54 protein-coding genes and 1 riboswitch (2 of these 55 running past the window's edge) are annotated in these 54,533 nt (G+C 73.3%); of the genes, 33 read left to right on the forward strand and 21 right to left on the reverse strand.

Annotation, left to right across the window (positions count from 1 at the left end; translation table 11 throughout):
* The 6 genes in view from DSM112329_RS01900 to DSM112329_RS01925 are tightly spaced (at most 43 nt apart) and all read left to right on the forward strand, a layout consistent with a single transcriptional unit that may run on beyond the window.
* On the forward strand, positions 1–185 hold the 3' portion of the coding sequence (locus tag DSM112329_RS01900) for an alpha/beta hydrolase (protein WP_354700112.1). The gene continues 703 nt to the left of window position 1, outside the view; only the last 185 of its 888 coding nucleotides appear in the window; the start codon falls outside the window, past its left edge; its stop codon occupies positions 183–185.
* Positions 182–1,609, forward strand: a complete 1,428-nt coding sequence (locus tag DSM112329_RS01905) for a wax ester/triacylglycerol synthase domain-containing protein (protein WP_354700113.1) — start codon at positions 182–184, stop codon at positions 1,607–1,609. Before DSM112329_RS01900 ends, DSM112329_RS01905 begins: the two co-directional genes overlap by 4 nt.
* Complete coding sequence (locus tag DSM112329_RS01910; RefSeq protein ID WP_354700114.1) at positions 1,596–2,810, forward strand: aromatic ring-hydroxylating dioxygenase subunit alpha; 1,215 nt, start codon at positions 1,596–1,598, stop codon at positions 2,808–2,810. Before DSM112329_RS01905 ends, DSM112329_RS01910 begins: the two co-directional genes overlap by 14 nt.
* A complete protein-coding gene (locus DSM112329_RS01915) occupies positions 2,807–4,354 on the forward strand; it encodes an aldehyde dehydrogenase family protein (protein WP_354700115.1) in 1,548 nt (515 codons plus the stop codon). The genes DSM112329_RS01910 and DSM112329_RS01915 overlap by 4 nt, the downstream gene beginning before the upstream one ends.
* Before the next feature lie 9 nt (positions 4,355–4,363).
* Positions 4,364–5,143, forward strand: coding sequence for an enoyl-CoA hydratase/isomerase family protein (locus DSM112329_RS01920; protein WP_354700116.1), 780 nt, complete (start codon positions 4,364–4,366; stop codon positions 5,141–5,143).
* Between the two features lie 43 nt (positions 5,144–5,186).
* A complete protein-coding gene (locus tag DSM112329_RS01925; protein ID WP_354700117.1) occupies positions 5,187–6,413 on the forward strand; it encodes an aromatic ring-hydroxylating dioxygenase subunit alpha in 1,227 nt (408 codons plus the stop codon).
* A 78-nt stretch (positions 6,414–6,491) separates the two neighbouring features.
* Here DSM112329_RS01925 and DSM112329_RS01930 read toward each other — a convergent pair whose 3' ends face one another.
* Both DSM112329_RS01930 and DSM112329_RS01935 read right to left on the reverse strand, forming a co-directional pair.
* Positions 6,492–7,391: a type IV toxin-antitoxin system AbiEi family antitoxin domain-containing protein gene (locus tag DSM112329_RS01930; RefSeq protein ID WP_354700118.1), complete on the reverse strand. Its 900-nt coding sequence runs from the start codon at positions 7,389–7,391 to the stop codon at positions 6,492–6,494.
* Between the two features lie 176 nt (positions 7,392–7,567).
* On the reverse strand, positions 7,568–8,266 hold the full coding sequence (locus tag DSM112329_RS01935) for an SDR family oxidoreductase (protein WP_354700119.1): 699 nt from the start codon (positions 8,264–8,266) through the stop codon (positions 7,568–7,570).
* Between the two features lie 172 nt (positions 8,267–8,438).
* Here DSM112329_RS01935 and DSM112329_RS01940 point away from each other — a divergent pair, with 172 nt between their 5' ends.
* From DSM112329_RS01940 to DSM112329_RS01970, 7 genes are read left to right on the forward strand one after another with little or no spacing between them, the layout of a single operon-like run.
* Positions 8,439–8,633: a ferredoxin gene (locus tag DSM112329_RS01940; RefSeq protein ID WP_354700120.1), complete on the forward strand. Its 195-nt coding sequence runs from the start codon at positions 8,439–8,441 to the stop codon at positions 8,631–8,633.
* Positions 8,634–8,637: 4 nt separating this feature from the next.
* Positions 8,638–10,836 carry a molybdopterin dinucleotide binding domain-containing protein gene (locus tag DSM112329_RS01945; RefSeq protein WP_354700121.1) on the forward strand — a complete coding sequence of 733 codons (2,199 nt, stop codon included), beginning with the start codon at positions 8,638–8,640 and terminating at the stop codon, positions 10,834–10,836.
* Positions 10,833–11,999: a transporter gene (locus DSM112329_RS01950; protein WP_354700122.1), complete on the forward strand. Its 1,167-nt coding sequence runs from the start codon at positions 10,833–10,835 to the stop codon at positions 11,997–11,999. The genes DSM112329_RS01945 and DSM112329_RS01950 overlap by 4 nt, the downstream gene beginning before the upstream one ends.
* 4 nt (positions 12,000–12,003) lie before the next feature.
* Positions 12,004–12,468, forward strand: a complete 465-nt coding sequence (locus DSM112329_RS01955; protein WP_354700123.1) for a zinc ribbon domain-containing protein — start codon at positions 12,004–12,006, stop codon at positions 12,466–12,468.
* Positions 12,465–13,997: a CoA transferase gene (locus DSM112329_RS01960; RefSeq protein WP_354700124.1), complete on the forward strand. Its 1,533-nt coding sequence runs from the start codon at positions 12,465–12,467 to the stop codon at positions 13,995–13,997. Before DSM112329_RS01955 ends, DSM112329_RS01960 begins: the two co-directional genes overlap by 4 nt.
* Complete coding sequence (locus tag DSM112329_RS01965) at positions 13,994–15,799, forward strand: acyclic terpene utilization AtuA family protein (protein WP_354700125.1); 1,806 nt, start codon at positions 13,994–13,996, stop codon at positions 15,797–15,799. The genes DSM112329_RS01960 and DSM112329_RS01965 overlap by 4 nt, the downstream gene beginning before the upstream one ends.
* A 52-nt stretch (positions 15,800–15,851) precedes the next feature.
* A complete protein-coding gene (locus tag DSM112329_RS01970) occupies positions 15,852–17,495 on the forward strand; it encodes a GMC family oxidoreductase N-terminal domain-containing protein (RefSeq protein WP_354700126.1) in 1,644 nt (547 codons plus the stop codon).
* A gap of 34 nt (positions 17,496–17,529) precedes the next feature.
* Here DSM112329_RS01970 and DSM112329_RS01975 read toward each other — a convergent pair whose 3' ends face one another.
* On the reverse strand, positions 17,530–18,318 hold the full coding sequence (locus DSM112329_RS01975) for an NAD(P)H-dependent oxidoreductase (protein ID WP_354700127.1): 789 nt from the start codon (positions 18,316–18,318) through the stop codon (positions 17,530–17,532).
* Between the two features lie 61 nt (positions 18,319–18,379).
* On the opposite strand from DSM112329_RS01975, the gene DSM112329_RS01980 reads away from it, so the two are divergent.
* The 3 genes from DSM112329_RS01980 to DSM112329_RS01990 all read left to right on the forward strand — a co-directional run bounded on the left by DSM112329_RS01980 (position 18,380) and on the right by DSM112329_RS01990 (position 21,795).
* On the forward strand, positions 18,380–19,471 hold the full coding sequence (locus DSM112329_RS01980; protein ID WP_354700128.1) for an adenylate/guanylate cyclase domain-containing protein: 1,092 nt from the start codon (positions 18,380–18,382) through the stop codon (positions 19,469–19,471).
* Between the two features lie 46 nt (positions 19,472–19,517).
* Positions 19,518–21,161, forward strand: a complete 1,644-nt coding sequence (locus DSM112329_RS01985) for a M12 family metallo-peptidase (protein WP_354700129.1) — start codon at positions 19,518–19,520, stop codon at positions 21,159–21,161.
* Between the two features lie 88 nt (positions 21,162–21,249).
* Positions 21,250–21,795: an N-acetyltransferase family protein gene (locus DSM112329_RS01990; protein WP_354700130.1), complete on the forward strand. Its 546-nt coding sequence runs from the start codon at positions 21,250–21,252 to the stop codon at positions 21,793–21,795.
* Positions 21,796–21,912: 117 nt separating this feature from the next.
* On the opposite strand, the gene DSM112329_RS01995 is transcribed toward DSM112329_RS01990, so the two are convergent.
* Both DSM112329_RS01995 and DSM112329_RS02000 read right to left on the reverse strand, forming a co-directional pair.
* Positions 21,913–23,295 (reverse strand): FAD-linked oxidase C-terminal domain-containing protein, encoded by a 1,383-nt coding sequence (locus tag DSM112329_RS01995; protein WP_354700131.1) that lies wholly within the window; start codon positions 23,293–23,295, stop codon positions 21,913–21,915.
* 19 nt (positions 23,296–23,314) lie between these two features.
* Positions 23,315–24,022: an FCD domain-containing protein gene (locus tag DSM112329_RS02000; RefSeq protein WP_354700132.1), complete on the reverse strand. Its 708-nt coding sequence runs from the start codon at positions 24,020–24,022 to the stop codon at positions 23,315–23,317.
* A 57-nt stretch (positions 24,023–24,079) separates the two neighbouring features.
* On the opposite strand from DSM112329_RS02000, the gene DSM112329_RS02005 reads away from it, so the two are divergent.
* The 3 genes from DSM112329_RS02005 (at position 24,080) to DSM112329_RS02015 (ending at position 26,670) form a co-directional block, all read left to right on the forward strand.
* A complete protein-coding gene (locus DSM112329_RS02005) occupies positions 24,080–24,505 on the forward strand; it encodes a VOC family protein (protein WP_354700133.1) in 426 nt (141 codons plus the stop codon).
* A gap of 84 nt (positions 24,506–24,589) precedes the next feature.
* A complete protein-coding gene (locus DSM112329_RS02010) occupies positions 24,590–25,027 on the forward strand; it encodes a hypothetical protein (RefSeq protein WP_354700134.1) in 438 nt (145 codons plus the stop codon).
* Positions 25,027–26,670: a GMC family oxidoreductase gene (locus DSM112329_RS02015; RefSeq protein ID WP_354700135.1), complete on the forward strand. Its 1,644-nt coding sequence runs from the start codon at positions 25,027–25,029 to the stop codon at positions 26,668–26,670. Before DSM112329_RS02010 ends, DSM112329_RS02015 begins: the two co-directional genes overlap by 1 nt.
* An 89-nt stretch (positions 26,671–26,759) precedes the next feature.
* On the opposite strand, the gene DSM112329_RS02020 is transcribed toward DSM112329_RS02015, so the two are convergent.
* Together DSM112329_RS02020 and DSM112329_RS02025 are read right to left on the reverse strand one after the other, a co-directional pair.
* Entirely contained in the window at positions 26,760–29,369 is a 2,610-nt protein-coding gene (locus tag DSM112329_RS02020) for an alpha/beta hydrolase fold domain-containing protein (protein WP_354700136.1), read from the reverse strand.
* 63 nt (positions 29,370–29,432) lie between these two features.
* Positions 29,433–29,798 carry a VOC family protein gene (locus tag DSM112329_RS02025; RefSeq protein WP_354700137.1) on the reverse strand — a complete coding sequence of 122 codons (366 nt, stop codon included), beginning with the start codon at positions 29,796–29,798 and terminating at the stop codon, positions 29,433–29,435.
* Positions 29,799–29,941: 143 nt separating this feature from the next.
* On the opposite strand from DSM112329_RS02025, the gene DSM112329_RS02030 reads away from it, so the two are divergent.
* Positions 29,942–30,421 (forward strand): hypothetical protein, encoded by a 480-nt coding sequence (locus DSM112329_RS02030; protein ID WP_354700138.1) that lies wholly within the window; start codon positions 29,942–29,944, stop codon positions 30,419–30,421.
* A gap of 19 nt (positions 30,422–30,440) precedes the next feature.
* Here the strand turns inward: DSM112329_RS02030 and DSM112329_RS02035 are convergent, their stop codons facing one another.
* From DSM112329_RS02035 to DSM112329_RS02045, 3 genes are all read right to left on the reverse strand, one after another.
* Positions 30,441–30,866 carry a DoxX family protein gene (locus tag DSM112329_RS02035; RefSeq protein ID WP_354700139.1) on the reverse strand — a complete coding sequence of 142 codons (426 nt, stop codon included), beginning with the start codon at positions 30,864–30,866 and terminating at the stop codon, positions 30,441–30,443.
* Positions 30,867–30,943: 77 nt separating this feature from the next.
* Positions 30,944–31,360, reverse strand: coding sequence for a VOC family protein (locus tag DSM112329_RS02040; protein ID WP_354700140.1), 417 nt, complete (start codon positions 31,358–31,360; stop codon positions 30,944–30,946).
* 12 nt (positions 31,361–31,372) lie between these two features.
* On the reverse strand, positions 31,373–33,385 hold the full coding sequence (locus DSM112329_RS02045; protein ID WP_354700141.1) for a right-handed parallel beta-helix repeat-containing protein: 2,013 nt from the start codon (positions 33,383–33,385) through the stop codon (positions 31,373–31,375).
* 77 nt (positions 33,386–33,462) lie between these two features.
* On the opposite strand from DSM112329_RS02045, the gene DSM112329_RS02050 reads away from it, so the two are divergent.
* Both DSM112329_RS02050 and DSM112329_RS02055 read left to right on the forward strand, forming a co-directional pair.
* Positions 33,463–34,416, forward strand: a complete 954-nt coding sequence (locus tag DSM112329_RS02050) for an ROK family protein (protein ID WP_354700142.1) — start codon at positions 33,463–33,465, stop codon at positions 34,414–34,416.
* A 258-nt stretch (positions 34,417–34,674) separates the two neighbouring features.
* Entirely contained in the window at positions 34,675–35,484 is an 810-nt protein-coding gene (locus tag DSM112329_RS02055; RefSeq protein ID WP_354700143.1) for a DUF2470 domain-containing protein, read from the forward strand.
* A 165-nt stretch (positions 35,485–35,649) separates the two neighbouring features.
* On the opposite strand, the gene DSM112329_RS02060 is transcribed toward DSM112329_RS02055, so the two are convergent.
* Entirely contained in the window at positions 35,650–35,991 is a 342-nt protein-coding gene (locus tag DSM112329_RS02060) for a DUF952 domain-containing protein (protein ID WP_354700144.1), read from the reverse strand.
* A 133-nt stretch (positions 35,992–36,124) separates the two neighbouring features.
* On the opposite strand from DSM112329_RS02060, the gene DSM112329_RS02065 reads away from it, so the two are divergent.
* Both DSM112329_RS02065 and DSM112329_RS02070 read left to right on the forward strand, forming a co-directional pair.
* A complete protein-coding gene (locus DSM112329_RS02065; protein ID WP_354700145.1) occupies positions 36,125–36,691 on the forward strand; it encodes an XRE family transcriptional regulator in 567 nt (188 codons plus the stop codon).
* A complete protein-coding gene (locus DSM112329_RS02070) occupies positions 36,688–37,878 on the forward strand; it encodes a benzoate/H(+) symporter BenE family transporter (protein ID WP_354700146.1) in 1,191 nt (396 codons plus the stop codon). Before DSM112329_RS02065 ends, DSM112329_RS02070 begins: the two co-directional genes overlap by 4 nt.
* A gap of 72 nt (positions 37,879–37,950) precedes the next feature.
* Here the strand turns inward: DSM112329_RS02070 and DSM112329_RS02075 are convergent, their stop codons facing one another.
* From DSM112329_RS02075 to DSM112329_RS02085, 3 genes are all read right to left on the reverse strand, one after another.
* Complete coding sequence (locus DSM112329_RS02075; RefSeq protein ID WP_354700147.1) at positions 37,951–38,985, reverse strand: hypothetical protein; 1,035 nt, start codon at positions 38,983–38,985, stop codon at positions 37,951–37,953.
* 13 nt (positions 38,986–38,998) lie between these two features.
* A riboswitch (cyclic di-GMP riboswitch) is annotated at positions 38,999–39,074 on the reverse strand.
* Positions 39,075–39,198: 124 nt separating this feature from the next.
* A complete protein-coding gene (locus tag DSM112329_RS02080; protein WP_354700148.1) occupies positions 39,199–40,803 on the reverse strand; it encodes a sigma-70 family RNA polymerase sigma factor in 1,605 nt (534 codons plus the stop codon).
* 40 nt (positions 40,804–40,843) lie between these two features.
* Positions 40,844–41,278, reverse strand: coding sequence for a hypothetical protein (locus DSM112329_RS02085; protein WP_354700149.1), 435 nt, complete (start codon positions 41,276–41,278; stop codon positions 40,844–40,846).
* A gap of 30 nt (positions 41,279–41,308) precedes the next feature.
* On the opposite strand from DSM112329_RS02085, the gene DSM112329_RS02090 reads away from it, so the two are divergent.
* From DSM112329_RS02090 to DSM112329_RS02115, 6 genes are read left to right on the forward strand one after another with little or no spacing between them, the layout of a single operon-like run.
* Complete coding sequence (locus DSM112329_RS02090) at positions 41,309–41,956, forward strand: TetR family transcriptional regulator (RefSeq protein WP_354700150.1); 648 nt, start codon at positions 41,309–41,311, stop codon at positions 41,954–41,956.
* Between the two features lie 48 nt (positions 41,957–42,004).
* Entirely contained in the window at positions 42,005–43,345 is a 1,341-nt protein-coding gene (locus DSM112329_RS02095) for a hypothetical protein (protein ID WP_354700151.1), read from the forward strand.
* 7 nt (positions 43,346–43,352) lie between these two features.
* Positions 43,353–43,781: a plastocyanin/azurin family copper-binding protein gene (locus DSM112329_RS02100; protein ID WP_354700152.1), complete on the forward strand. Its 429-nt coding sequence runs from the start codon at positions 43,353–43,355 to the stop codon at positions 43,779–43,781.
* A gap of 3 nt (positions 43,782–43,784) precedes the next feature.
* Entirely contained in the window at positions 43,785–44,825 is a 1,041-nt protein-coding gene (locus DSM112329_RS02105) for a multicopper oxidase domain-containing protein (RefSeq protein WP_354700153.1), read from the forward strand.
* Positions 44,809–45,525 carry a plastocyanin/azurin family copper-binding protein gene (locus tag DSM112329_RS02110; RefSeq protein ID WP_354700154.1) on the forward strand — a complete coding sequence of 239 codons (717 nt, stop codon included), beginning with the start codon at positions 44,809–44,811 and terminating at the stop codon, positions 45,523–45,525. Before DSM112329_RS02105 ends, DSM112329_RS02110 begins: the two co-directional genes overlap by 17 nt.
* Positions 45,482–46,831 (forward strand): hypothetical protein, encoded by a 1,350-nt coding sequence (locus DSM112329_RS02115; protein WP_354700155.1) that lies wholly within the window; start codon positions 45,482–45,484, stop codon positions 46,829–46,831. Before DSM112329_RS02110 ends, DSM112329_RS02115 begins: the two co-directional genes overlap by 44 nt.
* 42 nt (positions 46,832–46,873) lie before the next feature.
* Here the strand turns inward: DSM112329_RS02115 and DSM112329_RS02120 are convergent, their stop codons facing one another.
* The 7 genes from DSM112329_RS02120 to DSM112329_RS02150 form a co-directional block, all read right to left on the reverse strand.
* A complete protein-coding gene (locus tag DSM112329_RS02120) occupies positions 46,874–47,179 on the reverse strand; it encodes a hypothetical protein (protein ID WP_354700156.1) in 306 nt (101 codons plus the stop codon).
* Positions 47,180–47,221: 42 nt separating this feature from the next.
* Positions 47,222–48,733 (reverse strand): flavin monoamine oxidase family protein, encoded by a 1,512-nt coding sequence (locus tag DSM112329_RS02125; RefSeq protein WP_354700157.1) that lies wholly within the window; start codon positions 48,731–48,733, stop codon positions 47,222–47,224.
* Between the two features lie 704 nt (positions 48,734–49,437).
* Complete coding sequence (locus DSM112329_RS02130; RefSeq protein WP_354700158.1) at positions 49,438–49,917, reverse strand: DUF427 domain-containing protein; 480 nt, start codon at positions 49,915–49,917, stop codon at positions 49,438–49,440.
* Entirely contained in the window at positions 49,914–50,273 is a 360-nt protein-coding gene (locus DSM112329_RS02135; protein ID WP_354700159.1) for a copper resistance CopC family protein, read from the reverse strand. Before DSM112329_RS02135 ends, DSM112329_RS02130 begins: the two co-directional genes overlap by 4 nt.
* Positions 50,273–51,439, reverse strand: a complete 1,167-nt coding sequence (locus tag DSM112329_RS02140; protein ID WP_354700160.1) for a hypothetical protein — start codon at positions 51,437–51,439, stop codon at positions 50,273–50,275. Before DSM112329_RS02140 ends, DSM112329_RS02135 begins: the two co-directional genes overlap by 1 nt.
* The gene (locus DSM112329_RS02145) at positions 51,436–52,641 is read right to left on the reverse strand and encodes a hypothetical protein (RefSeq protein ID WP_354700161.1); all 1,206 of its coding nucleotides are present in this window, start codon (positions 52,639–52,641) and stop codon (positions 51,436–51,438) included. Before DSM112329_RS02145 ends, DSM112329_RS02140 begins: the two co-directional genes overlap by 4 nt.
* Before the next feature lie 213 nt (positions 52,642–52,854).
* Complete coding sequence (locus tag DSM112329_RS02150) at positions 52,855–53,172, reverse strand: hypothetical protein (RefSeq protein ID WP_354700162.1); 318 nt, start codon at positions 53,170–53,172, stop codon at positions 52,855–52,857.
* A 130-nt stretch (positions 53,173–53,302) separates the two neighbouring features.
* Between DSM112329_RS02150 and DSM112329_RS02155 the strand changes: the two genes are divergently transcribed.
* The 3 genes from DSM112329_RS02155 to DSM112329_RS02165 all read left to right on the forward strand — a co-directional run.
* Positions 53,303–53,638 carry a hypothetical protein gene (locus DSM112329_RS02155; RefSeq protein ID WP_354700163.1) on the forward strand — a complete coding sequence of 112 codons (336 nt, stop codon included), beginning with the start codon at positions 53,303–53,305 and terminating at the stop codon, positions 53,636–53,638.
* Positions 53,639–53,740: 102 nt separating this feature from the next.
* Positions 53,741–54,475, forward strand: a complete 735-nt coding sequence (locus DSM112329_RS02160; protein WP_354700164.1) for a hypothetical protein — start codon at positions 53,741–53,743, stop codon at positions 54,473–54,475.
* On the forward strand, positions 54,472–54,533 hold the beginning of the coding sequence (locus tag DSM112329_RS02165) for a copper resistance protein CopC (protein WP_354700165.1). It continues 1,735 nt past the right edge of the window; 62 of the gene's 1,797 nt are visible here — the first part of the coding sequence; its start codon is at positions 54,472–54,474; its stop codon lies beyond the right edge, outside the window. The genes DSM112329_RS02160 and DSM112329_RS02165 overlap by 4 nt, the downstream gene beginning before the upstream one ends.

The following is a 54,533-nucleotide window of genomic DNA, read 5'->3' on the forward strand; positions in this document are numbered from 1 at the left end:
TCATCTGGGGCGCGGCCGATCCGATCGTCCGGCTCGCGAGCGCCCGGCAGATGCAGGAGCGCCTCGCCGACGCGCGCCTGGAGGTCATCCCCGGCATCGGCCACACGCCGATGGTCGAGGCGCCGGCCGTCACGACCGACCACCTCCTCTCCTTCACCCGCGACCTCGACGAGGGCCCCGCATGAGCACCACCGACACCATCGACTGGGGCGCCGGCCAGGAGATGAACGAGCTCGAGGCGACGATGTGGCGCGCCGAGCGTCACCCGCAGAACTCGACGCAGGGCGGCATCCTGCGGATCTTCGCCGCGACGCCGTCGTGGGACGCGATCATGCAGTCGCATCTGCGCGCGATCAGCCGGCTGCCGCGGTTCCGCATGCGGGTCGTCGAGCCGCTGCTCCCCGTCGGCTCGCCGGTCTGGGTCGAGGTGGACGACTTCGACGTCGCCTACCACGTGCGCCGGGTCCGGCTGCCCGAGCCGGGGACGGAGGCACAGCTGCTTGAGCTGGCGCAGACGCTCGGCTCCACCCAGCTCGATCGCACCCGTCCCCTGTGGTGCACCACCTTCATCGAGGGCCTGGAGGGCGGCCGGTCCGCCCACTTCACGACGATCCACCACTGCCTGATGGACGGCCACGCGTCGATCCAGCTCCTGTCGCGCCTGCACGCCGGCCCGAAGGACGCGGTCGACGGGCTGCCCGCGCCGCCCGCAGAGTCCACCCCGACGCCGTTCGAGCTCACCCGGTCGCAGGCGATCGACCGCGTCCGCTCCCTGCCCGGCCTCGGCCTGCGGGCACTCGGCGGGGTCGCCTCCACGCTCCGCCGGGACCCGGCCGAGTCCGTCCGCTTCGCCGCCTCCGTCGGGCGTGTCCTCGCCCCGCCCGCGGCGAACTCGTCCCCGCTGCTCGACCGGGGCAGCCGCAGCCAGTGGCGCTACATCACGCTCGACTGCGGGCTCGACGAGCTGAAGGCGGCCGGCAAGGCGGCGGGCGGGACGCTGAACGACGCCTACGTGGCCGCGGAGCTCGGCGGCCTGCGCCGGATCCACGAGCGGCTCGGCTATCCGCTGGGCGACCTGACCATCAACATGCCCGTGTCCGTCCGTCGCCCGGGCGACCCTGCGGGCGGCAACCGCTTCGCCACCGCATTCCTGCCGGTGCCCGCGGCGATCCCCGATCCGGTCGCCCGGATCGGCCGGCTGCGCGAAGCGGTCAGCGCCATCCGCGAGGAGCCGGCGCTCGACTTCTTCAGCATCCTGCTGCCCGCCCTGAACCGGATCCCGGCGTCGCTCCTGACCCCGATCTTCATCGGCATGCAGTGCCGGGCGGACCTCACGATCTCCAACGTCCCCGGGTTCCCCGAGCCGGTCACGTTCTCGGGGGCGGAGGTCGAGGCGATGTACTACTTCGGTCCGCTGCCGGGCAGCCCGGTCATGAGCGTCCTGTGCTCGTACGCCGGCCGCTGCTACATCGGGATCACCTACGACGGCCAGGTCTTCGAGGATGGCGAGCTGCTGCGGACCTGCATGCAGGAGGGTCTCGACGAGGTCCTCGCCCTGAACACGGACTCCACCACCACCGCCGGAAGCAGGGCCCATGCACAAGCTTGAAGACGTCCCCGCCCTCGAGCTGCGCAAGCTCGTCGACCACCTGCAGCGGTCATGGACCGACCAGGTGGACGACCACCTGCAGGTCGACCCGCGGATCTACCACGACCCCGAGGTCGCGCGGCTGGAGCGCGAGCGCGTCTTCGGCCGCGCGCCGATCGCCGTGGTCCACAGCTCGGAGCTCGCTGAGCCCGGCGCGTTCCGGACGGTCCGGCTGCCGAACAACGAGGCGCTCCTGATCCGGCAGAAGGACGGCTCGATCCGGGCGTTCGTCAACGCCTGCCGCCATCGCGGCGCGCTGCTGGAGGAGCGCGAGGAGGGGACGTGCGTCCGCTCGCGGGTGCAGTGCCCCTATCACGGGTGGTCCTACAACATCGACGGCTCGCTGAAGTCGCCGACCCACCAGGTCAGCTTCGGCGAGTTCGACCAGATCGCCGCCGGGCTCGTGCGGCTGCCGGCGGAGGAGCGTCACGGCTTCGTCTGGGTCGTCGACCGCGCCGGGGCGCCGATCGACGTCGCGGGCTGGCTCGGGCCGCAGATGGACGCGATCCTCGGGTCCTACGGCATCGAAACCCACGTCTGCTTCAAGTACGGCGCGTTCTTCGAGAACGCGAACTGGAAGGTCCTCCAGGACGCGTTCCTCGACGGGTACCACATCCAGTTCGTCCACGCCGAGACCGCGGCGAAGATGACGTACACGAACGTGCTGACGCTCGAGGACTACGCCCGGCACACGCGCTTCCTCTCCCCGCGCAAGTCGCTCGGCCGTCTGCTGGAGGACCGCGACGCGGACGACCTCGGCGACGAGGAGATCCGCTCGAACGTCAACATCTCCCACGGGCTGCTGCCCAACTCGACGCTGCTCTACCTGCCCCAGCCCGACCACTTCCAGCTGCTCTCGTTCTTCCCGGACCCGAAGAACACCGCCCGCTCGCGCATGGAGCTGCGGCTGATCGTCCCGCGCGTGGAGGACAGCGGCTGGGAGGCGGAGAAGTGGGAGCGGATCTGGGGCAAGAACTGGAAGATCAACATGGACATCCTGCGCGACGAGGACTTCCCGATCGCGCGGAACGCTCAGCGGGCGCTCGAGAGCGCTGACGCCGGGCCGCTGACGATCGGCCGCAACGAGGTCGCCAACAGCGTCTTCCACCGCGAGCTGACCCGCCTGATGCAGACCCCGCTCGGGGAGGAGCCCGCCCGATGAGCACCGCCGAGGCCGCCACCGACGAGCTGATCGTCCGCTGCCCGGGCACGGGGAAGGAGGTCGGCCGGGTGCCGGTCACCTCCGGCGCGGACGTCGCCGCGCTCGCCGCCTCGCTGCGCGCCGCCCAGCCCGCATGGGAGGCGCTCGGCTATGCCGGCCGTGCCGCCTGGCTGCACCGCTGGCGCGACTGGATGCTCGACAACGAGCAGCAGCTGCTGGCGCTCGTCCAGTCCGAGACCGGCAAGAGCTGGAACGACACCAACGTCGAGCTGCCGATCGCGCTCGAGGTCATCAACTACTACGCGAAGAACGCGGCCTCGTTCCTGGCGGACGAGCATCCCAAGCCGCACACCCCGGCGATGGCGACGAAGCAGATCGCCGTCCGCTTCCGGCCGCATCCGCTGATCGCGCTGATCACGCCGTGGAACGGCCCGATCGGCAACCCGATGCTGGACCTGCCCGCCGCACTCATGGCGGGCTGCGCGGCGCTGACGAAGCCGTCGGAGGTGACGCCGCTCACGTGGGCGGCCCTGATCGACGGGTGGAAGGCGATCGGTGCGCCGCCGGTGCTCGATTGCGCGCAGGGCGGCGGGGACGTCGGCGCAGCGGTCGTCGACGTCGTCGACATGGTGCACTTCACCGGGTCGGTGGCGACCGGCCGCCGGATCGGCGCCCGCTGCGGCGAGCGGCTGATCCCGTGCTCGCTCGAACTGGGCGGCAAGGACCCGATGCTGGTGCTGGCGGACGCCGACCTGGAGCGTGCGGCGAACGCCGCGGTCTGGGGCGGGTTCATGGGTGCCGGGCAGGCCTGCATCTCGGTCGAGCGCGTCTACGTCGACGCACCGGTGTTCGACGAGTTCGTCGACCTGGTGGCTACGAAGACGCGCGCGCTGCGCGTCGGGATGGACCCGGGCCCGAAGCCGGCGTTCGACCTCGGCGCCATGGCGACGGAGGACCAGGTCGCCATCGTCGAGCGGCACGTGGCCGACGCGCTCGCCAAGGGTGCCCGTGCGCTCACCGGCGGCCGGCGCCTCGACGGTCCCGGGCTGTTCTACGCGCCGACCGTGCTCGTCGACGTCGACCACACGATGGACTGCATGCGCGAGGAGACGTTCGGGCCGACGCTGCCGATCATGAAGGTCGACGGGACCGATGAGGCGGTCGCGCTCGCCAACGACTCCGCGTACGGCCTGTCGGGCTCGGTCTGGACCCGCGACCGGGCCGAGGGCGAGCGGATCGCCGCGCTGCTCGAGGTGGGCGCGGTCAACCTGAACAACGTCTACATCAACCTCTTCCAGCTCGGCGCGCCGCAGGGCGGCTGGCGGGACTCGGGAGTGGGCGGCCGCCTGGGCGGTCCGTCCGGCATCCGCAAGTACTGCCGCGAGCAGGTCGTGGTTGGGGACCGGATCGCGCCGAAGTCGGAGCTGCCCTGGTACCCGGCGAGCGCGACCAAGCTGGCGCTGCAGGCGCGCGGGTCCCGCTTCCTGGGCGCACGCGACTGGCGCCGGCGGCTGGGCCTCGCGCCGCGGTCGTCGCAGGGCTAGGCGCCGGCCGTGCCCGCAGACGACGAGCTGCTCATCGACCGGCCCGGGGACGGCGTCGCGGTCCTCACGCTGAACCGCCCCGCGCAGCACAACGCCGTGACGATGGCGCTGCAGTCCACGCTCGACACGGCGCTGAGCGAGCTCGAGCAGGACCCCGACGTGCGCGCCGTCGTGCTCACCGGATCCGGTGAACGTGCGTTCTCCGCCGGGTACGACCTGAAGGAGATGGCCGACTGGGACGCGGACGAGCTGCTGCTCTCGCTGCTGCAGCGGGAGGAGTGGCTCGGGCACCTGGCCACGACGCCGCTGCCGGTGGTCGCCGCGCTCAACGGGCTGGCCTACGGGGTCGGGGCGATTATGGCCTCGGCGGCCGATGTCCGGATCGGCGGCCCGGCGAGCGTCCTGCGCTTCACCGCGGGGGCGCACGGCGGCGCGAACGCGACGTGGTCGCTGCCCGGCATCGTCGGCCGCGGACTGGCCGCTGAGCTACTGATGACGGCGCGCGCGATCGAGCCGGACGAGGGCGCGGCGATCGGCCTGCTCAACCGGATGGTCGCTGCGGACGAGGTCCTGCCGGCCGCGGTGGCGGTCGCCGCTCAGATCGCGGCCAACCCGCCCGAGGGGGTCCGTGCGATCAAGGAGCTTGTGCGGGCAACGGCCGGCCGGACCCCCGAGGAGGCCTTTGCGGCCGAGAACCTCGTCATGCGGACGACGCTGCGCCCGCGGCCGGTGCGCGAGGTCTACGCGACCGCGGACGAGCGGGCCCGCCGCGCGCTCGGCGATCCCTGAAAGAAAGCAAACGATCGTTCACGCTCGGTGGTAGCATCGGGCCATGCAACGCCATGTCCAGATCGACGTCGCCGAGCGGTTCTTCAAGTACCTGAAGGGACGGGACACGGACTTCGCGCAGCGCGAGTTGCCGATCGCCGCGAAGTCCTACTTCGACGACGAGTACGCCGCGCGCGAACGCGACCTGGTCTTCCGCACGCGGCCGATCGTCGTGGCGCATAGCTCGGAACTGGACGGTCCGGGCTCGTTCGTGACCCGGGACATCGTCGGCGCCCCGCTGCTGATCGTCCGGCAGGCCGACGGGACGCTGAAGGCGTTCTCGAACGTCTGCCGCCACCGCGGGGCGAAGGTCGCCCTGGAGGGCGCCGGCTGCGCCCAACGGTTCAAGTGCCCCTACCACGCGTGGACCTACAACCTCGACGGGTCGCTGAAGAACATCCCGTTCGACGAGGGCTTCGACGGGCTGGACCGCTCGCAGTACGGGCTCATCGAGCTGCCGGTCGACGAGCGCCACGGCCTCGTCTGGGCCGTCGCCACGCCCGGCGAGCCGCTCGACATCGCGGCGATGATCGGCGACGAGATGGACGGCGACCTCAGCGCGTTCGAGCTCGACAAGTACACGCTCGTGCGGGAGGCGACGTACGAGGAGGACATGAACTGGAAGGTCGTCGCGGACGGCTTCCTGGACCCGTACCACCTGCAGTTCGTCCACCCCAAGACCGTCGGGCCGTTCTTCAACACGAACGTCTACACGCTCGACGTCCTGGGCCCGGACGTCGCGCGCCTGGTCGTCTCGCGCAAGTCGATCCACGACATCCGCGAGCAGGACCCGGCCGAGGTCGACCTGCTGCCGCACGTCATCTGCAACTACATCCTGCTGCCGAACACGTTCGTCGCCGTCGAGCCGCGGCACTTCGAGGTCTGGACGATCTCCCCCCATCCGACCGACGCGCAGAAGTGCAAGGTGACGCTGCGGTTCCTGTTGCGGAACGCACCGACGACCGAGCGCGAGGAGAGCTACCTCGAGAAGAACTGGAAGCTGCTCGTGCACACGGTCGTCGACGAGGACTGGGGGGTCGGCCGGGCACTGCAGGCGGGGCTGCCGCACGGGCAGGTCAAGGAGACGATCAGCGGCCGCAACGAGGCGCCGATCCAGTTCCTGCACGGCAACCTGGCGGCGATCCTCTCGGGGGACGCGGCCGACGCGATGGCCGGCGCGGACGAGCCCTACCCGCGGCGCTACGGGAACCTGGTCGGCGAGGCGTCATGACGCCCGCTGGGCGGCGGGCGGCGCGGTAAGGCGGGGCCGCGGATGTCAGGTTGTGCACCGCAGAATGGGCGCGACCTGTCAGCGGGCGCCGTCCAGAGCCGCGCGGATCCGGTTCGCGGTCCCTTCCGTGTCGGCGGTGACGTCCGTCCATCGCAGCCGGATGACGACGTACCCCTGCTCGGCGAGCCACGCATCCTTCGCTGCGTCCCGGCGCCGGGACGCGACAGATGAGTGGAACGCGCGACTGTCGGTCTCTACGACCACCATTGCGTCCGGCCAGCGGAAGTCGGGCACGAACGAACCCAACGGCACGTTCACGAGGGGACGCGGGAGTCCGTGGTGCTGGCAGAGGGCGAGGAAGCGCAGCTCGAGGACGCTTGCGACCGCCGCGGGGTCGACGGCGCCCTCCAGCAGCGACCGGAGCGTGGGCGTGCCGACCCGTCCCCCGCGGCAGAGGACCTCGATAGCGACGGCCTCGGGCGTGAGGTGGTGGCGGACCTGCGCCTGCTCAAAGGCACGGGCGAGCTGCTGCGGCGGCAGGACCGCCGCGAGGTCGAGAATGGTCCGGACGAGGGAGGTCACGCGCAGCCCGTCCTTGACGGTGACGTGCTCCGCGGGCACCTCGGCCCGGTGGACGCGGATCCGACGCCGGTTCGCCCGGCCTGTCGTCGGCGGAACGGTGACCTCGACCGGGACGGCGCCGGTCAGCAGCAACCAGATCGCGCCGGCCGACCGGAAGCTGAGCACGGCGGACGGGCCAAGGGCGTGCAGCGCCGCGGCGAAGACGCCGGTCCGGTCCCGAGGGCGTGCGCCGAGGACGTAGACCCCACGGTGTTCGCGCGTGAGCCAGCCGCTGGCCATCCAGCGCTCGATCTGGCGCCGGGTCGCGCCGGCGTCGCGGAGCTGGGTGCGGGTCAGGCGACCGTGCTGACGTTCGGCGATCCGTCGCAGGCGCCGGGGTATTGGTGTCTTGGTCATGCCCTTACCAGGTGACCCGTCGCGGCACTCGTCCCGGCAGGAGCACTGCTGCAGCGCTCCCGGCGTACTTCCGTCACACCTATCGCGCTGCCTGTCAGGTTGCGCACCGCATGGTGGGCGGAACCTGACAGCGGCGCGGCGCGCAGCTTCTCGGCGGTCCGCCTAGGTCGCGGGGGTCACGGGTCGTACTGCGCCACCGCGCGCAGGACGATCTCGTTGACGCTCATGTGCGGCGGTCGGTCCAGCGCGAACAGCACCGCGTCCGCGAGGTCGGTCGCGCGCAAGGCGTCCGCCTGCGGGTTGTCCCAGAACGCCGTGTCGACCGTCCCCGGGGCGAGCGTCGTGACCCGGACGCCGTCACGCCCGAGCTCCTTGCGCGCCGCCTCGCCCAGTGCGGCGACCGCCGCCTTGGTCCCGGAGTAGACCGATCCCGGGAGCGGGTGCCGTCCCGTGACGGCGCTCGTCAGCAGCAGGTGCCCGCCTGTCTCCACGAGCGCGGGCGTCGCCGCGCGGATCGTCAGCGCGACGCCGTAGATGTTCGTGAGGATGAGCTCCCGCCAGCGCTCGGGCGACTCGTTGCCGAACCCGCGCGCCGCCCCGATCCCCGCGTTCGCGCAGACGGCGTCGAGGCGGCCGAACGACGACAGCCCGGTGGCCACGGCCGCCTGCACCGCGTCCCAGTCGGTGACGTCACAGGGGACGGCCAGGGCGCGCTCAGGACCGCCGAGCTCGTCGGCGAGCGCCGTCAGCGGCGTGGACGAGCGGGCCGCGAGGACGACGCGCCGTCCGGACCCGGCGACGCCGCGGGCGATCGCCTCGCCGATCCCCGAGGAGGCACCGGTGATCAGCACGACCCGGTCGGCGGTGGACGGCATGACGCGATCCTATGCGAACGGTCGCTCACGTCGCGGCGGATCGAGCCCGGAGGCGCTCCTGGAGTTGCTCAGTGTGCCCTGGCGACCGGGCTCGGCGGTTACCGATTGAACGATCGTTTACGTGATGGTAGTGTCGAACAGCAGGGACCGGCGGTCACTGGAGGAGAGACCCATGAAGATCACGATCAACCTGGACATCTGCGACGCGCACGGGCAGTGCGTGATGGAGGCGCCCGACCTGTTCGCCCTCGACGACGACGACGAGGTCGTCCGCCTCCTGGACGCCGAGCCGGGCGAGGAGCACCGCAAGGTCGCCGAGCGCGCCGTGCAGTCGTGTCCCGTGCAGGCGATCGCGATCGAGGGCTGAAGCGATGACGAAGACCGTCAACACCTACTGCCGGATCTGCCTCGCCAACTGCGGCCTGGATGTCACCGTCGACGAGGCCTCCAACCGCGTCCTGGAGATCAAGCCCGACCGCGAGAACCCGTACACGTGGCGCGACTTCTGCCGCAAGGGCAAGACGGCGCACGAGGTCGCCACCCATCCGCAGCGCATCACGACCCCGATGCGCCGGGTCGGGGACCGCTACGTCCCCGCCACCTACGGTGAGGCGATCGCCGACATCGCGGCCCGCCTGAACGCGGTCATCGACCGCGACGGCCCCGACGCGGTCGGCTCCTACCACGGCAACCCGATGGGCTTCTCGTTCGCGACGACCTCGTTCTGGACGGGCCTGCTCGACGCGATCGGGACGGGCAACCGCTTCTGGGTCGGCTCGGTCGACCAGAACAACGCGCACATCGTGGCCGAGGAGCTGTACGGCTCCGAGCTCGTCGCCCTCATCCCGGACATCGACGACTGCGACTGCTTCCTGCTCGTCGGGATGGACCCGGCGCAGAGCAAGTTCAATTGGCTCGAGAACAACCCCGGCGGCTGGAACCGCGTCCTCGCGCGCCAGCGGGCCGGGGCGGACGTGATCATGGTCGACCCGCGACGCTCGGAGTCCGCGGCGAAGGCGAAGACGCACGTCGCCGTGCTGCCCGGCCAGGACTGGGCGTTCCTGCTCGGCGTCCTGCAGGTGGTCTTCGCGAACGGCTGGGATCGCACCCCGACCGCGATCGACGTCGACGGCATCGACGCGGTCAAGCGGCTCGCGGCGGACGCCGACCTCGACGACCTCGCGACCCGCTGCGGCGTCGACCGCGCCACCATCGAGGACGTCGCCGAGCGCTTCGCCACCGCCCGCACGGCGATGTGCATCAGCCACACCGGCGTCGCCCATAACGAGCACGGCACGCTCGGCGAGTGGCTCGGGCAGGTGCTGAACGTCGTCACGGACCGCGTCGACCGGCCCGGCGGCCGCCGCTACGAGCGCGGCTACGTCGACATCGGCCAGATCATGAAGCTGTTCGCGCCGGCCGGGACGCACCGCACCCGCCTACGCGACAACCCGCCGATCGTCGGCTTCCACGCGCTCGCGGAGATGGCGGACGAGATCACGACGCCCGGACCGGGACAGATCCGCGCGGCGTTCGTCGCGTTCGGGAACCCGGTCGTCTCCGGGCCGGACGGCGCGGCGCTCGACGCCGCGTTCGCGGACCTCGACCTGCTGGTCGCGATCGACCTCGTGCAGCGCGAGTCCCACCGGCACGCCGACTGGCTGATCCCCGGCACGCACTGGCTCGAGCGCGAAGAGCTGAGCCCGCTGTACGGCGGCCTGCAGGAGCGCCCATACGTGCAGTACGCGCAGCGGGCGATCGACCCGCCGGCCGGCGTCCTGGAGGAGTGGGAGTTCTTCACCGAGCTCGCCCTGGCGATGAAGCGCAACCTGTTCGGCAAGCCGGGGGTCAATGCGTTCGTGAAGGCCTCGCGGGTGGCGGCGCGCGTCACCGGGCGGCCGAAGCTCGCGATGAACCCCGAGTGGATCCAGCGGCTCCTCGTCCTGATGGGCCGGCGGCTGAAGTGGAGGGACATCGTGAGCCGGCCCCACGGGTGGCTCTACGGCGAGCCGGAGTACGGCAACCTGAGCGGCGCGATCGGCCACCCCGACAAGCGCGTCCGGCTGGCGCCGGAGGCGTTCCTCGCGGGCGTGCGGGACGCGCTGGCGCAGCCGGTCCCGGGCGCGGACGGCGACTACCCGCTGCTGCTCGTCAACAAGCGCATCCGCGAGGCCATGAACTCGTGGCTCAACGAGTCCCCGGGGCTCTTCCAGCTCGACCGGACGAACGCCTGCGAGGTCCACCCGGACGACGCGGCCGCCGCCGGCATCGCGGACGGCGACACCGTCCGGCTGGTCTCCGAGACCGGGGCCATCGAGGTGCGGGCCCAGGTCACGGACGGCCTGCGCCCAGGGGTGGTGTGCGTGCCCCACGGGTGGGGCAGCCGCATCTTCGACCCGGTCGGCGGGACGGCCCCGACGACGTACGGCGCCAACCGCAACCTGCTCGTCGGCAACGCGAAGCTCGATCGCTTCTCCCAGACGCCGATCTTCAACTCGACGGCCGTCCGCATCGAGGCGCTGCCGTCCACGAAGCTGCCGATGGCCGCCGCGGTGGCCACCGCCTCATGATCGACCGCCCGCTGCGCGGCGTCGTCGTGGCCGGCATCGGCGAGACCGGCTACTACAAGCGGGCGACGGCGCCGCAGGGCGCGATGGGCCTCTGTGTTCGCGCGGTCCTCGCCGCCTGCGCGGACGCCGGCCTGGATCCGGTCGACGTCGACGGCTTCGTGTCGTACGGGGACGACGACAACGAGGGTCCGGACCTCGCGACGGCGATCGGCGCGCGCGAGTGCCGCTGGTCGAGCGTCGTCTGGGGCGGCGGTGGCGGCGGCGTGGCGGGGGCCCTCGCGCAGGCCGCCGCGGCGATCCTGTCCGGCCAGGCCGAGCACGTCGTCGTCCTGCGCGGGCACGCGGAGGCGGCGGGCGGACGGCTGATGTCCGCGGTCTCCGACTACTACATGAGCGCCCACTACCGGGCGCACGGGATCATCTCGCCGGCGCAGCTCTGCGCGCTGCGGACCCGCCGCATGATCGACGCGGACGGCGTGCCGGCCGTGACGATGCGGGCCGTCGCCCAGGCGTCGTACACGCACGCCGCGAACAACCCGGGGGCGGTCGGGCGCGACGTGATCCTCGACGACGAGACCTACGCCGCCTCGCGCATGATCGCCGAGCCCTACCGCCTGTACGACTGCTCGCGCGAGAACGACGGCGCGGCCGCCCTGCTGGTGACCAGCGCCGAGCGGGCGGCGGCGCTGGGGGCCGATGCCGTCCACGTCATCGCCGTCGCGCAGTCCACGCCCGCCGGGTGGGGGCAGACGATCGAGAACGAGGACGACTACACCTCAGGCGGGTTCCGGCTCGTCGCCGAGCGCCTGTGGCGGGCGACCGGCCGCGGCCCGGACGACGTCGACGTGACGCAGGTGTACGAGAACTTCACGGGCGCGGCGGTCGCCTCGCTGATCGACCACGGGCTGGCGACGGCGGCCACCGCCGGGGACGTCATCCGCCTCGACAACCTGCTGGCGGACGGCGGCGCGCTGCCGATCAACACCGCCGGGGGCAACGTCGGCGAGGGCTTCGTGCACGGGATCGGCCTGGCGCTGGAGGCGGTCCGCCAGGTCCGCGGGACCTCCGTCAACCAGGTGCCCGGCGCCGAGCTGTCCCTGCTGATCAGCGGCCCGGCCGCGCCGTTCGTCAGCTCGGCGCTGCTCGCACAGGCGGAGGCCTGACGCCGTGGACCTCCACAGCGCACCCGTCATCGGCGACATCGGTCCGCGTCCTGACGGGCTCGACGTCCCCTTCTGGGCGGGCCTGGCCGAGGGCCGTCTGCTGCTGCAGCGCTGCGGCGCCTGCGCGACCTGGATCTGGGGCCCCCAGTGGGTCTGTCCCAGGTGCCGCACCCTCGAGCCCGGCTGGGACGAGGTCCCGCTGCGCGGCACGGTGTACTCGTGGACCCGCACGTGGCAGCCGTTCGTACCGTCGTTCAAGGAGCACCTGCCGTACGTCACGCTGCTGATCGAGCTCCCGGACGCCGGTGGCCGCCGCATCCTCGGGCTGCTGATCGACGATGACGGCACGACCGACCCGGTCATCGGCGAGGATGTCGCGGGCGTGATCCAGCCGGCGTCGGACGTCACCTCCGGCGTCCCGGTCCTGCGCTGGACACGCGGGCGGACCGCGACCGAGGGAGACGCATGAGCACCGAGATGACCCAGACCGACGCGCTGACGCACGCGATCCAGGCGCGACTGGCCGCCCCGCTCACGCGCGACGACGGCATCGACCTGCACGCAGAGCTCGACGCCGTCCTCGGCGACGTCGGCATGACCGGCGCCGACGCCGGTGGCACGATCACGTTCACCGGCGCCGACCCCATCGCCGACAGCCGCCTCGCGCTCGCGTCGGCGGCGAGCCTCGGGCTGGTGGCCAAGTCCGTCGCGCTGGCCCGGCTGTGGCGGGCGATGGGCGGCGACGGGCAGGACATCGCGATGGACCTGCGCGTCGCGCCGCGGCGGCTGTGCCCGTTCTACGAAGGGCGCTGGGAGCTGGCCAACGGCTACCCGGCAGGCAACGACTTCGACGTCGCCACCGCGCTGCGGCATACCTCGCTGTACCGCTGCGGCGACGGCCGCTGGGTGCTGCCGCAGGCGCAGTACCCCAAGCTGCGGCGCACGGCGCTGAAGCTGCTCGGGGTGCCGGACGACCGCGAAGCGGTCACCGCAGCGGTGGCGCGCTGGCAGTCCGCGGAGCTCGAGGAGGCCGGTGCCGCCGCCGGCGTGGTGATGCCCGTCGTGCGCTCCTTCGCGCAGTTCGCCGCCGAGGAGCAGTACGCCCACCTGGCCGCGAGCCCGCTGATCGAGCTCGAGCGGACCGGCGACGCGGACCCGGTCCCGCTGCCGGCCGCGACCGACCAGCCGCTGACGCACGTCCGCGCGCTCGGCCTCGGCCACGTCATCGCGGGCGCGGGCATCGGCCGCACGCTCGCGCTGCACGGCGCCGACGTCCTCAACGTCTGGCGGCCGCTCGAGTACGAGTCGCCCGCGGCGTACCACTCGGCGCAGTACGGGGTCCGCTCGTCCGTGGTCGCGTACAAGCACCCCAAGGGGCGCGACCAGCTGCACGCGCTGCTGGCCGGCGCGGACGTCTTCTACGCCAACCGCCGCCCGGCGATGCTCGATGCCCTCGGGCTGACCGCGGAGCAGCTGGCCGAGAGCCACCCCGGGACCATCCACGCGACGGTCTCGCCGCACGGCCGGTCCGGCCCCTGGGCGGAGCGGCCCGGCTTCGACCAGACCGCCGGCTCGGTCGCGGGCCTGTTCGTCGTGGAGGGGGACGAGGAGACGCCGCAGATCCCGGTGATCACGGTGGTCAACGACTGGATCGTGCCGTGGCTCGTGACCGCCGGCGTGGCCGCGGCCCTGGAGCGGCGCGCCACCGAGGGCGGCAGCTGGCGCGTGCACGTGTCCCTGACGCGCGTCGCGCTGTGGATCCTGCAGCTCGGGATCTTCGACCGCGGCTACGTCGCGCAGACGGCGGGCGCCGGTGCGGGCGAGCAGCACGAGTACCGCGCCCCCGAGCTAATGCACAGCGACGGGCCGCTCGGCCGCTACCAGGGCGTCACCGACCAGGTGCGGATGTCGGCAACCCCGGGCGCGTACCGCTTCGGGCTGCTCCCGATGGGCGCCGCCCGCCCCGAATGGCTGGACCGAACGAGGACCGCGACATGACCGAGCCCGTCCGCATCGCCAACTGCTCCGGCTACTCCGGCGACCGCCGCGAGGCGATCCGCGAGGTCCTGGATGGCGGCCCTGTCGACGTGATCGTCGGCGACTACCTGGCCGAGATCACGATCGCGGGCATGGCCGCCCGCCGCCGCTACGGCAAGGGCGAGGGCTACAGCCTCGACCTCCTCGCGCAGCTCGACGGCTGCCTGGAGGAGATCGCCGAACGCGGCATCAAGCTGGTCGTCAACGCGGGCGGCTTCGACCCGGCCGGCCTCGCGCAGAAGCTGCGCGACCTGTACACCGGCGAGCGCCCGCTGAACGTCGCCTACCTCGAGGGCGACGACCTGCTCGGCCGCTGGGACGACCTGCGCGCGGCCGGGCACGAGTTCCCCTCGCTCGACACCGGCGAGCCGATCGGCACCTGGGGCCACGCGCCGCTGAGCGCGAGCGCCTACCTGGGCGCCTGGGGCATCGTCGACGCACTGGCCGCCGGTGCGGACATCGTCGTCTGCCCGCGCGTGACCGACGCATCGCTCGTCGTCGGGGCCGCCGCGTGGTGGCACGGCTGGGGGACCGAGGACTGGGACCGCCTGGCGGGCGCGGTCGTCGCCGGCCACGTGATCGAGTGCGGTCCGCAGGCGAGCGGCGGCAACTTCTCGGGCTTCACCGGCGTTCCCGGGATGGTCCATCCCGGCTTCCCGATCGCCGAGCTGCGCGACACCGGCGACGCTGTGATCACCAAGCACCCGGGGACGGGCGGCAGCGTCACGACCGACACCGTCACCGCCCAGCTGCTCTACGAGATCCAGGGCGTCGTCTACCTCAACCCGGACGTCACCGTTGACCTGCGCGGCGTGCAGCTGACCGAGGAGGCGCCGGACCGCGTCCTCATCCACGGCAGCACCGGCACGGCCCCGCCCCCGACCACGAAGGTCGCGGTCACCGCTCAGGTCGGCTGGGAGAACTCCTTCAACGTCTACCTCTGCGGGCTGGACATCGACGCGAAGGCCGAGCTCGTGGAGGCGCAGCTGCGTGACACGTTCGCCGGCTCGGGCGTCGAGCTGCACCGCATCGACCGGATCGGGACGGCGGCCGCGAACCCGGCGACGCTCGAGGACGCGACCGTCACGCTGCGGATCGTCGGCCGTTCCGCCACGCCCGACGCCCTGAAGCCGGGCGCGTTCTTCATGCGCGCGCACGGGACGATCCTGTCCTCGATCCCCGGGTTCCACGCCGACGGCGGGACGGGGCGCTCGCTCCGGCCCTCGCCGCTGGTGGAGTACTGGCCCGGCACCATCGCGGTCGACGCGCTGCAGCAGGAGGTCGTCCACGAGGGCGGCGAGCGGACCCGTGTCCGCAGCGTGCCGTCGGCGCCGCTGGTCGTGGTCCCGTCCGACGATGCCCCCGTGGCGCCCCCGGCCGACGACGACCTGATCACCGCACCGCTGGGCTACGTCGCGCACGCCCGCGCCGGGGACAAGGGCGGCAACTCCAACGTCGGCTTCTGGACCCATCCGGAGGCGTGGCCGTGGCTGCAGGCGGCGCTGTCGGACACCGGGATCCGCGCGCTCTACCCCGAGGCCGCCGAGCTGCGGATCACCCGGCACGAGCTGCCGCTCCTGCGCGCGGTGCACTTCGTCTTCCACGGCTCGCTCGGCAGCGGTTGCTCGAGCAACGGCCGCCTGGACGCACTCGGCAAGTCCGTCGCCGAGTTCCTGCGCGCGCGTCACGTCGAGGTCCCGCGGACCCTCGTCGGCGACCGCACCGCGCCGGTCGCCGCAGCCGCCGGGACCCCCGTCCCGTGAGCCGTACCCCGCTTCGCCACACCGTGCCCAAGACGAGAGAGGACCGAGGCCGATGAGGCTCGACGACGCGATCAGCATGAACCCCGACTACATCGTGGTCGGGGCCGGACCGGCCGGGTGCGTGGTCGCCAGCCGGCTCAGCGAGGACCCGAACGTGAAGGTCCTGCTCATCGAGGCCGGCCGGTCGTCGGACAACTTCCGCGTGAAGATCCCGATCGGGCCCGCGATGATGATCACGAAGCCGGGCTGGGATTGGTGCTGGGAGACGCCGCCCGACCCGACGATGAACGGCCGCCACATCACGTGGTCGGCGGGCAAGGTCGTCGGCGGCGGCAGCTCCGTGCACGGCCAGGTGAACATGCGCTGCCTGCCGTCCGACTACGACGAGTGGGCGACGTTCGTCGGCGACAACGGCGACTGGTCCTACGAGGACATGCTCCCCTACCTCATCAAGTGCGAGCACTACCCGGGATCGGACTCGCCGGTCCGCGGCCGCGGCGGCCCGCTGAACGTCGCCGACATGACGACGGTGCACCCGCTGGCCGAGGCGTTCGTCGGCGCGGGCGAGGACCGGGGCTACGCACGGACCGACCTCAACGGCGAGGACCCGATCGGCTTCGGCCTCACGCAGGCGACCCAGAAGGACGGCCGCCGCTTCAACGTCTACGACGGCTACATCCGGCCGCACGCCGGGCGCCCGAACCTCGGGGTCCTGATCAAGTCGCGCGTCGTCCGCGTCGTGATGGAGAACGGGGCAGCCGTCGGCGTGGAGGTCGCCGCGGGCGACACGACGAAGATCATCCACGCTGCCCGCGAGGTCATCGTCTCGGCCGGGACGATCGCGTCGGCGAACCTGCTCATGAAGTCGGGCGTCGGGCCCGGCGAGGTCCTGCAGTCCGCGGGCGTCCCCGTCGCCGTGGAAGTCGACGGCGTCGGCCGCAACCTCCAGGAGCACTCAGGCCTCAGCCTCAGCCGCTTCATCAAGGACGCCTGGTCGCTGAACGCCGCACAGGCCCGTCCCGACCTCGGGGCGAAGTACCTCTACCAGCTGCTCGTCAAGAAGACCGGGCCGTTCTCGTCGCCGGTCGTCCAGGCCATGGGCTACGTCCGGACCCATCCGGAGCTGCCGAACCCCGACCTGCAGCTGCACTTCCTGCCGTTCGCCTACCGGATGAAGCCGGAGTCGCGGTCGGCCCTGGCGGCGGAGATGCCGAAGAAGGCCGCGGTCGCGATGCAGGCGACGCTGTGCAAGCCGAACGTCCGCGGACAGGTGCGCATCACCAACGCCGACGCCGAGAGCGCGCCGATGATCGACCACCACCTGCTGGGGGACGAGCGCGACCTGCAGACCCTGGTGGCCGGCTGCAAGCTGATCACGGACATCTTCGAGAGCCCGCGCTTCGCGCCGTACGTGGTCTCCGGCTGCAACCCGCTGACGAACCCGACCGACGACGCGGGCTGGGTCGACTACGTCCGCAACAACACGAACATCGCCTACCACCAGGTCGGCACCTGCCGGATGGGCCGGCGGGACGACCCTGCCGCGGTCGTCGACCCGACGCTGAAGGTCATCGGGGCCGATCGCCTGCGCGTGATCGACGCCTCGGTGATGCCGACGGTGCCAAGCGCGAACACCTACATCCCGACGGTCGCGGTGGGGGAGAAGGGCGCGGAGATGATCGCCCGCGGCGTCTGACCGCGGGCGGGGCGGACGGCGTTTCCGCCCGGGGTCAGCCGGCGGTCGGGTAGGAGCGGCCGCCCTGCCCGACCGTGCGCGGGGCGACGTCCGCGCGCAGGCGCCAGTCCTCGCCGACCTCGTCGCCGCGGTGGAACGGGATCGGCGGCGTGGTCCGCCAGCCGCGCAGCCGAGCGTCGAGCTCCTCGAGGACGCCGTGCCGGTGCTCGTCGTCGACGAAGGCGACGGCGTGCGCGACGACGGGCGGCAGGACCTCGAAGCCGGTGTACGCGAGGACGCCGTTCTGCAGCGGCCAGAGGATGACGTCGATATGGCCGAGCAGGCCGTCGGGCTCCGTCATCCCCGGCCAGGCGTTGGTCGTCGTGACGAGCAGCGCGCGCTTGCCGGCGAAGCCGCCGTTCTCGTAGCGGCGGCCCCCGCCGTAGGCGACGTCCTTGACCAGGACGCGGTCGAACCAGCCCTTCATGATCGCCGGGACCGAGAACCACCACAGCGGGAAGACGAGCACGACGAGGTCGGCCCGGACGAGCTTCTCGACCTCGGACGCGACGTCGGCGGGCAGCGCGTCGTTGCGGACCGCGTGCTGCTGCTCGCGGTCGTACCAGAGCCGCTCGGGGAAGCGGCGCAGGGTGAAATCCTCGGCGCGGGCGACCGGGTCGAACCCCATCGCGTAGAGGTCGGACACCTCCACCGTCAGCCCGGCTGCCTCGAGGGTCGCGCGCGTACGGTCGCGCAGGGCGGCGCCGAACGAGCGCGGTTCGGGGTTGGCGTAGACGATGAGCGCGGTGCCCGTCGCCGTGCCGCTGTCTGGCTGTGCCGTCATCGCGGCGGATGGTAGTCGTGCGGCCTGCCGGTCGCGGGTCCGGAGGCTTTACGCTGGCCGGGTGAGCGCCGACCCTCCGAACGACCTTGGCAGCGGCGCAGACGGTGAGCTGCGGGCGTCGGACGCGGACCGCGAGCGCGTGGCGCAGGGGATGCGCGATCACTTCAGCACCGGGCGGCTCACGGAGGAGGAGCTGTCCGCGCGCGTCACCGGCGCGTACGACGCGCAGACGCTGAGCGACCTCGAGCGGCTGACGGCGGACCTGCCGGCGCGCTCGCGCGCGACGTCGGAGGACGTGGTCCCCGCGCGACGCCGGCAGCGCCGGCAGCGGTCGCCCGCCCGGGCCGAGGTGACGCGGGGGGGCCACCACCTGCGCACGAGCCTGAAGCTCCACGTCACCGTCTACGTCTTCGTGAACCTCATGCTCGTCGGCGTGTGGGCGGCGAGCGGCGGCGGGTACTTCTGGCCCGTGTGGCCGCTGCTCGGCTGGGGCATGGGGCTCGCGGGCCACGCGGCGCCGGTCATCGCCGGGGTCGGGACGCGACGGGGCAGCGACCGGCGGCAGGACGCGGTCGACCCGGCCGCGTCGGCGCACGCGGCGGCCGCGACCGGCGCGTCCGCCCGCGCGGAGCTGCAGCGCGCCGCCGCCCCGGACGGGACCGTCACCATCCTCTTCACCGACATCGAGGGCTCGACGGCGCTGAACGAGCAGCTCGGCGACGTGCGCTGGCTCGAGCTGCTGCGCCGCCACCACGAGCTCGTCCGCGAGCAGGTCGACGCCCACCACGGCTTCGAGGTCAAGGCGCAGGGGGACGGCTTCATGCTCGCGTTCGCCAGTGCCCGGGACGCGGTGCAGTGCGCGCGGTCGATCCAAAACGCGATCGCGGCCGGGCTCGGCGAGCACCCGGCGGGCCCGGTCCGCGTGCGGATCGGCCTGCACACCGGTGAGGCGATCCGCGAGGCGTCGGACTATTACGGCCGGGACGTCGTCGTCGCCGCCCGCATCGCCGACCATGCGCAGGGCGGGGAGATCCTGGCCTCGGCGGTCGTCCGGCAGCTGGCCGGCAGCGCGGGCGGCATCCGGTTCGAGGACGAGCGAGAGGTCGCCCTGGCCGGCCTCGCCGGGACCCACACGGTCTACACCGTCGGCTGACCGTGCCGGCGCCGGCGTCCCCCGCGCCGGGGTAGCGTTCGGTCGCATGCTCCGCCGGAACCTCGCGTGCGCGCTTCTCATCAGCCTCGCCGGCGCCGCGCCGGCCGCTGCCGCCCAGCGGCCGGACGCCACGAAGCTCGTCCAGCAGGTGCGGCACGACGGGCGGACGGTGACCATGCGCCTGGCCAAGCTCCCGCTCCGCGGCCCGCACTTCGAGCTCCGCGTCCAGCAGCCGGACGGGTCCTACACGACCACGAAGGCGCCGATCGGCGAGCGCGCGTTCCTCGGGACCGTCGACGGGCGGCCCGGCGCGGTCGCCTCCGGGATCGTGACCCGGGACGGGCGGCTGCGCGGGCAGATCGTCTTCGACCGCGGTGCCACCTGGTTCACGCGGGACGCTGCCGTCACCGGCACCCGCGGGACCGATGCGCCGGTGTTCGCGTGGCCGACGCGCCCGACGGTCGCCTCCGGCCGGGCGGGCACCCGGATGCGGGCGTGGGACATCGCGGTGGACACCGACTCCGAGTACGTCGCCGCTCGCAGCGGATCGACGGCAGCGGTCCTCGAGGAGGTCGAGTACGCGCTCTCGAACGTCCGCGCGGTCTACATGCACGACGCGCTCCTGATGCCGCGCCTGGCCCGCGTGATCGTCCGCGCCGCGCCGGCCCGCGACCCGTACACCGGCGACACGACCTACCTCGGCCCGCTGCGCGACGAGTGGCGCGCGAACCAGAAGGACGCGGTCCGTGACGAGGTCCTGCTGGCGGCCGACGGCGGCGGGAACGGCGGCGTCGCCTACGGCACCGACATGAACCCGGACTTCGCGTACGCGAACTCGGGGGCCAACGACGACGGGACGTTCGACGTCGTCGCCCGGCACGAGATCGGCCACAACTTCGACCTCAGCGACCTGCACGCCGGCAGCCCCGAGGGCAAGACGATCATCGAGGGCAACCAGTACGCGCGGTTCGGCGGGCCGGAGCTGCAGACGATCTTCGCCAGCCGCGGGGCGCGGCGCGGGATCTACGACGACCTCGGGCGGTTCACGCGCATCCCGCTCGCGCCGTACGCCGCACTCGATCTCATCGACAACGTCAAGCCCGGGGCCGCTGTGTCGCGCAACGTCGTCGGCAACGACCACGACGCGAACGGGCAGGGCGTCTACCTGGCGTCGGTCGCGGCGAAGACCTCCGGGGGCGGGACGGCCGAGGCCGTCGGTGGCCGCGTCGTCTACCGGGCGCCGGACGCGGCGAGCACGCTGGACGTCGTCCGGTACACCGTCGCCGACACCTGCGGCCAGACCGCCACGGGCGTCGTGTTCGCCCGGACGGGCAGCGCGACGCGGGGCAGCAGCAGGCGCCCGGCGGTGCCGCGGACCGTCGTCCTGGACCGCGGCGCCGGCGGCTGCGCGCAGCTCGGCTCCCGCGAGGTGGCCCGCGTCCCGTTGGGAGGCCTGGTGGCCACGGCGCGGAGCGCGCAGCTGCGGGTCCGCGTCACCGGTGCGCGCCGGGGCGCGCCGGTGCGGGTCTGGCGCTGCGGCTTGCGGCGCCCGGGCCGGCCGTCGCTGACCGTGGGTGCCCGCGGCACCGCGCGAGCCACGGTGAAGGTGCCGCTGGCAGGCTCGCGGCGCGTCTGCGCGGCGACGGGGGCCGGGGGACGGCTGCGCATCGAGCTGCCGGCCGGGGGCTGAGCACGGGGACAGGCGAGGGGCGCGGGTCGGTGCCTGCCGCCGGGGCCGGACCGCCGGGCCCTTGCCGGCCCGCGGTGGTCGCGGGACGATGCATCGGGTGACCGGCCGCACCCCCACCATCCGTTCCGCCACCGTCGACGACGCCGCGGGCTGCGCGGCCGTCTACGCGCCGTACGTCCGCGACACCGCAGTGACCTTCGAGGTCGACCCGCCGTCGGCGAAGGTCGTCGCCGGGCGGATCGCCGCGTCGCTCGCGGCGCACGCGTGGCTGGTCCTCGAGGACGCCGGCCGCGTGACCGGGTTCGCGTACGGCTGCCCGCATCGCGAGCGCCCGGCCTACCGCTGGGCCTGCGACGTCAGCGTGTACCTGGAGCCTGGGCGCCGCCGCACCGGCGCGGGCCGCGCGCTCTACGAGGCCCTCCTCCCGCGGCTGGCGGAGCGCGGCCTGCGGACGGCGGTCGCCGGCATCACGCTGCCGAACGACGCGAGCATCGGGCTGCACCGGGCGCTGGGCTTCGAGCCGGTCGGGACCTACCGCGCCATCGGCTACAAGCTCGGCGCCTGGCACGACGTGGCCTGGCTGCAGCGGCCGCTGGGCACCGCCGGCAGCGACCCGCCCGCCGAGCCTACCTGAGGCCGTCACGCCTCACGGGAGCCGCCGGCGTCGGGAAGCGGGCCCGTCGTACGCTGCTGTGGCGACACATGACGGGCCCGCCACCGTCGATCGCCCCGAGCCGGCCCGTCCGCGCGGTCAGATCGCCTTGCCCGGGTTGAGCAGCCCGGCCGGGTCGAACGCGTGCTTGACCGCCTGCGTGAGAGCGAGGACGTCAGGGCCCAGCTCCGCGGCGAGGTGCTCGCGCTTGAGCAGGCCGACGCCGTGCTCGCCGGTGATCGTCCCGCCCAGCGCGACGCCGAGCTCCAGGATGGCGGCGAACGCCAGCCGCGTCGCCTGCACCTGCGCCTCGTCACGGGGGTCGTAGACGATGGTGGGGTGCATGTTGCCGTCGCCGGCGTGGCCGAAGGTGCCGATCAGCAGGTCGTGCTCGTCGGCGATCCGCGCCACCCCGGTAAGCAGTGCCGGGATCGCGGCCAGTGGGACCGCGACGTCGTCCAGCAGTGTCGCGCCGCTGTGCTCGAGCGCCGGGTAGGCCAGCCGCCGGGCCGCCATCAGCATGCGCCCCTCGGCCTCCTCGTCGGTCGTGACGACGAGGTCCGCGCCGGCCTCCTCGCACAGGCGCTCCATGTGGGCGATCTCCGCGAGGCCGGCGGCGCCGCCCGCGTCCGACCGCGCGAACACGAGGACCTCGGTCTCACCGTCGAGCCCCATCGGCTGGAACGCCTCGACCGCGGCGATCGTCGCGCGGTCCATGAGCTCCAGGACGCTGGGACGGACGGCGCGGGCGATGCGCCGCACGGCGTCGCCGGCCGCCTCCAGGGATCCGAACGAGGCGGCCAGCGTCGCCGACACCGGCGGCCTGGGCAGCAGCTTCACCGTCGCCTCGGTGATCACCGCGAGCGTCCCCTCCGATCCGCACAGCAGGCTCGTCAGGTCGTAGCCGGCGACGCCCTTGCGCGTGCTGCGTCCGACCCGTACCACGCGGCCGTCCGCGAGGACGGCTTCGAGGCCGAGCAGCGCGTCGCGCGTCACGCCGTACTTCACGCAGCACAGCCCGCCGGCGTTGGTGGCGACGTTGCCGCCGATCGTGGAGAACTCCCAGCTGGCCGGGTCGGGCGGGTACCAGAGCCCATGCTCGCCGGCCGCCGCGCCGAGGTCGGCGTTGACGACGCCGGCCTGGACCGTCGCCGTGAGGTTGTCGGGGTCGACGGCCGGCGCGGCGGTCATCCGCTCCAGGCAGAGCACGAGGCAGCCGTCCGTCGCGTTCGCCCCGCCGGACAGGCCCGATCCGGCGCCGCGGGGGACGACCGGGACGCCGTGCGCGGCGGCGGCACGGACGGCCGCCTGGACCTCGGCGGTGGTCCGCGGCCGGACGAGCGCCGCCGGGTCGCCGGCCGCGAGCAGCCCGGGCGCGGCCTGGTCCGTGCGGTAGGCGGCGAGGACCGCGGGGTCGGTGACGACGTCGCCCGCCCCGGCCAGGTCCTCGAGCAGCGCGCGTGAGGCAGCGGTCGTACTCATGCTACGAGTCCTCCGGTACTCATCCCAGGCTGCGCTTGTAGAGGCCGCGGATGTGGGCGGCGACCCGCTCGGCCGCGAGGGTGCCGTCGTGGGCCTCGATCGCCTCGACGATCTTCGCGTGCTCCCGCGTCAGCCGCCGCAGGACCGGGACCGGGTCCCCGAGCGCCCGCAGGCTGGCGAGCAGGTGGACCCCGACGGGCTCGCGGACGGCGAGCATCACCAGGTGCAGCGCCTCGTTGCCGGAGGCCGCGACGAGGGCGAGGTGGAACCGCACGTCGGCCTCCTCGAACGCCTCGACGTCGTCCGTGATCCCGCGCATGACCTCGACCTCGGCGCGCGCGTCGTCCAGCACCACCCGTCGCTGCCGTGCGGCCGCGCCGACGGCGGCACCCTCCAGCGCGCAGCGCAGCTCGACGAGGTCGCTGAGCGGCGCTGCCCCCAGGCGCAGGAGGTGGACGAAGGCATCCCGCGCCGGGCCGGCCGACAGCTCGGCGGCGCGGGCGACGCGCAACGGGGAGGTGGGCCGGTCGGCGATCGCGAGTCCCTGCGCCTGCAGCGCACGCAGCGCCTCGCGGACCGTGGTGCGGGCGACGCCGAAGCTGTCGGTGAGCTCGCGCTCGGACGGCAGCTCGCTGCCGGCGGGCATGCTGCCCGAGAGGATCGCCTCGCGGAGCTGCTCCGCGACCTGCTCGTAGGCCGGACGACGAACCACCTCGGTGAAGTCCATGTCGCGAGCCTACCGGACGGCTTGCCTGTTGGTCAGACCAGCTGCCAGACTCGGGGCATGACCTCCATCCTCGTGCACACCTGCGTCCGCGTCGTCGACCCGGCGGCCTCGATCCGCTTCTACGAGGCGCTCGGCTTCGAGCGGCGCGGGCAGCTCAACTTCGACTCGGCCTACAACGTCTACATGGGCCTCCCGGGTGGGGGCGACACGCTCGAGCTGACGGTGAACGTGGGGCGCACCGACCCGTACGACCTCGGCGATGGCTACAACCACGTCGCCGTCACCCACCCCGACCTCGACGCGATCCTGGCGACCCTGGCCGCCCTGGGCGTCGAGCCCGAGAAGCCGCCGTTCCACCCCGGCGGCCGCGACGACCTGCCGCGGATCGTCTTCGTCGCGGACCCCGATGGCTACCGCATCGAGATCATCGAGGGCGAGCACTTCGCGACGCCCCAGGACGGACCGCATCCGTCGGAGGCATAACGCCGGCGGCAGGTTGCAGCTTGTCAGACCAGCAGACATCTGAGAGTGTCGGCTGCACGGTCCCCACGTCCAGGAGAGATACCGATGGCCACCACCGTCCCGGCTGATGCCCAGGTCAGGCACGCCACGATCACCCGCGTCATCCGGGTGATGTTCCCCCACGCCCAGTTCCCCGACGGCCCCTACGAGCGCTCGGCCGAGGCCGTCCTCGCCGGCGCTGCGGAGGACGCCCGCAGTGCGGCGTCGGTCGACCAGGGCCTGGTCGACCTCGACGCCGCGGCCGGCGACGGGGGCTTCGCGGCGCTCGACGACGATCGCGCGCTGGAGGTCCTGCGGGGCCTCGAGGGCACCCCGTTCTTCGCCTTCGTCCAGGGGAAGGTCGTCACGACGCTCTACGACGACCGCGAGGTCTGGGCGCTGCTCGGCTACGAGGGCGAGTCGTTCTCGCAGGGCGGGTACCTGGGGCGCGGCTTCGATGACCTGGACTGGCTGCCGGCCGCGAGCGTGGGGGAGCAGCGCTGATGTCCGGGCGCAGCGGAGCGAGCAACGGCGCGTCGGCACCGGGCCAGAAGCTCGGGCAGGCGGCGCAGAGCGGGAACCACTTCCCGCACGACGACAACGACGTGGTTGTCGTGGTCGGCTCGGGGGCCGGCGGCGGCACGATCGCGAACGAGCTCTGCCAGCAGGGCGTGCGCGTGGTCGTCCTGGAGGCCGGACCGCACCTGACCGCGGACGACTACCACCAGGACGAGTGGCCCGCGTTCAACCAGATGGCGTGGCTCGACGCGCGGACGACGTCCGGGTCGTGGCGCGTCGCCAAGGACTTCCCCCACCTGCCGGCCTGGACCGTCAAGGCAGTCGGCGGCACGTCGACGCACTGGGCCGGCGCCTGCCCGCGGTTCAAGGAGTACGAGTTCCGCGCGAGGGAGACCTACGGCGGCGGGATCGACGGCGCGAACCTGCTCGACTGGCCGATCGGCCTCGACGACCTCGCGCCGTACTACGACAAGGCCGAGGTCAAGATGGGCGTGACGCATGTGCACGGCCGCAAGCCGCTGCCGGCGAACAACAACTACACGGTGATGGCCAACGGGGCGAAGGGCGTCGGGTACACCGATGTCGCCACCGGCCCGTACGCCACGAACGCCGAGGAGTACGACGGCCGCCCGGCGACTGCGCAGGACGGGTTCAACTTCCAGGGCGACAAGCAGGGCTCGAAGTGGTCGACGCTCGTGTCCGACCTGCCGAAGGCCGCCGCGACGGGCAACCTCGACCTGCGCCCGGACTCCCACGTCGTGCAGGTCACCCTCGACGCGGCGGGACGCGCGAACGGCGTGGTCTACGTCGACGGCGACGGTGGCCTGCAGCGTCAGGCGGCGAAGGCCGTGTGCGTCGCGGGGAACGCGATCGAGTCCGCGCGGCTGCTGCTGCTGTCCGCCTGCCGCGGTCACGAGGACGGCCTGGCGAACTCGTCCGGGCAGGTCGGCCGCAACTACATGCGGCACCTGACGGCGTCCGTCTACGCGCGCTTCCCGAAGCCCGTGAACATGTACCGCGGGGAGACCATGGCCGGGGTCGTCGCCGACGAGTCCGCGCACGACGACGGCCGCGGGTTCGCCGGCGGGTACTACATGGAGACGCTGTCGCTCGGCGTGCCGTTCCTGGCCGCGTTCGTCGACCCGGGCGGATGGGGGCCGGACTTCACCGCGACGATGGACGCCTACGCAAACACCGCGGGCATGTGGATCGTCGGGGAGGACATGCCGCAGGAGACGAACCGCGTCACGCTGAACCGGGACGTCTCCGACCAGCACGGCCTGCCTGCGCCGAACGTCCACTTCGACGACCATGCCAACGACGTCGCGATGCGCGAGTACGCGTGGCGCAAGGGGCGCGAGCTCTACGAGTCGGTCGGGGCGCAGGCGGCGACGAAGACCCCGCCGTACCCGTCGACCCACAACCTCGGCACCTGTCGCATGAGCGCCCGGCCGCAGGACGGCGTCGTGAACGAGTGGGGCCAGGCGCACGACGTGCCGAACCTGTTCGTCTCGGACGGGTCGGTCTTCACGACAGGCGCGGCCGCGAACCCGACCCTGACGATCGTCGCGCTGGCGATCCGCCAGGCTGAGCACCTGGGCGGCCGCATCCGTAGCGGCACGCTGTGATCCGGACGCCGTAACCCGCGACTCGATGTGCCACCAGGCGCCGTATCGGCGCCTGCCGGCACATCGACCGCGTCGTCGCGCCCGACCCGTCAGGCCGGGACGCCCGAGTCGGCCGGCGTCGCCGTCGACCCGGTCGCGAACCGCGGCGCCAGGAACGCCGCGATCGCGTCGTAGAGCTCGCGGCTGCGCGGCACGTAGGCCGACATGTTCAGCGACGCGTGAACCAGGCCGTCGATGCGGACCACATCGGTCGGGACGCCGGCCGCCGCCAGCTGCGCGCCGTAGGCCTCCGCCTCGTCCCGCGTCAGGTCGGCTTCGACCGTGAGGACGAGCGCCGGCGCCAGCCCGGCGAGCGATGTCGCCCGGTTCGGCGCGGCGAGCGGCGACGACCGATGCGCCGGATCGGCGCCCAGGTACGCACCCCAGAGGTTCGCGACGGCGGCGCCGCCCAGGATCGGGCCGGCCGCGAACTGCGTTCGCGACGGGGTGTCGGCGTCCGGATCGATCGGCGGGTAGATCAGCACCTGCGCGACGAGCGCCGGCCCGTCCTCGTCGCGGGCGCGCTGTGCGGCGACGGCTGCCAGGTTCCCGCCCGAGCTCTCGCCCGCGACCGCGATCCGGGCCGGGTCGCCGCCATGTGCCGCGATCGTCTCCGCGACCCAGCACAGCGCGGCGTAGGTGTCGTCGGTCGCCGCGGGGAACGGGTCCTCCGGCGCGAGGCGGTAGCTCGGTGAGACCACGATCGCGCCCAGGTCCTCGGCCAGTGCGGTGCACGGCTCGTGCGACATGTCGAGCGACCCGCCCACCCAGCCGCCGGGGTGGAAGAAGACGACCACCGGCAGCGGCGCGCCGGTCGCGCCCGCCGGGACGTAGATGCGCGCCTCCCGCGGCCCGCCCGCGGACGGATAGGTCGTCGTGGTGACGTCGACCGCGTCGCGCGGCGGCAGCTGCAGCAGCCGGAACCCCTCGAGCGCCTCGCGGGCCTCGGGCACGGTCAGCTCCTCCAGGGGCCGCGCACCCTGCGTCAGCATCGCGCCGAGGACGAGGGCCACGCCGGGGTCGAGGATCACCGTGTTCGGGACGGGCGACGCGCCGGCATCGACCGCGAACCCGCCGTAGCCGGTCGCCTCGACCTCGGCGCAGATGGCCCGGTACAGCGGCGCGCCGCCGGCGAAGAACAGCACGCTCCGCGGCTTGCCGGGGATGTTCGCGCCCATGTACCAGGAGTTCGCCTGGGGCAGGAGGGTCATGTTCGCGATGCCGTCGACGAGCGTCTTCCACTGCTCCTCACTGGCCGCCGTGGGCTCCAGCGTCGTGGCGCCGCGCTCCAGCAGCGCCTCGACGGCGTCGGAGGCGAACTCGACGTGGTCCTCGATCGCGAGCGGGTTGTTGTACAGCGCGACGGCGCTCTGCGGCCCGGTGATCGTGAACAGGTTCGGGAAGCCGTGCACCGCGATGCCGAGGTAGGTGCGCGGCCCCGCCGCCCAGTGCTCGCGCAGCGTCTCGCCGTCCCGTCCGACGATGCCCATGTTCATGAGGGAGCCGGTGAACGCGTCGAACCCCGTGGCCAGGACGATGACGTCCAGCTCGTAGCTGTCGTCCGCCGTCCGGATGCCGTCGGGCGTGATCTCCGCGATCGGCGCCGACCGCGCGTCCACGAGCGTGACGTCATCGCGGTTGAACGCCTCGAAGTAGTCGGTCTCGAACGGCGCGCGCTTGGTCGCGTACGGATGGTCGGTCGGGCACAGCAGGTCGGCGACGGCGGGATCGTCCACGCGGGCACGGATCTGCTCGCGGATGTAGTCCGAGACGGTGTCGTTCGCCTCCTTGCTGAAGAGCAGGTCGCCGTAGGTGGAGATCACCATCCGGAAGCCGCCGCCCTCGTAGAACCGGTCGTAGACCTCGCGCCGCTCCTCCGGGGTGGCGAGCAGCGCCGATGGCTCGGCGGGCGGATACGGCGCGCCGAGGAAGTTGTTGCGCGACGCCTCGCGCAGCGCCGGGTACTGCGCGACCTGCTCCGCCCACTCGTCGGGGTCGTTCGGCCGGTTGCCGAGCGGGCAGGCGAAGTTCGGGGTCCGCTGGAAGACCGTCACGTGCTCGGCCTGCTCGGCGATGATCGGGATGAGCTGGATGCCCGTCGCGCCGGTGCCGATGACGCCCACCCGCTTGCCGCGTAGGTCGACGCCCTCGTGCGGCCACGCGCTGGTGCGGATCACCTCTCCGCCGAATTGCTCCTGCCCGGGGAACTCGTTCTCCTTCGGGACGGACACGTTGCCGGCGGCCGACACGACGAAGCGGGTGGTGAGGGTCTGGCCGGTGTCGGTGCCGACGGTCCAGAACGCGCCGTCGTCGTCCCAGACCATCGAGGTGACGCGGGTGTCGAACGCGTAGCTGCGGCGCAGGTCGAAGCGGTCCGCGACGTGCTCGAGGTAGCGCAGGATCTCGGGCTGGGCCGAGAAGCGCTCGCTCCACTTCCACTCCTGCTGCAGGTCCGCGTCGAAGGAGTACGAGTAGTGGACGCTCTCGAAGTCGCAGCGCGCCCCCGGGTAGCGGTTCCAGTACCAGGTGCCTCCGGGCCCCGAGCCGGCCTCGAACGACTGGACCCGCAGCCCGAGCAGGTTGCGGAACCGGTGCGTCGAGTACAGCCCAGCGAACCCGGCACCGACGACGACGACGTCAACATCCGTAGTGGCGGCCATGGCCGATTCTGCGCAGAAGCGCGCGGGAATAGCGACCCTATGTGGCACGCACGGTGCGTGCGGTCACTCGTACGGCGCGTACCGCCGGTGGAGCATGAGCTCGTTCCCGTCCGGATCGGCGAAGAACGCCATGTGGCAGACGCCGGTGTCGATGGTCGGGCCGAAGAAGGTGACGCCCTTCGCCTCGAGCGCCGCGCGCGACGCGGCGACGTCGGCGACCCGCAGCGGGAGCGGGTTGCCCTTCTGGGCGACGAACTCGCGGCCGAGGGTCTCGGGAGCCCAGATGGCGAAGCACGTGTCGCCCGCCCAGCTCTCCCACTCGCCGTGCTCGTCCGGCCGCAGCCCCAGCGTCTCGCGGTAGAAGGCGCGCGATCGCTCGAGGTCCTGCGTCGGGATGCCCAGGAAGTCCAGTCGCTCGATGTCGGTCATGCGCGGAGCCTTCCACACGCGCCAACGCGCCGAAACCCGGCGTGTCTGCGTCGCTGCGCTGCGGCGCGGGTAGAGAGTGATCCGCCGGCGCCCTGCGTCGCGCATGTCCGCACGGCGGGTCAAACCAGACAGGGAGCAGCGAAATGCAGCGCACAGCACGGCGATGGACGGTGGCGGCACTGGCGACGGTGATCGCGATGGGCGCCGGCGGGACGGCCGCGCATGCCGCGGGCGAGCAGTCCGTGGTCGCGGAGGTCACCAGCGGACCGTTCAAGCTGAAGGTGACCGCGAATCGCGCAGCAGGCACGCGCTCGAACCAGTCGACCGGGACGTTCGACGCGGAGACCAAGGTCGGCCCGCTCGCCTTGATGGACCTCCACGGGCCGGTGACGTGCCTCGACGTCCGCGGCAACAGCGTCGGGCTCTTCTACCCGATCGAGAGGAGCACCCCGTCGCTGCTCTCGATGGTCGGCGCCGGGATCTACATCTACCTCAAGACCGACGGCAAGGGCCGCGCGACGAACGTGCAGTTCCTGCCCGTCCCGTTCGCCAGCGTGCCGGGTTGCCGCCCGCTGCCGGCGTTCCTGCCCGCCACGGGCACCGCGACGATCCAGGGCTCGTAACGCCGCTCGGGCGCCTCGCTCAGAGGCGCCCGAACAGCGGGTCGGACAGGACGCCGAGGCCGACGTCCTGCGCCTGGTTCATGAAGGCGAAAAGCAGCAGCGCACCGCCGGCGAGGCTCGCGTTCGACAGGAACTGGTCGCGCTTCTGCTTGCGCGGCAGGCCGGGCTCGACCTCCCAGAACCGGTGCATCGTCAGCGTGACCGGGACCAGGAAGCCCAGGATCAGCAGCGCACCGAGGTCCGGGAACAGCCCGAGGCCGACGAGGACGGCGCCGCCCATCGAGAACGCGCACGACAGGCGGACCATCGCGATGGCCAGCCCGGTCGGGTACTTGCGCATCATCGGCGACCCGGCCAGGCGCGGCGCCTGCGCGAAGACCCCGGAAGGCGAGATGAGGAAGGCGCTGGCGAACAGCAGGCGCCCGGCGAGCTCGATGACGTCCATGGTGCGAATCCCCTGCTGCGGTCGGTGACGAGCGGACCGTACCGGGCGCGGGACCTCGGCCGTCGCCGGGTCCCTCCCTACGGCGCCCAGATCTCGCCGACCACGAACTCGACCGAGTTGCCGGCCGGGTCGCGGACGTAGACGGACCGGCCGCCGCGCTCCCACCGGATCTCGCGTTCGACGGGAACATCGTGCGCCGCGCAGCGTCCCAGCACGGCCGTCAGCGCTGCGTCGTCGACGGTGAACGCGATGTGGCCGGGGCCGCGTGTGCCGTGGCTCGGGACGTCACGACCGGCCTCCAGTGCCCGCTCGGGATCGAACAGCAGGACGACGCTGCCGGCGTCGACCCGCAGCGCAGTCAGCATCGGGGTCGGTCCGAGGACGATCCGCAGGCCGACGACGTCCCGGTAGAACGCCGACGCCGCGGGCAGGTCGTCGGCGTAGAGGACCGCCTCGTGGAGGCCGGACGGCGCGAGCTGCTCAGGAACGCTCATCCGCTCATCGTGTCAGTACGCCCCGGGCCTCGTCCCCGTCCGCGGGCGACCGTCGAAGGTCCTCGTCAGGTCGGGCACCGCGGTCAGCTCGGGCTCGCCGGCGGGACCGTCCCACGGTCCGAAGGCCGGGACGTCGACGCCGACCGGGTCGTAGCCTGGCGCCGGTCGCAGGTCGCCCGCCGCCGGATCGACCAGCTGCGGCGCCGTCGTGTTGACGGTGTTCGCCGCCCGGAACGCCGCGTCGTCGGGGGCCCCCGAGGGAAGGTCCGCGGGGCCGTAGAAGAGCACGTTGCCGGCGAAGCGCAGGTCCTCGTCCGCCCGGACCGCGCCGAGCCCGGAGCCGGCCTGGGCTGTGCCGGAGAAGGGCCCGTCGACGTGCACGTGCTCGTCTGCCCCGGTGCCGCGGTCGAGCACGATGTTGTTCAGGAACCAGACGTGGCGGTTCGGGATCCGGACGGCGTTCGTGCCGTCGTCGACGCGGGTCGTCCCCCAGCCGCCGGCGTCCAGGTTCGCCTGGCAGCCGGCGCGGTCCGGCTCGCCGGGCTGCCCGTCGCAGGACCGCAGCCCGTAGGCCGCCTCGAGCGCGTGGCCCCGGCGGCCGGCGTTGGAGACGGTGTTGTGGGCGACGAGGATCCGCAGGCCGCCGTTGACGCCGATGCCGGCGCCCTCCACGTCGGTGACGAGGTTGTTCACGATCGCGACGCCGGACGCCTCGTGGTGGATGAACGGCGCCGTCATGAACTGGAAGCCCGTGCCCTGCCCGGCCGTGAAGCCGCCCGTCCCGCAGCCGGTGAAGACGTTGCGGGCGACGAGCAGCCCGGCGGAGCCGCCCTTGACGTACCCGCACCAGTCGCCGGCGTCCCCGATCGTGTTGCCCAGGAGGTGACCGCCCTGGACTGCGACGAAGTCGAGCGCGTTGTCCGAGGCACCACTGATCGCGCTCGACTCGACGAAGACGTTCGTGGACTGGTTGACCTTGAGCGCCTCCTGCACGTCGCCCGACGCCGGCGCACGGCCGCGGACGACGCTGTCGCGCAGCAGGAGGTGATCGCAGGCCTCGCAGTGGAGCGGGTCGAAGCGGCTGTCGATGCGGACCCGTAGGAAGTAGATGTAGGAGAGGCCCTTGGCGTTGATCGAGGGCAGGACGACGGAGTCCGGGCCGCTCTCGGCCTGGACGATCACCGGGTGCCGGGCCGTCCCTTGGCGGTCCTCCCAGAAGTTCGGAGCGTCCGCGGCGGTGACGGTGCCGGGACGGATGCGGATGCGGACGCCGCGGGTCAGCGGCCTGCCCTGCGGGATCCGCGCCCAGGCCTCGGCGAGCCGCCGGACGGGATGCGTGCTGTCGCCGCTCGCGCCGTCGGAACCGCTGACCGGGTCGACCCAGATGTCCGCGACGTCGACGGTGCCGATCGCGTAGGCGCCGTCGGTCAGCGTGCCCGCCGGGATGGTGGTGGTGCCCGGGGGCTGGGTGGTTCCGCCGCCGGCCGCGCCGGGGCCTGGTCCGCTCGTCGTCCCGCCGGACCCGGGTCCTGTGCCAGTGCCCGCGCCGGGACCCGGGGCGCCGGGAGCACCGCCGCCCTGGGATCCGTCGCCGGCCCCGGAGCTGCAGCTGTACACCCCGCGGCGGGCCCGCCTGGCCGCAGCCGCCGCGACCGCGAGGGCCTTTCCGGGCGAAGCGGCCGGCAGCAGGAGGCCGCGACGCAGGACCGTGGCCGCGACGTCCTTCCCGGCCCGCCGCGCGGTGACGGCCCCGGCCGGGCCGCGCAGGACGAGCGTGCGCCCGACGAGCAGGCTGCGCAGCGCGCCGACCCCCTCGAGGTCCCGGCAGCCGCCGGCGGCCGGCCGTCGTACGCCCTTCAGCCGCACCACGGTCCGGCGGCCGCGCTGCTGCACGGTGATCGCCCCGCTGTCGCTGACCCGGACGACCTTCACCGTGCGGGTGGCCGGCGCGCCCGTCGCGACCGGGGCCGTGCTGCCGAGGGCCGCGACGGTGATCGTCGCGGTGAGGATGGCGAGCGGACGCACACCGCCCGGTATCGGCAGCCGGGAGCGGGCGCTCAACCGGTCTTGTGGGTCCGGCGGACACCCGCCAGGATGCCGGGATGACGCTACGTGGCGGGATCGACCTCGGCGGCACCAAGATCCAGGCGGTCGTGGTGGACGCAGATCACGCCGTGCGCGGGCAGGCGCGCCGGCCCACCCCGGTGACGGGCGGGCCGCAGGACGTCGCCGACGCGATGGCGGCGGCGCTGACCGACGCGGCGGACGCGGCCGGCGTCGCGCCGTCGGACCTGGCGGCGATCGGTGCGGGCTCGCCGGGCGGCGTCGACGCCGCGGCCGGCACGGTCAGCGCCGCGGGGAACCTGCCGGGCTGGTCCGGGACGTTCGCCCTGGCGGGGGCGCTCCAGACGGCGCTCGGGCCACGCGTCGCGCTCGGCAACGACGTCAACGTCGCGACCGAGGCCGAGTTCCGCCTCGGCACCGGCCGGCCCTACAGCTCGCTGCTCGGGGTCTTCTGGGGGACCGGCGTCGGCGGCGGCATCGTCCTGAACGACGCGCCGTGGTTCGGCCGCGGGGCCGCCGGCGAGATCGGGCACGTCGTGGTCGAGCGTGGCGGCCGCCGCTGCCCCTGCGGGCGCAAGGGCTGCATGGAGGCCTACGCCGGGCGCTCGGCGATGGAGGCACACGCCCGGCGCCGCGTGGAGAAGGGCGACCGCACGAAGCTGTTCAAGCTGATGGAGGAGCACGGGCGCCCGCGGCTGACGAGCGGGATCTGGGCGCGGGCCCTGGAGGCCGGGGACCACCTCGCCGAGGAGCTGATCGAGGAGGCCATCGCGGCCCTCGGGGTTGGCGTCGCGTCGACCGTCAACGTGCTGGATGTCGAGGCGATCGTGCTCGGTGGCGGGATGGGCGTGCGGTTCGGGGAGACGTTCATGCCACGGCTGCGCGAGGCGATGGCACCGCACCTGTTCAGCGACCAGGACCCCCCGGTCCTGGAGGTCGCGGCGCTCGGCGACCTCGGCGGTGCGATCGGTGCCGCGCTGCTGGTCGCCTGACCGGCCGGCCGCCGGAAGCTCCGGTGCCGCGTGTCCCGACGCGCCGGTCTTCGACCTGATGGCGAGCCAAGCCGCAAAATCGCCTCAGCCGGCGCCGCGCCCGCTCAGCAGGTCGCGAGCGTCGGTTTCCCCGCGTCCTGGGACGGGGAGACGGACGGTCGGAGGGGGGATGGGCGGACGGCGGCACCGAACGTCGGTTTCCCCGCGTCATACGACGGGAGAACCGGCCGTCGGTGGCGGGGCCGTACCCTTGCGGACGTGAGCCCGACCGACCATGGGGACCCCGGCGACGCGCCGACCGTCCCGCCGCCGCTGACCCCCGTCGCCGACGACCGGCGCCCGTCGCCGGCCGAAGAGGCGCGGACGCTCGCCGCCGGGACCAACGTGGCGACGCTGGCATCGCTCACCGGCGACGGCGAACCGTGGGCGTCGTTCGTGACCTACGGCGTCCTTCCCGACGGTGCGCCCGTGCTGTGCGTGTCGCGGATGGCCGAGCACGGCCGCAACCTCGCGGACGACCCGCGCGCGAGCGTGGCGATCGTCCAGCCCGACCCGCCGGGCGACCCGCTCGCCAGCGCGCGGGTGACCCTGGCCGGTGCCGTCGAGCGCCCGGCCGGCGACGAGCTGGCGGCTGCCCGCGAGGCCCACCTCGCCGCGGTTCCCGCCGCGAACGTCTACATCGACTTCACGGACTTCTCGCTCTGGGTGCTGCGCGTGCAGCGGGTGCGCTGGGTCGGGGGCTACGGCCGGATGGACTCGGCGGACGCGGCGTCCTACGCGGCGGCCCGGCCGGACCCGGTCAAGCCGGGCGCCGCCTACGCGGTCCAGCACCTGAACGAGGACCACGCCGACGCGCTGCTCGTCATGGCGCAGCAGCTGGGCGGGTTCCCGGACGCCACCGAGGCCTCGTGCACGGGCGCCGATCGCTACGGGCTGGACCTGCGCGTCGTCACCCCGCGGGGGTACGCGGTGACGCGCGCCGGCTACGCGGAGCCGCTCGACGACGCCCGCGGCCTCCGCGCCGCGACGGTCGAGCTGACGCACCGCGCCCGCGCGCTCGCGGGCTGAGCGCCTGCTGACAGGAGCCTGCTCGCCACACCCGCGGCCGCGCCCGCACCCGCGGCGGCACCCGGCCGGCCGGGTGCCGCCCTCTGCGGACACGCGCTCGATGTGCCACCACATGCCACCCGCGCACGTGCTGGCACATCGACGCGGGATGAGGCGTCCGCCGGGTCAGTCCTCGTCGTCCTCGTCGTCCGCGAACTCGGCGTCCGCCAGCGCCACGGCCAGCGGCCGCACGTCGGTGACCGCGTCCACCGGGAGCTCGCCGTACAGGTGCGGGAAGTCGTCCCCGACGTCGACGGCGCGCTCGACCACGAACCGCAGCCCGTCCGGGTCGACCGTCAGGACGAGGACGTCGTTGTTCGGCGCGGGGTAGAAGCGCTCGACCACCCCGGCCAGCTGCCGTGGATGGCAGCAGTGGATGAACGGGTCCGGCCCGGGGACGGGGTAGACCCCGGTGCCCTGGGCGTCGTTCCACGGTCCGGTGCGGGTGAGGTGCAGGATCGGCGGCATGGCGCACGACCCTACGCCCCGCGGCCGGCCGCCGGCCCGTCGAGCGGTCATCCGGATTTTCACCACCGCGGGGGATGGGGAACCCGGGGTCAGCTCCGAAAGGGGGGCAACTATAGTTGTCGCGGAGAACACTATGGATGACGAACCGACCCAGCTCTCAGCCCGCATCGGCGTGGCGGTCCGCTACCACCGGACCGCGCGCTCGCTGTCGGTCGCCGACCTGGCGCGCGCCACCGGGCTGTCGAAGACCATCCTCGGCCGGATCGAGAGCGGCGCCGGCAACCCGTCCGTGCAGACGCTCTTCAGCATCGCGCGGGCGCTCGACCTGCCGCTCAGCGCGCTGCTCGAAGCCGAGGTGGCGCCGCGGGTCAGGGCGATCCCGAGCGGGTCGGGCGACGCGCTCCCGACCGCGGCCGGCACCGTCCACCTGCTGCACGCCGACGGCCGGCCACGGCGCACCGAGCTGTTCGACATCACGTTCGGCCACGGGACCGAGCAGGCGTCGGACGGCCACCTCCCGGGGACCGAGGAGGTCGTCGTCTGCCTCAGCGGGCGGCTGCGCGCCGGGCCGCTCGGCGAGGAGGTCGCCCTCAAGCCCGGCGACGCCGTGTGGTTCGCCGCCGACACGCCGCACCGGTACGTCGCCGAACGCGACAGCCGCGTCCTGGACTGGATCTCCTACCCCGTCCCCGCGTCATGACCCGGCGGGCGGACCTGGCGCAGCCCGTCGCGGCAGGGGTCGTCGCGTCCCTGGTCGGTTTCGCGAGCTCGTTCACCGTCGTGCTGACGGGCCTCAACGGCGTCGGGGCGACGGACGCGCAGGCGGCGTCCGGCCTGCTGGCGCTGTGCGTGGTCATGGGGATCGTCGCGATCGGGATCGGCCTGCGGCTGCGCGTCCCGGCGAGCATCGCCTGGTCGACGCCGGGGGCCGCGCTGCTGGCGACGGTCGGCGTCCCCGGCGGCGGCTGGCCGGCCGCAGTGGGCGCGTTCGTGATCGCCGGCGGGCTCACGGTCCTCGCCGGCCTGTGGGCGCGCCTCGGCCGGCTGATCGCGGCGATCCCCGGTCCGCTGGCGAGCGCGATGCTCGCCGGCGTCCTGCTCCCCATCTGCGCGGGACCGGCACGGGCGGTGGTCGAGATCCCCGCGCAGGCCGGACCGGTCGTGGCGACGTGGCTCGCCCTCGTCGTCCTGGCCCGCCGCTGGGCCGTGCCAGGAGCGCTCGTCGCCGCGGCGGTCGCGACCGCGCTGGGCGGCGGCTTCGACGCCCCCGACGGCGGGCTGCTCGCCCGGCCCGAGCTCACCACGCCGGCCTTCACGCTGGGCGCGCTCGTCGGCATCGCGCTGCCCCTGTTCATCGTCACGATGGCCTCGCAGAACGTGACGGGGATGACCGTCCTCGCCTCGTTCGGGTACCGCCCGCCGCTGCGGCCCGTGCTGCTCAGCACCGGGGCGGGCTCGATCCTGTCCGCGCCGTTCGGCGGCCACGCGATCAACCTGGCGGCGATCACCGCCGCCCTGTCGGCCGGTCCGGACGCCCACCCGGATCCCGAGCGGCGCTGGGTCGCCTCGGTCGCGGGCGGGGTCGTCTACCTGGTGCTCGGGCTCGGGGCGGGCCTGGCGGTCGCGCTCGTGTCCTCGGCGCCGCCGGTCCTCGTGCAGTGCGTGGCCGGCCTGGCGCTGCTGGCTCCGTTGGCGGGCGCGCTGGCGGCGGCCGTCGCCACCGAGGCGACCCGCGACGCGGCCGTGGCGACGCTCGTCGTGAGCGCGTCGGGCATCACCGCCTTCCAGATCAGCGCGCCGTTCTGGGGGCTGGTCGCGGGCCTACTGCTGTTCGCCGTCCAGCGCGGTGTGGCTGCGCGGGCCATGCCGACCGAGCAGCGCGCCTGACGAACGACCCCGGAACGACGAACGCCGCGGCAGGTGCCGCGGCGTCGCGCCGAACCGGGTGCTGCGGAGGGGCTACCGGCCGAGCAGGCCGCCGAAGAGGCCGCCGCCGCCGCCGAGCAGGCTCGACAGGCCGCCCAGGATGCCCGAGGGCAGGCTCAGCGGGATCTTGATGAGGCCGGACAGGAGCCCGCCGCTCGACGCGTTGCCCGCGCCCGTGGAGCCGGTCTCGGTGCCGGCGGCCGGGGTGTTGTCGCCGAGGAAGCCGCCCAGCAGGCCGCTCAGGAGGCTCTGGCAGATGCCGGTGGCCTGCTTGACGCTGTTGGTCGCGGCCGTGATGGCGACGCCGGTGATCTGGGTCAGCATCGGGATCAGCTCGTGGATCGTCGACGTGATGGAGCCGAGCGCGGTGCTGATCTGCGCCTCGGTCTGGGCCGGGAGGACCGGGAGGAGCTTCGTCAGCTCGGTCAGGCCGGTCTGCAGCGCGGCCGTCGCGGTCGACAGCGCGGTCTGGATCAGCGTGCCGACCTGCGCCGGGAGGTCGTCGATACCCGCGATCGCCGCGATCTGCTGGACCTGGACGGGCGCAGCGGCCTGCAGGGCGGCGAGCGCCTGGGCGGCCAGCGCCTGGGCGCCGCCACTCAGCTCGTTCACGAGGGCGGTGAGCTCCTCGACGAGCTGCGCGTGACCGGCGGCGGTGCCGGGCAGCGAGCCGGCGAGCAGCTTCTGCAGCTTCTCGTCGCCGGTCGTCGGGACGAGGTTCGAGAAGCGCGTCAGCGACTCGCCGAGGGCGCCGGCGGCGGCGGTGATCGACCAGACCGCGGTCTTGGCGGCAGCGGTGCTGTCGCCGGCGCCGGCGGCCAGCTGGCGGGCGCCGCGGGACGCGACGACGGCCTCGTGGCGGGACGTCTTGAGCGCCTTGCGGGCGGCGGCGACGTCGCCCTTCTTGGTGGCGCGGGTGACCTTCTTCGCAGCGGACTGCGCCTTCGCGATGTGCTGGCTGACCGAGGCCTGCGTCGCCTTCGGGGCGGCGTCGGCGGCGGCCGGCAGGGCCACGGTGAGCAGTGCGGCGCTGGTGAGGAGCGCGGCGAGGGGGGTACGACGGGGCATGGTGGATCTCCTTGTGGGTAACTGGGCGGCCTGCGTGCAGGCCCCTGGTTTTGCGTCCCCGCCTCGCAGCGGGTTTGCCTTTTTCCGACCGGCCGATCTGACCGGGGGAGGCGATGAGCCTCACCAGTGAAGAGGGGAGGCGCACCGTCGATGTGAGGTGCTACTTGGAAAACTTTCCGCAGGTGGCGCGTAGGCGCTACTGCGGACGGGAAGCTACGGCTGGCTCTGGGGGTGGATCAGCCGCTTCAGCGCTTCGAGCTGGGCCTGGACCCCGCTCAGCGCCGTGTTCGTCACGTTCTGGACCGTCTTCTGCACGGCGCTTAAGGTCTGCTGCGTCACCGCGAGCGACCCTTCGACCACGTTCTTGACCGCGTCGCCGGTCTGCGCCGTCAGCTGCGCGACCACCTCGCTGGTCTTCTTCTGCAGCTCGCCGGCGAGCGCGGCCTGGGTCTTGTTGGTCGTGCCCCCGGACATCGAGACCGGGGTCGCGGCGACCGTGCTGGGCGCCGGGGACGGCGTGCTGACGGCGGCGGGGGTGGACGTCGTCGCCTGTGCGGCGGGGTCGGCGGGTGCGGTGCCGCCGGCCGCGGTGGTCGACGTGGCGGCCGGGGCCGCGGAACCGCTGCCCGTGCGCGCCGGGATGCGGACGGCGACGGCGCTCCCGCCGGACCAGGTCCGCGCGGGCTTGGCCTTCGCCTTGCTCGCGGCTGCGCCGGTCGCGGCGCGCGCCGGCGCCTTGGCGCGGACCTTGCGCGCGGACGGCGTGGGGGCGGCGGTCGCCGAGGGCGACGCCACGGATCCGGACGGCTGCGGCGCCTGGGCGACGACCTCGACGCGCGGCTTCTTGGCCGGTGGGTGGACGACGACCTGCTCGCCGATCGCGCCGACGCCGACCAGGGCCGCGGTGCACGCGACGGCGCACTTCGCGACCCCGGCGCTGCCGAGGCTGCCGAGCCCGAGCGACCAGCCGCCCGCGGCGACGCCGGCCCCGCCCGCGGCCACGCCGCCGCCGGTCACGATCGCGAGGGCGCCACTGCCCGAGGCCAGGGCCGGAGCGAGGGGGAAGAGGAGTGCGAGGTCACGGCGGCGGTCGTCGATGCGCCCGGCGAAGCCGCGGCACCCGGTGCAGTCCGAGAGGTGCGCCTGCACGCGGCGGCCACGCAGCTTGCGGCGGTCGCCGCTGTCGATCAGGGCGCGCACGTCGCTGCAGCTGTCGCGGCGACCGTCGCCGACGTCGACCAGGGCGGTGCGCGCCTCCAGGACGGACTGGCGGGCGGCGGCGGGGGTGGTGTCGAGCGCGATCGCGATGTCCGCGTAGCCCAGGCCGCTGAGCTCGCGCAGCATCAGCGCGCTGCGCTGGCGCAGCGGGAGCCGGCTCAGGTCGCCCACGAGCTCGCGCAGCCGCTCGCGGACGCGCTCGTCGTTCGGGGCGGCGACCTGCAGCAGCGCCTCCTCGCCGTCGGGCCCGTCGAACTGCCGGGCCGCGGCGTCCTGCCGGCGGCGGCGGGAGAGGTCGAACGCCTCGCGCTGGGCGATGCGGTAGAGCCAGGGACCGAGGGCCTGCGGCGTCGAGCGGCCGCCCTGCAGCGCACGCAGCGCGGCGGCGAGGGCGTTCTGCGCGGCGTCCTGGGCGAGGTCGTCGTCGAGCAGGATCCCGCGGCAGTACCGCACGAGCGGGGCGTGGTAGCGGGCGAAGATCTCGTCGAACGCGCCGTCCGCGCCGGTGATCGCGCCGCGGACGAGGGCGTCGTCGCTCGCGCTCGGCCAGCGCGCCTCGCGGGAGCGGGGACGGACGCGGGTTTCGTCGAGCAGGGCCACGGGCGATCTATCGGCACCGTGAGCCCAATCCTTCAATAGGTCATTTCTCGACGATCATCAGGGCCGGGTCGGCGGCGCCATCGGGGATCACGCGGTAGCGGCCCGGGGCGACGTTCCGCAGGAGCTTGCCCGTCGCGGCGCCCGGGGTGACGACGACGCGCGTCCGGGTGCCGCCGGCGTCGACCACCACCCCGTGCGGGCGCCCGTCGAGCGAGACGACCTCGAGGTCGACGACGCGCCCGCGGCCGAGCTTCACGCGCGCGACGGCCGGCGTGAGCCCGTCCGGGCCGAACGTGAACACCGCGGTCGGGATGGTCTCGGTGGCCGGGGTGTCGTCCGCGCGAGTGGTCGCGGGGACCGTCCCGGCCCCGGTCCCCGCCGTGCCGACCGGGTCGTCCGAGTCCCCGCAGCCGCCGACGCCGACGACGACCAGCGCCGCCAGGATGGGGGGGATCGCGCGGGAACGTGCTCGCATCGCGGGCCGAGGATGGCAGACTCCCGCCGCATGGCGGGCGAGTCAGGCACGGAACCACGGCGGCAGCAGCGGGGGGTCGAGCGCCGTGAGGCGATCGTCGAGGCGACCCTGTCGATCCTGGAGGCCGAGGGCCTGGAGGGCGTCACCCACCGGCGCGTGGCCGACGCGGCCGGGGTCCCGCTGGCCGCCACGACCTACTACTTCTCCTCGAAGGACGACCTGATGCAGGCTGCGATGGCGGCCCTCATCGACCGTGAGGCGGCGATCTTCGGCGCGATCGCGACCGGCGTGACGACCGCGGGGGCGATGTCGATCAACGAGGGCGTCGAGGCGCTGATCGCCTATCAGCGCTACCTCCTGCGGGAGAAGCGCATGGCGCAGTTCGCCGAGTTCGAGCTGTTCCTGCGGATGGCCAGGACCACGCCGGACGACGACACGCACCGCGGCTGGCCGCAGGCGTTCCGCGAGGTGGCCGAGGTCGCGCTGGAGCGGCTCGGGGCCGCCGAGCCGCGGCGCGAGGCGCACGCCCTGGTCGCCCTCATCCACGGGCTCGTCCTCCACGCGCTCACCGCTCAAGACCCCGACGCGTTCGCCGATGACGTCATGGCGCCCGTCCTGCGGGCCTGGTTCGCGCAGGTTGTCGGGGCGACCGACGTAGTTGCATCGAAAGCCGACTGATGCAAGGGTGAGAACCGGCACGGCCGTACCACTCTTGGAGGAGTAGCTGTGAAGCGCACAACGTTGGTGACCGCACTCATCTGTGCGGCGCTCGGGGTCTCGGGGACCCAGACCGCCGTCGCGACCGCCGCGACGAGTTCCGCGACGAAGAAGGCAGCGGCGAAGAAGGCCGCCGCCAAGAAGGCCGCGACGAAGAAGAAGAAGCAGCTGCTCGTCTGCCGCCGCGGCTGCCCGTACTCGACGATCCAGAAGGCTGTGGACGCGGCCGCGAAGAACGCGACGGTGAAGGTCAAGCCGGGGACCTACGTCGAGGGCGTCGTCCTCACCGGCCACGCGAAGGACGGGATCTCGATCGTCGGCCTCGGCACGAAGCCGCAGGAGGTCGTCCTCGAGGGCAAGGGCGCGAAGCGTGCTGACGGCAACCCGGCGCAGAACGGCATCTTCGTCGACGGCGCCGACAACGTGACGATGCGGAACATGACGGCCCAGAACTACCCGGCCAACGGGTTCTTCGTCCGCAACTGCAACGGCTACCTGATGGACCACGTGGTCGCCGGCTTCAACCGCGCCTACGGCCTGTACGCGTTCAACTGCATCGGCGGCCGCATGACCTACTCGGTCGGCTACGGCCACGGCGACAGCGCGTTCTACGTCGGCCAGACGCCGTTCCAGGACAAGCCGGTCCCGACGATCCTGGACCACCTCGAGGGCTACGAGAACGTGCTCGGCTACTCCGGCACGAACTCGAAGTACGTGGACCTGCGCAATTCCGAGTTCTACAACAACGGTGCGGGCATCGCGCCCAACACGCTGAAGTCGGAGAAGTTCCCGCCGGCCGCCGACGGCATCGTCCAGGAGAACCTCGTCTACTGGAACAACTTCAACTACTTCAAGGCCGGCTCGTCCGTGAAGCCCCTCCCCGCGGCGACCGGCGGCTTCCAGTACCCGACCGGCGTCGGCATCGTGCTGCTCGGCACGACGCGCTGGAACATCAAGAACAACCTGGTGTTCGGCAACTTCAAGTGGGGGATCATGACCGTCTCCGATCCCACCTACGACGTGGCCACCAACCGCGACAACAAGATCCGCTTCAACACCATGGGCGGGCCGTTCGAGGACACGAACGGCACCGACGTGTGGGCGGACGGCGCGGGCTCTGGCAACTGCTGGGAGAACCAGTCGACCGGGGCGACGTACGACGCGGGCGCGCTGCCGGACCTCATCCTCTACCCGAAATGCGGCGCCTCGCCCCAGAACGTCATCGACCCGGCCCAGCTGGCCGAGGTCGCCGGCTACCTGACGCAGACCGCCGGGCAGGAGGACTCGTGGAAGAAGCACCCGCACCCGCCGCGCCCCGACCGCAAGCCCATCGACGGCCTCGGAGGCTGACTCGCATATGAAGATCCGCACCCCCCTCACCGGAGCGCTGGCGGCGGTCGTCGCTGCCGGCGTCCTGATCCCGACCGTCGCCGCCGACGGCGCGGCCAAGAAGGCCAAGCCCGTCAAGAAGACGGTCGAGATGAAGGACAACTACTACAGCCCGGCCAAGCTGACGATCACCGCCGGCTCGACCGTCACGTGGAAGTGGCCGACGGACGTCGGCGACAGCCACGACGTGAAGGTCGAGAAGAAGCCGTCGGGCGCGAAGTTCACCTACGTCAACGACGCCGGCAAGAAGGTCACGAAGTCGACCTTCCAGTCGCCGCCGTTCGCCGCGGGCCCGGCCAAGTACGCCGTGACCGGGTTCACCAAGCCCGGGAAGTACCACCTGGTCTGCACGTTCCACGAGACCGAGATGACGATGGACATCACGGTCAAGAAGTAAGCGATGCAGACCGACCGCCGTCACTTCCTCTCCGGCGGGGCCGGGCTGTTCCTGTGCACGATCGCCGGCAGGCAGATCGCGGCGGACGGCCCGGAGCCCGACTGGCAGGAGCTCGCGGGCCAGATCCCGACGCCGCCGAACGTGCGCAGCGCCGAGCTGCGGCAGCTGCCGGGCGCCCCAGTGCCCGCACCGGCCGCGGGCGGCACCCGGCGCGAGTACTGGATCACCGCTGAGGCGGTCAAGTGGAACATCGTCCCCACCAAGCGGGACGCGATGATGGACAAGAAGGTCACGGAGAAGACGAAGTTCACGGCCTGGTGCTACCGCGAGTACACGGCGAACTTCGGCGCCCCCAAGGGCCCGGCGCAGATGCCGGGCCCGCTGCTGGAAGCCGAGACCGGCGACACGCTCGTCGTCAACTTCAGGAACACGCTGACCGTGCCGGTCACGATGCACCCGCACGGCGTCTTCTACTCGCAGCAGATGGACGGCGCCTACAAGGGCAAGTTCACCGACCCGGGCGGGTTCGTGAAGCCGGGCAAGACGTTCCAGTACTCGTGGGACTGCAAGGCCGGGACGGAGGGCGTCTGGCCCTACCACGACCACGGTCCGCTGGATCCCGCACCGCTGTACAAGGGGCTCTTCGGGGCGATCAACGTCCGCAAGAAGGGTGCGCCGCGGCCGGACGTCGAGCACTACATCTTCTTCAACTCGCTGCTGCCGGCCGCGACCGGGCTGCGCAAGCCGTTCCACTGCATCAACGGGCGCTCGTTCGCCGGCAACACCCCGACGCTGACGGCGAAGGTGGGCCAGAAGGTCGCTCAGCACGTCATCGGGATGAACAACGACTTCCACACCTACCACCTGCACGGCCACCGCTGGACGGCGCCGGACGGCCGGGTGGTGGACAACGCGACGGTCGGGCCTGCCGACAGCTACTCGCTGCAGTTCACCGAGGACAACGCCGGGCGCTGGTTCTACCACTGCCACGTCTTCTCGCATCTGCACGAGGGGATGAACGGCTTCTATGTGGTCGAGCCCTAGGACCGTCGCGCGCGCCCTGGCCGCCGTAGCGCTGAGCGGGACGCTGGGCGCGGCGGCGCTGCCGGCGGGCCTCGCAGCCGCCGCCTCGCGCAAGGTCGCGGTGGGCGACTTTCAGTGGTCCCCGCCGGCGGTCACGGTCAACCTGGGGGACACGGTCACCTGGATCTGGGCGGGGCCCGACACGCAGCACTCGATCACCGGCCTGTCGGCGAACGCCCTGCAGTACGACTCGGACCCGGGCCGCACGCCCGACCACAAGCCGGGCGACCGCTTCCAGATCCGCTTCGGCGCGCCAGGAATCTACGACTTCCACTGCGTCCTACACGGCATCGTCCGCGGGACGGTCACCGTGCAGCCGCTGCCCGGGACCGGGGCCCCGTCGACCGACCCCGAGCCGGTGATCCTCGGCGACCTCACCCCTCCGGAGGTCGATGGTGTCAAGATCCGTGGCCGGTCGGTCCTGTACACGCTCGACGAGAGCGCGAAGGTGACCGTCGACGTCCTGAAGCAGAAGGGCCGGCGCTGGGTGCTGGTCGAGACGCGCAAGTACGACGGTCACGTGGGATTCAACGAGGGCCGTCTCAAGAGCACCCTGAAAGCGGGGCGTTACCGTGCTTTCTTCCGAGCCGCAGATGTCGACAACAACCAGAGCAAGGATGCCATCACCACGTTCACGGTCCGCGCGCGCGGCCGCGGTTAGCGCCGGGCTGCTCGCCGGCGGCGCTGCCGTCGTCATCGCCGGGGGCGGCACGGGCCTGAACGACACGCGGGCCGCGGCGGCCGTCCGGGCGGAGAACGGTGCGTCCGTCGTCACCATCGCCGGCAGCCAGCGCAAGGGCATCCGCAACGGCCTCGGCTCGGAGGCGCGCTTCCGCAAGCCGGCCGGCCTGGCGATCGACGGCGAGGAGAACCTGATCATCGCCGACGCCGGGAACAACCGCATCCGGCGCATGACCCCGGACGGCGAGGTGAGCACGGTCGCCGGCTCGCGGTACTCCGGCAAGCGCGACGGGCGGCGCGGGTCCTCGACGACGTTCAACGACCCCGAGGGCGTTGCGGTCGACCGCAACGGCGACATCCTGGTCGCCGACACCCTCAACCAGACCGTGCGCCGCACGCGCTCGGACGGCGGCGCGACCGTCTCCTTCCGGCCGGTCCGGGGGGTCTTCCGCGTGAAGGGCATCGCGGTCGACCCGGGCGGCGGGGTCTACACGATCGAGGAGGGCGCGAACTGGCTGCGCAAGCTGACCGGCGGCAACCGGCCGCGGGTCATCCTCGACGGCCTGCACAAGCCGTCCGGGGTCGCCAGCGGTCCGGACGGGTCCCTCTACGTCGCCGACACCGACCACCAGCAGGTGCTGCGGATCGGGCCGGCGCGCAAGAGCTTCTATGCCTTCGCGGGCACGAGCAACTACGGGGCACAGGACGGCGGCCCCGGCCTGGCGACGCTCGGACGCCCCGCGGCGGTGGCCGTCGACCGGGCCGGCTACGTCTACATCGCGGACGTCGGCACGAACCGCATCCGCATCGTCTCGCCGCGCGGGGTCATGGCGACGCTGGCAGGCGTCGGCCAGGGCTACCGCAACGGCGGTGCCGGCGTGGCGCGCTTCAACGGGCCGCGCGGGATCGCGGTCACCCCGGACGGCGAGACGGTCTACGTCTCCGACTACCGCAACAACGCGATCCGCAAGATCACGGGCTTCGATCGCGAGCGCATCACGCGGGCGGCGCCGTACGCGGTCCGCCGCGACCGGACGCTGCTGCGCGGCATCCCGGTCACCTGTGCGGGCAACCAGCCCGGGCGGTGCGTGCTGCAGGTCAGCTACCAGGGCCAGAAGTTCGCGACGGTCGGGATCGACCTCGGGTACATCGGCCGCCGCACCGTCTACGTCAGGATCCCGCGCGCGGCGCGCACGTCGGTCCGCCAGGAGGACCGGACGACGTTCCGCGTCACCGGTCGCTTCTCGGGGCGCCGGATCGCGCCCTACAACGTCGTCGCGCGGTAGGTCCCCGGCGCCGCGACCGCGGCCGTCTGCCGGCGGCCCCGCCTACGTCGTCGCCCCGGCGGCCTCGAGCTCGCGGCGGATCTTGATGTCGCCGATCAGCGAGCCGGGAGGGCCGAGCGTGACGACGACGATCGCCGGGAACCACCAGCCCCAGCGGCCCTCGCCGGCGCCCTTCGCGCAGAGGTAGAGCAGCCCGACGTACCCGATGCCGTGGATCGGTCCGAGGATGGACTTCACGGCGTCGCTGCCGATCACGAAGCAGATCACGAGCGGGATCAGGGCCAGGAAGTCGACCAGCGCGAGCAGGCGGATGCGGTCGAGTTGCTTGATGGTCTCGGCGGTGTCCATGGTCCGCATGATGACGGACGGCCACCGACCGGCGCGCCGCCGTCAGAGGTCGCCGAGCGCCTCCGCCGCCGCGCGCGAGCCGGACCGCACCGCGCCGTCCATGTAGCCGTTCCAGTAGGTGGCGGTCTCCGCACCGGCCCAGTGGATCCGGCCGACCGGGGCACGGATCGCCTCGCCGTAGTCGAGCAGCACGCCGGGCGGCGTGAAGCCCACGTAGCAGCCGCGCGTCCACTGCTCCGAGGACCAGTCCATCTCGAAGTACTGGGACGGCTTCGCCGCCTGCGGGCCGAAGTAGCTGACGAGGTTCGCCAGGACCCCGGCGCGGCGCTCGGCCGCGGACTTCCGCGCCCAGACCCGCGCGAAGTGGCCCTCGATGAAGCCGAGCATGATACCGGGGCTACCGTCCGGCGGCGAGTTGTCGAACGTGATCCGGCACGGCTCCGCGTCCGACGTGACCTGGCCGGCCAGCCCCGCGTCGCGCCAGAAGGGCCGGTCGTACACCGCGATGCACTTGATCGCGTTGCCCTGCGGGAAGCGCTGCAGCAGCTGCGCCCGCTCCGCCGGGAGGGCGGGGCGGTAGTCGATCGACGCGGTCACGGCCGGCGGCGCTGTCACGATCGCCGACTTCGCGCGGACGGTCACGCCGTCCGCGAGCACCTCGACGCGGCCGCCCTTCTGGGTGATGCGGCGGACCGGCCGGCCCAGCAGGACCCGCCGCCCGAGCCGCTTGGCCATGCCGAGCGTGACGCGCTGCGAGCCGCCGACGAACCGCGACTCCTGCGCCCCGCCGGCGGTGTTGATCAGCCGCTCGAGCGTTCCGGGAGTGCGCGTGTCGCCGGCCCCGCGGATGTACGCCAGGACGTGCAGCAGGCTCACGTCGCGGGGCTCCGCCGCCCACACTGCCTGGATCGCGAGGTCGAGCAGGAGGTGCCCGGCCGGGGTGACGGCGTTGGCCCGCTTCCACGTCTCGAACGTCTGGCTGTCCCAGTCGACGGCGCTCGCGGCCTTCCAGGGCGCGTCGATCGGCAGGGTCGCCGCCATCTGGTTCAGGCGCGCGATCGCGAGGAACGCCTCGGCGGCGCCGGCGAGGTCCGGCGGCACGGCGCCGAGTGGGCCGTTCGTGTCGTAGCGCTGGTTCGTGCCGCCGCGGTGGTAGAGGTACTGCCCGTCGTTGTACGTCTTGAAGGTGTCGACGCCGAGGTCCTTCGCGAGCGCGAGCAGGCGGTCCTGCGTGGGGCCGACCCACTGCCCGCCGATCTCGACGACCTTGCCGGGGTGGGCCGGTCCGAGGTCGCGGTTCAGGAGCCGCCCGCCGACCCGCCGGCGGGCCTCGAGCACGATGACCGTCTTTCCGGCGGCGACGACGTCGAGCGCCGCCTGCAGGCCGCTGAGCCCGGCGCCGACGACGACCACGTCCGCCCGCTTCGCCTTGGCTGCCGCGGTCTTCTTCGCGGTCGCGGCGTCCGCATCCGTGGTGCGGGTGGCGAGCGCACCGGCGCCGGCTGCGGCCCCGGTCCCGATGAGCCCGCGCCGGGTGAGTCCGCTCTGCGTCATGCGCCGCATCTTCCCACCCTGGGGCTCAGCCAGCGCACCGGTAATCCGTCTACCAGTCGGGCTGGGCCCGGAGTGGTCGTTTCGGGGCAGTCAGATGATCTAATTGCGGCGAAGGAGCGAGCTCTCTCGTAGGACGCGGAACAGCCTCAACGACGGCGCGACCGGCTTTGGTGACGGCGTGTGCCGTGTTCCGCGGGCGGGCCGCGGTGGCAGCCAAGCGGGAGCGGAGCTCCTCAGGCTGGGCGTCGTGCCACGCGTGGAGGGTTTGGGGGGTATGCCCCGCCGAATCCTCCGAGGAGGCACTGCTGCCCGGCCGTGGCTAGGACGCGTGGAGGGTTTGGGGGGGCAAACCCCGTCACATCCTCCGAGGACCCCGATGTCGCGGGTGCGGAGCCGACCTTGCGCGCTGAAGCATGCATGGCATGCGCTGAGGGACAAGGTCCCCGATCTCCGCGGTTCGCACAGCCGGCCACCCCGCCCACAGCCCCGCACCCAGGCCGCCGCGACCGCCCAGCGCATACCACCGTCTGCAGCCCGCAGTTCCCACAGCCGCCGCGACCGGGGCGGTCCTCGGCGTCAGCGCCACCAGCACGCGAGCACCAGGTCCTCGGCGCCAGCGCCACCGACCCCCGACCACCAGGCCCACGGCGCCAGCGCCACCGACCCCGACCACAACCGCCCTTTCGGTGCAAAGAACCGCTCCGCTACCAGCCCCAGGTCCCCGGGCCGCCCTTGAACGGGCCCTGGATCTCGTCCGTGATCCAGCCGCCGTAGAAGTCGCCCTCCTGGGTGCGGACGACCTCCTCGTCCAGCCGGCACCGGTCCATCCGCCCGGGGTAGAACGCGAGGTGATCGCGCAGGGCCGTGAACCCGGCGGTCGGCTGCGGGTAGGCCCACGCCACCGCGTCCTCGCGCCGGCCGGGGGCGCGCGCGTCGAAGTAGACCGCGCTGCCCTTCCACTCGCAGAACGTGGACCGCGCGCGGGACGGCGTCACGTGGGCGGGGTCGACGTCCTGTGGCGGGATGTAGATCGTCGGCGGGTGGCTCGTCTCCAGGACCCGCAGCGCGCGGACCGAGTCGGCGATGAGGACACCGCCGAGCTCGATCCGGACCCGCCGCTCGCACGGGACGAGGGCGGGGGGACGCGGGTACTGCCAGACGTTCTCGGTCGGCCGGTCGCTCACCGCCTCAGCTTGAACGTGAACGTCCCGTTCTGCCGGTGTCCGTCCTGGTCGAGGATCCGCCATGTCGCCTTGTACGTGCCTGGCTTCAGGCCGGATCGCAGCTCCGCGCGCAGACGGGAGGTCTTGCGGGGGTCCTGCCCGCCGCGTCCGACGACCTTCCCGCCGGGCCCGGTGACGGTGAGCTTCCCGGTGACGAACGACCCGCTGAAGCTGACCGTCACGGACCTGGTGCTCGTCTTGGCCGTCTTGCCCTTCCCGGGGCTGGTCCGCTCGAGGTCGACGTGCGCGAGCGCCGGGGCGGCCGCGACGGCTCCCGCGGCGACGAGCGCCGTGACCGCCGGCATCAGGCGCCGCATCACTTGCCCGCCTTCAGGATCGAAGTCAGGCCCGCCGAGCGGTCGCCGGCGACCGCGTCGACCGTCAGCGCCAGGCTGCCCTTGCCCCGCTGGATCGCCCGGCCGGCGGCAGCCGTCGGCTTCAGGGTCCGGGCCGACGCGCCGGTGGCGTCGAGCGTGACGGTCGCCGTGGCGAACACGCGCGACTTCAGCTTCAGCGCCTTCGCCTTGGCGTCGGTGGTCAGGAGCCGGACGCGGACCACGGTCAGCGGCGCGCCCGTCACGCGGACCGGGACCCCGGCCGTCGGGAGCGTCTTGAGGGTCGGCGGCGCGGTCAGCGTCAGGCGCAGCGGCGTGGCGGCCAGCTGCAGGCGCTGGACGTCGGCGACGGCGGCGGCGCGGGCGGTTTCGGCGGCGGCGGCCCTGGCGTTCGCGGCGTCCGCCGCGGCCTCGGCGGCGACCTTGGCCGCGGTCACGGGGGCGACCGCGTCGGCGATCGACGCCGACGAGGCGTTGGGCGGCAGCGTGACGGTGGCGTCGGCCGGCGCGTACGTCCCGCCGAGCGCGGTGCACGCCTTCGTGAAGTCGTCGACCGAGGTCAACGTCGACAGGTCGACGCCGGTGGCCGTCTTCACCACGGGGATCCACTTCGCTGGCTCGTCCGCGATCCCCGCCGACGTCTTCTGCCACGGGATGTACCGGTAGAACGGGTCGTTCTGCCAGGCGAGGATGTTCGGGGTGCTCTCGAGGGCCGGCACGTTCGCGCAGGTCGCGTGCGCCTGCACGTCGGACCGCGCGGGTAGGTAGGCCAGCCAGCTCGCCTTGTCCGGGAACGCGGCGGTGTTGGCCCGGATCGCGCCGGGCAGCAGCTTGTAGTTGAGCATCCCTCCGCCGGCGACCGTGGCCGGCTGGGCCGGCTCGTTGCCGCTCGCCGGGACGGCGGCCTTCGCCGTGTCGGTGATCCCGTTGCTCTCGCGCAGGACCGTGACGTAGCCGTCGTTGAGGATCGCGTACTGGCGCTGCGTGATCGCGTCGGCGACCGTGGGCGGCGTCGGCGCCCCCGGCCGCACGATCTTCGCGTCGAGGGTGAAGATCCCGGGGTGCGCCGACGCGGCAGCCGGGACGGCGAGGACAGCCGCGGCCAGCGCGGCACCCGCGAGGCGGGCGGTGGTGGTGCGGCGGATCATCGGATGACTCCTGTGTTCGAGACGGACCGCTCTGCGCGGCCCGAAGACGGGATGTAGACGGCCTGGTAGCGGCCGGTCCGGGGTCGCTTGACCCGGAAGCTGAAGGTGCCGGCTGCGCTGACCCTGGTCGTCGCGGTCGGGATGGAGCTGGTGGTGCGGAGCAGCAGCGCCTTGCCGGGGAGCGCCGGGCGGACGGTCCCCCGCACGGTCACGATCCCGCCGGGCAGGCGCTTGATCGCGATGCGGACGGTGGAGCGGACGGTCACGGTGGCGGTCTGGGAGCCGATGCCCTCGGCGACCGCCCGGACCTTGCTGGTCTGCTTCAGCGGGACGGTGACCGCGAAGCTGCCGTCGGCGGCGGTGCTCACGCGGCGGACGAGCTTGCGCCCGCCGGTGACCGTGACGTCGACGGGGACGCCGCCCCGGGCCGGAACCACCCGGCCGGTGAGCTTGGCGAGCCCTCCGCCGGTGAGCCGCGCGGGAGCGGTGAGGGCCACGGCGCTCGTGCGGACCGCCGGGACCGGCGTGCTCCCGGGGCCGGGCACCGGATCCCCGCCGGGCACCGGGACCAGCGGCGCGCACGAGCCGACGACGTAGTCCGCGCCGACGCTCGGATCGGTCGGCGAGACGCCGCCGGGGGCGTGGTCGACCCAGTCCGGGACACCGCCCGACACCCCGTCGTAGGTCAGCACGAACGGCCGCGCGAGCGTGACGCCCGGGGTCGCGCCCGTCTGCGCCGGAACGTCGATGGTCAGCGTGCCGCCCGGCCCGCCGATCTCGCTGCCCGTCGTCGTCCCCTCGACCGTGAAGGTGCTGGGCGCGGTGTAGGTCCCGTAATCGTACTGGAAGCCGGGCGCCCCGGTGGGCAGCGACGCGCGGACGAAGCGCGTGCGCCCGGCGACCTCGAAGAGGACGGCGTAGGCGGCGACGTTCAGCTCCGCGTCGGTGTGCTCGGCCGTGTGACCGGCGCCGAACGTCTTGACGACGGCCTGCAGGCGCCCGGCCTCCTCGGAGAACCACGCGGACAGCACGTCGGTGTTGGGATGGTGCCCGTCCTTCGACGGGTCGGTGATCTGGGGGATGCCGCCGCACGGGGCCGGCGCGGCAGCGGCCGCCGGGGACGCGAAGCCCGCCAGAGCGGCGAGGATCGCGACCGGCAGCGCAGCGCGCACCGTCGTGGAGCGGGATGGTCGAGCGCGCAAGGCGCCCTCCTTCCGTCATGGGTCAGGTGGAGCGCGCAGCCCGTGGGTGGGTGGCAGCGCGAGATGTCGAAAAGCGACATCTGACGCTGCCACCCCGCTCGGTCGGTGTGCTCCGGGCGGGAACGGACGGCGGCGCGGACCGTGCCCCGCTGCGGGGACGGCCTGGTGTCCTGCGCCGCGACGAGCCGGATCGGCCGCGTGACGAGGGTGGGGCTAGACGGCGGCCGCGGGCGGCGGGCGCATCGCCAGCGCCGCGTGCAGCAGGCGGCCGGTGCGGGCCACCAGGACCGGGAGCACCGGACGCGCGACCACGACGGCCGCCCGGCGGCGGACCCCGGTGCGGGCGCTCCGCCAGCGCTCGATGAGCTGCTCGCCGGGGTGGATCCCCTGGGCGAGCAGGACCAGCAGCAGCGCGGCCGGGGCGAGCGTGAGGGCCGCCGACACGCCGACGACGGACGTCACCGCGACGCCGCCCGCGAGGGCGACGAGCAGGGTGGCGCGGCGCCGTGAGCTGGGGGACGAAAGGCCCATCGAGCGCCGAGTTGTACCACGAACCCGACGTCTGGACGGCGGTCCGAACGTGATGCAGCGGTGGCCGGTGGCGGGTTCCTGCACCCGGCGGGATGTGGCGGTCGGCGCCGGTGTGCGTACGATGTGGGTGATGCCCTCGCGTCCGGACATGCGCCTGATGGGGGCCCTCGGCGTGTTCGCCGTGGGCGTCGCCCTCGCGCAGTCCGTGGCCGGACTGGACGCCGGTCTGCTGCTGCTGACCCCGGCGATCGTCCTGTTCCTCCCGCTGCTGGCGGGCCGCTACGTCGGCGAGGAGACGCTGCAGCGCTGGACGGCCGCGTTCGTCCCGCGCCGCCGTCGCGCTGCGGCCGCGCTCGCCCCGCGCCTCGGCCGGGCGCCCCGGGCGTTCGCCACCGGTGGCGGGGCCCGCCTCGCGACGGCGATGAGCCGGCGCGGGCCACCCCGCGGCGTCCTCGCTCCCGTCTGATCCAGCCGGCCACCACGTGGCCGCGACCAGCGCCGGTGCGCGTCACCCGACCACGCCGCCGCCCCACATCGTCGTCCCTTCCGTCGTCCGGAGTCCGCTGCCATGCGCCGCTTCCTGCCGTCCGCCGCGCTCGCCGTCGCCCTCGCGACCTGCCTGCCCGCGTCCATCGCCTCCGCCCACCAGGGCAACCCGAACTTCCGGTCGCTGATCACCGGCGTCACGCCCGTCCAGCAGGGCGTCAGCCTGCAGATCCTCAACCTCGACGACCGCATCGAGCTGACGAACCGCAGCGACGAGCCGGTCATCGCCTACGGCTACAACAAGGAGCCGTACGTGCGGATCCTCGCCGACGGGACGGTCCAGGTGAACCGCCTCTCACCGGCGACGTACCTGAACTCCGATCGCTTCGGCGAGGCCAGCACGCCGAAGTTCGCCGACGCGAAGGCGACGCCCCAGTGGAAGACCGTCGACAAGACGGGACGCTACGAGTGGCACGATCACCGCATCCACTGGATGACGAAGGGCACGCCGCCGCAGGTGAAGGACGAGGGCGTCCGCACGAAGGTCTTCGACTGGGAGCTGCCGATCGCCGTCGGCAGCGCGAAGGGCGCCGTCGCCGGTCAGCTGTTCTGGCAGCCCACGGACGACTCGGGCCCGCCTGTCGGCGCGATCGTCGGCTTCGCCGTGCTGCTGCTGGCCGGCGGCGCCGCGGTCGTCGTGACGCGGCGCCGGCGCGCCGCAGAGGCCGCCGGTGGCCCGGCCGCGGCGGCCGGTGCCGGTGCGGGCGCCGCTGAAGAGCCCGGCACGACAGCGGCTCCGCGGGACGAAGCCTGGTGATCCGCCGGCTCGCGATCCTGGTCCTCGCGGCCTGTGCGCTCGCCGCCGCCCTGGCGGG

The sequence above is a fragment of the Paraconexibacter sp. AEG42_29 genome (assembly GCF_040581415.1).
Lineage (GTDB): Bacteria > Actinomycetota > Thermoleophilia > Solirubrobacterales > Solirubrobacteraceae > Paraconexibacter.

What these genes read in the sequence shown, in the direction of transcription:
- DSM112329_RS01995 (WP_354700131.1), bottom strand. Translation starts at nt 23,295, where the DNA reads ATGAGTACGACCGCTGCCTCACGCGCGCTGCTCGAGGACCTGGCCGGG.
- DSM112329_RS02135 (WP_354700159.1), bottom strand. Translation starts at nt 50,273, where the DNA reads ATGCGGCGCCTGATGCCGGCGGTCACGGCGCTCGTCGCCGCGGGAGCC.
- DSM112329_RS02060 (WP_354700144.1), bottom strand. Translation starts at nt 35,991, where the DNA reads ATGCCGCCGATCCTGCACCTCACCCGCACCGGACCGTGGAACGACGCC.
- DSM112329_RS02150 (WP_354700162.1), bottom strand. Translation starts at nt 53,172, where the DNA reads ATGGGCCTTTCGTCCCCCAGCTCACGGCGCCGCGCCACCCTGCTCGTC.
- DSM112329_RS02070 (WP_354700146.1), top strand. Translation starts at nt 36,688, where the DNA reads ATGACCCGGCGGGCGGACCTGGCGCAGCCCGTCGCGGCAGGGGTCGTC.
- DSM112329_RS01960 (WP_354700124.1), top strand. Translation starts at nt 12,465, where the DNA reads ATGAGCACCGAGATGACCCAGACCGACGCGCTGACGCACGCGATCCAG.
- DSM112329_RS02125 (WP_354700157.1), bottom strand. Translation starts at nt 48,733, where the DNA reads ATGACGCAGAGCGGACTCACCCGGCGCGGGCTCATCGGGACCGGGGCC.
- DSM112329_RS02005 (WP_354700133.1), top strand. Translation starts at nt 24,080, where the DNA reads ATGACCTCCATCCTCGTGCACACCTGCGTCCGCGTCGTCGACCCGGCG.
- DSM112329_RS02115 (WP_354700155.1), top strand. Translation starts at nt 45,482, where the DNA reads ATGCCATCACCACGTTCACGGTCCGCGCGCGCGGCCGCGGTTAGCGCC.
- DSM112329_RS02120 (WP_354700156.1), bottom strand. Translation starts at nt 47,179, where the DNA reads ATGGACACCGCCGAGACCATCAAGCAACTCGACCGCATCCGCCTGCTC.
- DSM112329_RS01940 (WP_354700120.1), top strand. Translation starts at nt 8,439, where the DNA reads ATGAAGATCACGATCAACCTGGACATCTGCGACGCGCACGGGCAGTGC.
- DSM112329_RS02105 (WP_354700153.1), top strand. Translation starts at nt 43,785, where the DNA reads ATGCAGACCGACCGCCGTCACTTCCTCTCCGGCGGGGCCGGGCTGTTC.
- DSM112329_RS01905 (WP_354700113.1), top strand. Translation starts at nt 182, where the DNA reads ATGAGCACCACCGACACCATCGACTGGGGCGCCGGCCAGGAGATGAAC.
- DSM112329_RS02075 (WP_354700147.1), bottom strand. Translation starts at nt 38,985, where the DNA reads ATGCCCCGTCGTACCCCCCTCGCCGCGCTCCTCACCAGCGCCGCACTG.
- DSM112329_RS01970 (WP_354700126.1), top strand. Translation starts at nt 15,852, where the DNA reads ATGAGGCTCGACGACGCGATCAGCATGAACCCCGACTACATCGTGGTC.
- DSM112329_RS02020 (WP_354700136.1), bottom strand. Translation starts at nt 29,369, where the DNA reads ATGGCCGCCACTACGGATGTTGACGTCGTCGTCGTCGGTGCCGGGTTC.
- DSM112329_RS02155 (WP_354700163.1), top strand. Translation starts at nt 53,303, where the DNA reads ATGCCCTCGCGTCCGGACATGCGCCTGATGGGGGCCCTCGGCGTGTTC.
- DSM112329_RS02100 (WP_354700152.1), top strand. Translation starts at nt 43,353, where the DNA reads ATGAAGATCCGCACCCCCCTCACCGGAGCGCTGGCGGCGGTCGTCGCT.
- DSM112329_RS01910 (WP_354700114.1), top strand. Translation starts at nt 1,596, where the DNA reads ATGCACAAGCTTGAAGACGTCCCCGCCCTCGAGCTGCGCAAGCTCGTC.
- DSM112329_RS02110 (WP_354700154.1), top strand. Translation starts at nt 44,809, where the DNA reads ATGTGGTCGAGCCCTAGGACCGTCGCGCGCGCCCTGGCCGCCGTAGCG.
- DSM112329_RS01925 (WP_354700117.1), top strand. Translation starts at nt 5,187, where the DNA reads ATGCAACGCCATGTCCAGATCGACGTCGCCGAGCGGTTCTTCAAGTAC.
- DSM112329_RS02085 (WP_354700149.1), bottom strand. Translation starts at nt 41,278, where the DNA reads ATGCGAGCACGTTCCCGCGCGATCCCCCCCATCCTGGCGGCGCTGGTC.
- DSM112329_RS02090 (WP_354700150.1), top strand. Translation starts at nt 41,309, where the DNA reads ATGGCGGGCGAGTCAGGCACGGAACCACGGCGGCAGCAGCGGGGGGTC.
- DSM112329_RS01965 (WP_354700125.1), top strand. Translation starts at nt 13,994, where the DNA reads ATGACCGAGCCCGTCCGCATCGCCAACTGCTCCGGCTACTCCGGCGAC.
- DSM112329_RS02010 (WP_354700134.1), top strand. Translation starts at nt 24,590, where the DNA reads ATGGCCACCACCGTCCCGGCTGATGCCCAGGTCAGGCACGCCACGATC.
- DSM112329_RS02015 (WP_354700135.1), top strand. Translation starts at nt 25,027, where the DNA reads ATGTCCGGGCGCAGCGGAGCGAGCAACGGCGCGTCGGCACCGGGCCAG.
- DSM112329_RS01915 (WP_354700115.1), top strand. Translation starts at nt 2,807, where the DNA reads ATGAGCACCGCCGAGGCCGCCACCGACGAGCTGATCGTCCGCTGCCCG.
- DSM112329_RS02030 (WP_354700138.1), top strand. Translation starts at nt 29,942, where the DNA reads ATGCAGCGCACAGCACGGCGATGGACGGTGGCGGCACTGGCGACGGTG.
- DSM112329_RS01950 (WP_354700122.1), top strand. Translation starts at nt 10,833, where the DNA reads ATGATCGACCGCCCGCTGCGCGGCGTCGTCGTGGCCGGCATCGGCGAG.
- DSM112329_RS02000 (WP_354700132.1), bottom strand. Translation starts at nt 24,022, where the DNA reads ATGGACTTCACCGAGGTGGTTCGTCGTCCGGCCTACGAGCAGGTCGCG.
- DSM112329_RS02065 (WP_354700145.1), top strand. Translation starts at nt 36,125, where the DNA reads ATGGATGACGAACCGACCCAGCTCTCAGCCCGCATCGGCGTGGCGGTC.
- DSM112329_RS02160 (WP_354700164.1), top strand. Translation starts at nt 53,741, where the DNA reads ATGCGCCGCTTCCTGCCGTCCGCCGCGCTCGCCGTCGCCCTCGCGACC.
- DSM112329_RS01930 (WP_354700118.1), bottom strand. Translation starts at nt 7,391, where the DNA reads ATGACCAAGACACCAATACCCCGGCGCCTGCGACGGATCGCCGAACGT.
- DSM112329_RS01945 (WP_354700121.1), top strand. Translation starts at nt 8,638, where the DNA reads ATGACGAAGACCGTCAACACCTACTGCCGGATCTGCCTCGCCAACTGC.
- DSM112329_RS01990 (WP_354700130.1), top strand. Translation starts at nt 21,250, where the DNA reads ATGCATCGGGTGACCGGCCGCACCCCCACCATCCGTTCCGCCACCGTC.
- DSM112329_RS02025 (WP_354700137.1), bottom strand. Translation starts at nt 29,798, where the DNA reads ATGACCGACATCGAGCGACTGGACTTCCTGGGCATCCCGACGCAGGAC.
- DSM112329_RS01935 (WP_354700119.1), bottom strand. Translation starts at nt 8,266, where the DNA reads ATGCCGTCCACCGCCGACCGGGTCGTGCTGATCACCGGTGCCTCCTCG.
- DSM112329_RS02035 (WP_354700139.1), bottom strand. Translation starts at nt 30,866, where the DNA reads ATGGACGTCATCGAGCTCGCCGGGCGCCTGCTGTTCGCCAGCGCCTTC.
- DSM112329_RS02050 (WP_354700142.1), top strand. Translation starts at nt 33,463, where the DNA reads ATGACGCTACGTGGCGGGATCGACCTCGGCGGCACCAAGATCCAGGCG.
- DSM112329_RS01975 (WP_354700127.1), bottom strand. Translation starts at nt 18,318, where the DNA reads ATGACGGCACAGCCAGACAGCGGCACGGCGACGGGCACCGCGCTCATC.
- DSM112329_RS02040 (WP_354700140.1), bottom strand. Translation starts at nt 31,360, where the DNA reads ATGAGCGTTCCTGAGCAGCTCGCGCCGTCCGGCCTCCACGAGGCGGTC.
- DSM112329_RS02140 (WP_354700160.1), bottom strand. Translation starts at nt 51,439, where the DNA reads ATGATCCGCCGCACCACCACCGCCCGCCTCGCGGGTGCCGCGCTGGCC.
- DSM112329_RS01985 (WP_354700129.1), top strand. Translation starts at nt 19,518, where the DNA reads ATGCTCCGCCGGAACCTCGCGTGCGCGCTTCTCATCAGCCTCGCCGGC.